At 73.4% G+C, this 57,671-nt stretch carries 42 protein-coding genes; 9 read left to right on the forward strand and 33 right to left on the reverse strand.

Annotation, left to right across the window (positions count from 1 at the left end; translation table 11 throughout):
- Window positions 1-424: 424 nt before the first annotated feature.
- From A6F73_RS10820 to eccD, 9 genes are all read right to left on the reverse strand, one after another.
- On the reverse strand, window positions 425-2,110 hold the full coding sequence (locus tag A6F73_RS10820) for a ribonuclease J (RefSeq protein ID WP_063347601.1): 1,686 nt from the start codon (window positions 2,108-2,110) through the stop codon (window positions 425-427).
- 171 nt (window positions 2,111-2,281) lie between these two features.
- Window positions 2,282-3,181, reverse strand: a complete 900-nt coding sequence (gene dapA / locus A6F73_RS10825; RefSeq protein WP_063347602.1) for a 4-hydroxy-tetrahydrodipicolinate synthase — start codon at window positions 3,179-3,181, stop codon at window positions 2,282-2,284.
- A 228-nt stretch (window positions 3,182-3,409) separates the two neighbouring features.
- On the reverse strand, window positions 3,410-4,141 hold the full coding sequence (gene thyX, locus A6F73_RS10830) for an FAD-dependent thymidylate synthase (RefSeq protein WP_063347603.1): 732 nt from the start codon (window positions 4,139-4,141) through the stop codon (window positions 3,410-3,412).
- Complete coding sequence (locus tag A6F73_RS10835) at window positions 4,138-4,596, reverse strand: tetratricopeptide repeat protein (RefSeq protein WP_063347604.1); 459 nt, start codon at window positions 4,594-4,596, stop codon at window positions 4,138-4,140. Before A6F73_RS10835 ends, thyX begins: the two co-directional genes overlap by 4 nt.
- Before the next feature lie 7 nt (window positions 4,597-4,603).
- A complete protein-coding gene (dapB, locus tag A6F73_RS10840) occupies window positions 4,604-5,350 on the reverse strand; it encodes a 4-hydroxy-tetrahydrodipicolinate reductase (protein ID WP_063347605.1) in 747 nt (248 codons plus the stop codon).
- 14 nt (window positions 5,351-5,364) lie between these two features.
- Window positions 5,365-6,717, reverse strand: a complete 1,353-nt coding sequence (locus A6F73_RS10845; protein WP_244293355.1) for a pitrilysin family protein — start codon at window positions 6,715-6,717, stop codon at window positions 5,365-5,367.
- A gap of 114 nt (window positions 6,718-6,831) precedes the next feature.
- Window positions 6,832-9,039, reverse strand: coding sequence for a polyribonucleotide nucleotidyltransferase (locus A6F73_RS10850; RefSeq protein WP_063347606.1), 2,208 nt, complete (start codon window positions 9,037-9,039; stop codon window positions 6,832-6,834).
- Between the two features lie 456 nt (window positions 9,040-9,495).
- Window positions 9,496-9,786, reverse strand: coding sequence for a 30S ribosomal protein S15 (gene rpsO / locus A6F73_RS10855; RefSeq protein ID WP_063347607.1), 291 nt, complete (start codon window positions 9,784-9,786; stop codon window positions 9,496-9,498).
- 210 nt (window positions 9,787-9,996) lie between these two features.
- A complete protein-coding gene (gene eccD / locus A6F73_RS10860; protein WP_063347608.1) occupies window positions 9,997-11,454 on the reverse strand; it encodes a type VII secretion integral membrane protein EccD in 1,458 nt (485 codons plus the stop codon).
- Window positions 11,455-11,821: 367 nt separating this feature from the next.
- Here eccD and eccCa point away from each other — a divergent pair, with 367 nt between their 5' ends.
- Together eccCa and A6F73_RS10870 are read left to right on the forward strand one after the other, a co-directional pair.
- The gene (gene eccCa / locus A6F73_RS10865; RefSeq protein WP_063347609.1) at window positions 11,822-15,766 is read left to right on the forward strand and encodes a type VII secretion protein EccCa; all 3,945 of its coding nucleotides are present in this window, start codon (window positions 11,822-11,824) and stop codon (window positions 15,764-15,766) included.
- Between the two features lie 481 nt (window positions 15,767-16,247).
- Complete coding sequence (locus tag A6F73_RS10870; RefSeq protein WP_063347610.1) at window positions 16,248-17,654, forward strand: APC family permease; 1,407 nt, start codon at window positions 16,248-16,250, stop codon at window positions 17,652-17,654.
- Between the two features lie 70 nt (window positions 17,655-17,724).
- On the opposite strand, the gene A6F73_RS10875 is transcribed toward A6F73_RS10870, so the two are convergent.
- The 6 genes from A6F73_RS10875 to A6F73_RS10900 all read right to left on the reverse strand — a co-directional run bounded on the left by A6F73_RS10875 (window position 17,725) and on the right by A6F73_RS10900 (window position 23,670).
- Window positions 17,725-19,002 (reverse strand): hypothetical protein, encoded by a 1,278-nt coding sequence (locus A6F73_RS10875; protein WP_063347611.1) that lies wholly within the window; start codon window positions 19,000-19,002, stop codon window positions 17,725-17,727.
- 79 nt (window positions 19,003-19,081) lie between these two features.
- On the reverse strand, window positions 19,082-19,624 hold the full coding sequence (locus A6F73_RS10880) for a SigE family RNA polymerase sigma factor (protein WP_063347612.1): 543 nt from the start codon (window positions 19,622-19,624) through the stop codon (window positions 19,082-19,084).
- Between the two features lie 129 nt (window positions 19,625-19,753).
- Entirely contained in the window at window positions 19,754-20,986 is a 1,233-nt protein-coding gene (gene mycP / locus A6F73_RS10885; RefSeq protein WP_244293356.1) for a type VII secretion-associated serine protease mycosin, read from the reverse strand.
- A gap of 100 nt (window positions 20,987-21,086) precedes the next feature.
- The gene (locus A6F73_RS10890; protein WP_063351107.1) at window positions 21,087-21,383 is read right to left on the reverse strand and encodes a WXG100 family type VII secretion target; all 297 of its coding nucleotides are present in this window, start codon (window positions 21,381-21,383) and stop codon (window positions 21,087-21,089) included.
- Between the two features lie 102 nt (window positions 21,384-21,485).
- Window positions 21,486-21,791, reverse strand: a complete 306-nt coding sequence (locus A6F73_RS10895) for a WXG100 family type VII secretion target (protein ID WP_063347614.1) — start codon at window positions 21,789-21,791, stop codon at window positions 21,486-21,488.
- Between the two features lie 181 nt (window positions 21,792-21,972).
- Entirely contained in the window at window positions 21,973-23,670 is a 1,698-nt protein-coding gene (locus A6F73_RS10900; RefSeq protein ID WP_063347615.1) for a type VII secretion protein EccB, read from the reverse strand.
- Window positions 23,671-23,849: 179 nt separating this feature from the next.
- Between A6F73_RS10900 and eccE the strand changes: the two genes are divergently transcribed.
- The 3 genes from eccE to A6F73_RS10915 all read left to right on the forward strand — a co-directional run bounded on the left by eccE (window position 23,850) and on the right by A6F73_RS10915 (window position 28,402).
- Window positions 23,850-25,280, forward strand: a complete 1,431-nt coding sequence (gene eccE / locus A6F73_RS10905; RefSeq protein ID WP_079135589.1) for a type VII secretion protein EccE — start codon at window positions 23,850-23,852, stop codon at window positions 25,278-25,280.
- The gene (locus tag A6F73_RS10910; protein WP_063347616.1) at window positions 25,280-26,047 is read left to right on the forward strand and encodes a hypothetical protein; all 768 of its coding nucleotides are present in this window, start codon (window positions 25,280-25,282) and stop codon (window positions 26,045-26,047) included. The genes eccE and A6F73_RS10910 overlap by 1 nt, the downstream gene beginning before the upstream one ends.
- 129 nt (window positions 26,048-26,176) lie before the next feature.
- Window positions 26,177-28,402: a MinD/ParA family protein gene (locus A6F73_RS10915; protein WP_063347617.1), complete on the forward strand. Its 2,226-nt coding sequence runs from the start codon at window positions 26,177-26,179 to the stop codon at window positions 28,400-28,402.
- Between the two features lie 55 nt (window positions 28,403-28,457).
- On the opposite strand, the gene A6F73_RS10920 is transcribed toward A6F73_RS10915, so the two are convergent.
- The 10 genes from A6F73_RS10920 to rimP all read right to left on the reverse strand — a co-directional run bounded on the left by A6F73_RS10920 (window position 28,458) and on the right by rimP (window position 42,034).
- Window positions 28,458-29,402 carry a bifunctional riboflavin kinase/FAD synthetase gene (locus A6F73_RS10920; protein ID WP_063347618.1) on the reverse strand — a complete coding sequence of 315 codons (945 nt, stop codon included), beginning with the start codon at window positions 29,400-29,402 and terminating at the stop codon, window positions 28,458-28,460.
- Window positions 29,403-29,467: 65 nt separating this feature from the next.
- Window positions 29,468-33,094 (reverse strand): serine protease, encoded by a 3,627-nt coding sequence (locus tag A6F73_RS43965; protein WP_063347619.1) that lies wholly within the window; start codon window positions 33,092-33,094, stop codon window positions 29,468-29,470.
- Between the two features lie 314 nt (window positions 33,095-33,408).
- On the reverse strand, window positions 33,409-34,338 hold the full coding sequence (truB, locus tag A6F73_RS10930; RefSeq protein ID WP_063347620.1) for a tRNA pseudouridine(55) synthase TruB: 930 nt from the start codon (window positions 34,336-34,338) through the stop codon (window positions 33,409-33,411).
- A gap of 34 nt (window positions 34,339-34,372) precedes the next feature.
- A complete protein-coding gene (locus A6F73_RS10935; protein WP_079135590.1) occupies window positions 34,373-35,476 on the reverse strand; it encodes a bifunctional oligoribonuclease/PAP phosphatase NrnA in 1,104 nt (367 codons plus the stop codon).
- A 2-nt stretch (window positions 35,477-35,478) separates the two neighbouring features.
- A complete protein-coding gene (gene rbfA / locus A6F73_RS10940; RefSeq protein WP_063347621.1) occupies window positions 35,479-35,919 on the reverse strand; it encodes a 30S ribosome-binding factor RbfA in 441 nt (146 codons plus the stop codon).
- 153 nt (window positions 35,920-36,072) lie between these two features.
- A complete protein-coding gene (locus A6F73_RS10945) occupies window positions 36,073-36,369 on the reverse strand; it encodes a DUF503 domain-containing protein (RefSeq protein WP_063347622.1) in 297 nt (98 codons plus the stop codon).
- A 183-nt stretch (window positions 36,370-36,552) separates the two neighbouring features.
- The gene (gene infB / locus A6F73_RS39240) at window positions 36,553-39,768 is read right to left on the reverse strand and encodes a translation initiation factor IF-2 (protein ID WP_079135591.1); all 3,216 of its coding nucleotides are present in this window, start codon (window positions 39,766-39,768) and stop codon (window positions 36,553-36,555) included.
- A gap of 249 nt (window positions 39,769-40,017) precedes the next feature.
- On the reverse strand, window positions 40,018-40,266 hold the full coding sequence (locus A6F73_RS10960; protein ID WP_063347625.1) for a YlxR family protein: 249 nt from the start codon (window positions 40,264-40,266) through the stop codon (window positions 40,018-40,020).
- A gap of 145 nt (window positions 40,267-40,411) precedes the next feature.
- Window positions 40,412-41,422 (reverse strand): transcription termination factor NusA, encoded by a 1,011-nt coding sequence (gene nusA / locus A6F73_RS10965; RefSeq protein WP_063347626.1) that lies wholly within the window; start codon window positions 41,420-41,422, stop codon window positions 40,412-40,414.
- A gap of 57 nt (window positions 41,423-41,479) precedes the next feature.
- Complete coding sequence (gene rimP, locus A6F73_RS10970) at window positions 41,480-42,034, reverse strand: ribosome maturation factor RimP (protein ID WP_063347627.1); 555 nt, start codon at window positions 42,032-42,034, stop codon at window positions 41,480-41,482.
- Window positions 42,035-42,339: 305 nt separating this feature from the next.
- Between rimP and A6F73_RS44370 the strand changes: the two genes are divergently transcribed.
- Window positions 42,340-43,431, forward strand: coding sequence for a DUF4439 domain-containing protein (locus tag A6F73_RS44370; protein WP_079135593.1), 1,092 nt, complete (start codon window positions 42,340-42,342; stop codon window positions 43,429-43,431).
- Between the two features lie 290 nt (window positions 43,432-43,721).
- Window positions 43,722-44,645 carry an aminoglycoside phosphotransferase family protein gene (locus A6F73_RS10980; RefSeq protein WP_063347628.1) on the forward strand — a complete coding sequence of 308 codons (924 nt, stop codon included), beginning with the start codon at window positions 43,722-43,724 and terminating at the stop codon, window positions 44,643-44,645.
- 20 nt (window positions 44,646-44,665) lie between these two features.
- Here the strand turns inward: A6F73_RS10980 and A6F73_RS10985 are convergent, their stop codons facing one another.
- The 5 genes from A6F73_RS10985 to dxr form a co-directional block, all read right to left on the reverse strand.
- A complete protein-coding gene (locus tag A6F73_RS10985) occupies window positions 44,666-45,217 on the reverse strand; it encodes a GNAT family N-acetyltransferase (RefSeq protein WP_063347629.1) in 552 nt (183 codons plus the stop codon).
- 70 nt (window positions 45,218-45,287) lie between these two features.
- Window positions 45,288-46,163, reverse strand: a complete 876-nt coding sequence (locus tag A6F73_RS10990; RefSeq protein WP_063347630.1) for a GNAT family N-acetyltransferase — start codon at window positions 46,161-46,163, stop codon at window positions 45,288-45,290.
- Window positions 46,164-46,363: 200 nt separating this feature from the next.
- Window positions 46,364-47,524: a flavodoxin-dependent (E)-4-hydroxy-3-methylbut-2-enyl-diphosphate synthase gene (gene ispG / locus A6F73_RS10995; protein WP_063347631.1), complete on the reverse strand. Its 1,161-nt coding sequence runs from the start codon at window positions 47,522-47,524 to the stop codon at window positions 46,364-46,366.
- A 143-nt stretch (window positions 47,525-47,667) separates the two neighbouring features.
- The gene (locus A6F73_RS11000; RefSeq protein ID WP_107452864.1) at window positions 47,668-48,972 is read right to left on the reverse strand and encodes a M50 family metallopeptidase; all 1,305 of its coding nucleotides are present in this window, start codon (window positions 48,970-48,972) and stop codon (window positions 47,668-47,670) included.
- 119 nt (window positions 48,973-49,091) lie between these two features.
- Entirely contained in the window at window positions 49,092-50,321 is a 1,230-nt protein-coding gene (dxr, locus tag A6F73_RS11005) for a 1-deoxy-D-xylulose-5-phosphate reductoisomerase (RefSeq protein WP_063347633.1), read from the reverse strand.
- 84 nt (window positions 50,322-50,405) lie between these two features.
- Here dxr and A6F73_RS11010 point away from each other — a divergent pair, with 84 nt between their 5' ends.
- Complete coding sequence (locus A6F73_RS11010; RefSeq protein WP_063347634.1) at window positions 50,406-50,609, forward strand: hypothetical protein; 204 nt, start codon at window positions 50,406-50,408, stop codon at window positions 50,607-50,609.
- Here the strand turns inward: A6F73_RS11010 and A6F73_RS11015 are convergent.
- The 3 genes from A6F73_RS11015 to A6F73_RS11025 all read right to left on the reverse strand — a co-directional run bounded on the left by A6F73_RS11015 (window position 50,590) and on the right by A6F73_RS11025 (window position 56,029).
- Complete coding sequence (locus A6F73_RS11015; protein WP_063347635.1) at window positions 50,590-52,032, reverse strand: aldehyde dehydrogenase family protein; 1,443 nt, start codon at window positions 52,030-52,032, stop codon at window positions 50,590-50,592. The genes A6F73_RS11010 and A6F73_RS11015 overlap by 20 nt on opposite strands.
- A gap of 199 nt (window positions 52,033-52,231) precedes the next feature.
- Window positions 52,232-53,797: a PucR family transcriptional regulator gene (locus A6F73_RS11020; protein ID WP_063347636.1), complete on the reverse strand. Its 1,566-nt coding sequence runs from the start codon at window positions 53,795-53,797 to the stop codon at window positions 52,232-52,234.
- A gap of 153 nt (window positions 53,798-53,950) precedes the next feature.
- Window positions 53,951-56,029 (reverse strand): hypothetical protein, encoded by a 2,079-nt coding sequence (locus A6F73_RS11025; RefSeq protein WP_063347637.1) that lies wholly within the window; start codon window positions 56,027-56,029, stop codon window positions 53,951-53,953.
- Between the two features lie 240 nt (window positions 56,030-56,269).
- On the opposite strand from A6F73_RS11025, the gene gabT reads away from it, so the two are divergent.
- Window positions 56,270-57,610 carry a 4-aminobutyrate--2-oxoglutarate transaminase gene (gene gabT, locus A6F73_RS11030; RefSeq protein WP_063347638.1) on the forward strand — a complete coding sequence of 447 codons (1,341 nt, stop codon included), beginning with the start codon at window positions 56,270-56,272 and terminating at the stop codon, window positions 57,608-57,610.
- Window positions 57,611-57,671: the final 61 nt, after the last annotated feature.

Here is a 57,671-nt window from a genome sequence, read left to right on the forward strand (position 1 = left end):
ACCACCGGAATAGGGCGGCCCCGCGCACTGCGTCCTCGCTAGTGTTTTACTTCAAAAGGAATCTCCAACCCCAGAAGAATCTGAGGCCGGGGATGTCAACATATCTGGCGTTGACTTTTGGCACGCTGTTGAGTTCTCAAGGAACGGACACTTCCTTCGGACCGCCTTCCAGCGGGCCCTCCGGGCGCTTCGTTCTTTCGTGTTTCCAGCTTATCAGATGTTTTCCGCTCCGTTTTCCGGAGTTTCATTTACCTGAGTGGCTTTCGCCTTTCGGCGCTCCCGAACTCTATCAGAGTTTCTCGGGCCGTTTTCCGCGGTCATTCTCGAATTCGCATTCGAGAAACTTCCTGCGGGGCCGTCCCGTGGGGCAACCCGGAGAACATTACGCACCGGGCTGCCCCACGTCAAACCAGCCGCCGGAGGCTCAGACCTCGACGACGACCGGCAGGATCATCGGCCGGCGGCGGTAGTTGTCCGCCACCCACTTGCCGACGGTCCGGCGGACCAGCTGCTGGACCTGGCGGGGCTCCAGCACGCCGTCGCTCGCCGAGCGGTCCAGGGCCTCCTGGAGCTTGGCGGCGACCGGCACGAACGCGTTGTCGTCGATGCCGGAGCCGCGGGCCTGGAAGGTCGGACCGCCCACGATCTTGCCGTTGGTCGAGTCGACCGCGACGAAGACCGAGATGAAGCCCTCCTCGCCGAGGATCCTGCGGTCCTTGAGCGAGGCCTCGGTGATGTCGCCGACCGAGGCGCCGTCCACGTAGACGTACCCGGCCTGCACCTTGCCGACGATCCGGGCGACGCCCTTCTCCAGGTCGACGCAGACGCCGTCCTCGGCGATGACCACGCGGTTGCGCGGAATGCCGGTGGCGATGCCCAGGTCGGCGGCGGCCCGCAGGTGGCGCCACTCGCCGTGGACCGGCATCAGGTTGCGCGGCTTGCAGATGTTGAAGAAGTACAGCAGCTCACCGGCCGAGGCGTGGCCGGAGACGTGCACCTTGGCGTTGCCCTTGTGCACGACCTTGGCGCCCCAGCGGGTGAGGCCGTTGATCACCCGGTAGACGGCGTTCTCGTTGCCCGGGATGAGCGACGAGGCCAGGACGACGGTGTCGCCCTCGACGATGCGGATCTGGTGGTCGCGGTTGGCCATCCGGGACAGCGCCGCCATCGGCTCGCCCTGGGAGCCGGTGCAGATCAGCACGACGTCCTTGTCCGGCAGGTCGTCGAGCTGCTTGACGTCGACGACCATGTTGCCGGGGACCTTCAGGTAGCCGAGGTCGCGGGCGATGCCCATGTTGCGGACCATCGAGCGGCCGACGAAGGCGACCTTGCGCTTGTACTCGTGCGCGGCGTCCAGCACCTGCTGGATGCGGTGCACGTGGCTGGCGAAGGAGGCGACGATGATGCGCTTGTCGGCGTTCGCGAAGACGTTCCGCAGCGCGGCCGAGATGTCCCGCTCGTGCGGGATGAAGCCGGGGACCTCGGCGTTGGTGGAGTCCACCAGCAGCAGGTCCATGCCCTCTTCGGCCAGCTTGGCGAAGGTCGGCAGGTCGGTCAGGCGGCCGTCGAGCGGCAGCTGGTCCATCTTGAAGTCGCCGGTGGCCACGACCATGCCCGCGGGGGTGCGGACGGCGACCGCCAGGGCGTCCGGGATGGAGTGGTTGACCGCGATGAACTCGCAGTCGAAGGGGCCGATGCGCTCGCGCTCGCCCTCCTTGACCTCCAGCACGTACGGCCGGATGCGGTGCTCGGCGAGCTTGGCCTCGATCAGGGCGAGGGTGAGCTTGGAGCCGATCAGCGGGATGTCCGGGTTCTCCCGCAGGAGGAACGGGACGGCGCCGATGTGGTCCTCGTGCCCGTGGGTGAGGACGATGCCGTCGATCTTGTCGAGGCGGTCCCGGATGTAGGTGAAGTCCGGGAGGATCAGGTCCACGCCGGGCTGCTCGTCCTCGGGGAAGAGGACGCCGCAGTCGACGATCAGGATGCGGCCCCCGTATTCGAAGACCGTCATGTTGCGGCCGATCTCGCCGAGACCGCCGAGCGGGGTGATGCGGAGGGCGCCCTCCTTCAGGGCCGGGGGTGCGCCGAGTTCGGGGTGCGGGTGGCTCAAAAGACTCTCCTCACGACGCACGCCATATGCCCGGGGTCCTCCCCCTGAAGACATATGGCGTGCGTACTCAGTGTCGTTTTTCCTACTGGGTCGGTGCTCTCGCGCCGTCGGTCCGGTCCAGCGGCGGGCCCGTGAGGGTCCGGCGAGCCGGGGCGCGCACGTCTTCGTCTGTTACAGGTGTACCCCGCCGGCGGCGAGATCCTTCGTCAATCGTGCGATCTCCTCGGGAGTCGCGCCGACCAGCGGCAGCCGCAGCGGGCCGGCCGGCAGTCCCTGGAGCTCCAGCGCGGCCTTGGCGAGGATGACGCCCTGCGTGCGGAACATACCGCTGAACACCGGGAGCAGGCCCTGGTGGATCGCCGTGGCCTTGGCCACATCGCCGGCCAGGTACGCCTCGATCATCGCACGCAGTTCGCCGGCCACGACGTGTCCGACGACGCTGACCACTCCGGCGGCTCCGACCGACAGCAGCGGCAGGTTGAGGATGTCGTCGCCGGAGTACCAGGCGAGGTCGGAGCGGGCGATGGCCCAGGCGGCGGCGCCGAGGTCGCCCTTGGCGTCCTTGTTGGCGACGATCCGCGGGTGCTCGCCGAGGCGGACCAGCGTCTCGTGGCTCAGCGCGACACCGCTGCGGCCCGGGATGTCGTAGAGCATGACCGGCAGCCCGGTGGTGTCCGCGATGTGCACGGTGTGCCGGTACAGGCCCTCCTGCGGGGGCTTGCTGTAGTACGGCGTGACGACCAGCAGGCCGTGGGCTCCGGCGGCCTCCGCCTGTCGCGCCAGCTCGGCACTGTGGTGGGTGTCGTTGGTGCCGACGCCGGCCACCACGTGGGCGCGATCCCCGACCGCCTCCACCACGGCGCGGACGAGCTGGGCCTTCTCGGCGTCACTGGTGGTCGGGGACTCACCGGTGGTGCCGTTGACGACGAGGCCGTCGTTGCCGGAGTCCACGAGGTGTGTGGCGAGGCGCTGGGCGCCGTCGAGGTCGAGTCCGCCGTCGGCGGTGAACGGGGTGACCATCGCGGTCAGGACCCGGCCGAACGGCGTCTGGGGGGTGGAGGTCGGAGCCATGCGTCCAAAGCTACTCGTAGGCGGTGGGGCGGTAACCACACCGGTCCAGTGTTCGGACAGGGGCATACCGTGCGAAGCGGCGGAAACAGGCGGTGACATGGGATTCCGGTGCTGCCCGCTCGGGGGTTCGGGCAGCACCGGAATCCGTGTTCATGAATGTAGGGAGCGGCTAGAAAAGCCGCAATCCAGACATGCGAGACACTCCGCCCATATGCCTATCGTCCCAGGTCAGGGAGCGACCCGGCCGTGCTTCTCGAAGGCCGCATGGGTGAGCGGCATGAGCCGCGCCCACTCCTGCTCCATCTGCTCGGCGACCATCTCGATCTCGCGCTGCGGGAAGGACGGCACCGCCGAGTGCTCCCGCTTGGTCCGCAGCGACAGGAAGTGCATCAGCGAACGGGAGTTGCAGGTCGCGTACATCGAGGAGAACAGGCCGACCGGCAGCACCGCGCGGGCCACCTCGCGGGCCACGCCGGCCGCCAGCATCTCCTGGTAGCGCGCGTAGGACTCGCGGTACGCGGCCTCCATCGCCTCGGTGGTGGTCCTGTGCTGCTCGGGGGTGCCGTCGACGAACTCGTAGCGGCCCGGGCGGCCCTGCTGGACGAGCTTGCGCTCCTCCGCCGGGACGTAGAAGACCGGCTGCAGCTCGCGGTAGCGGCCGGACTCCTCGTTGTAGGACCAGCCGCTGCGGTGCCGGTGGAACTCCCGGAACACGAAGATCGGCGCGCTGATGAAGAAGGTCATCGAGTTGTGCTCGAAGGGGGTGCCGTGCCGGTCCCGCATCAGGAAGTTGATCAGGCCCTTGGACTTCTCCGGGTCCTGCTGGACCGCCTCCAGGGACTGCTCCCCCGCGGTCGAGACGCGGGCCGCCCAGATGACGTCCGAGTCGGCGGCCGCGCTGCGGACCAGCTCGACCGTGACGTCGCTGCGGAAGCTGGGGGCCGTCGGTTCGTCGCTCACGCGTTACTCCTTGCGGGTTCGGTGCTGTGCAGCTTGATGGCGTGCTGCATGGTCTTGCGGGCGCGCGGGGTGTCGCCGGCGTCGGCGTACGCCACCGCGAGGCGGAACCAGACCCGCCAGTCGGCCGGCGCGGCCTCCGCCTCGGCCTGGCGGCGGGCGAACACCGCATCGGCCGAGGCCCGGTCGATCCGCCCGCCGGTGGTGCGCTGGAGCTCGTCCACCGGCAGGCCGCCCTCGGCCTCCAGCTCCCGGGCGAGCTGCTCGCTGGCCCGGCCGAACCGGACGGTCTGGCGCAGGAACCAGACGCCGATCACCGGGATGACGAAGGCGCACAGGCCGATGCCGATGCCGAGCGGCTTGCCGGTGGCGACCAGCTGGACGCCCTCCCCGACGCAGAGGAGGGCGACCAGCAGCAGCACGCCGGACAGGACGAAGAATCCGGTACGGGACGTCATGCCGGGCTCACAGGTCCAGGAAGTGTTCGAGGCCCAGGGTGAGCCCCGGCGTCTCCACGACCTTGCGCACACCGAGCAGGATGCCCGGCATGAAGCTGCTGTGGTGCAGCGAGTCGTGCCGGATGGTGAGCGTCTCACCGGTGTCGCCGAACATCACCTGCTGGTGGGCGAGCAGCCCGCGCAGCCGGACGGCGTGCACCGGCACCCCGTCCACGTCGGCGCCGCGGGCGCCGGGCAGGCTGTGCGTGGTCGGGTCCTGCTGCTGCGGGCGGCCGGCCTCGGCGCGGGCGGCCGCGATCAGCTGCGCGGTACGGGTGGCGGTGCCGCTGGGGGCGTCGGCCTTGCGGTCGTGGTGCAGCTCGACCACCTCGACCGACTCGAAGTACTTCGCCGCGGTCTGCGCGAACTTCATGCCGAGCACCGCGCCGATGGAGAAGTTCGGCGCGATCAGCAGGCCCAGCTCGGGGGCCTGGTCGAGCCAGCCGCGGACGGTGGCCAGCCGCTCGTCCGTCCAGCCGGTGGTCCCGGTGACCACGTGGATGCCGTGGTGCAGGCAGTAGTCGAGGTTGCCCATCACCGAGTCCGGGTGGGTGAGTTCGACGGCGACCTGGACGCCGGCCTCGGTCAGCTCCGCCGGCTCGGACCCGCGGCCCAGGGTGGCCACCAGTTCGAGGTCCGGTGCGGCCTCGACGGCCTTGACCGCCTCGGAGCCGATCCGGCCGTTGGCACCGATCACGGCGACACGCAGCGTCATAGCGAAATGTCCTCTCACACCAGCAGATCGGCGAGCTTGGCGGCCCGCTTGTCGTTGACCGGACCGATCAGCGCCAGCGACGGCCGGTACGCGCCCAGCACATCACGGGCCACCGCGTGGACGTCGTCCAGGGTCACGGCCGCGATCCGCGCCAGCATCTCGTCCACCGACAGGTGGTGCCCGTAGCTCAGCTCGGCCTTGCCGATCCGGTTCATCAGCGAGCCGGTGTCCTCCATGCCCAGCACGGTGGAGCCGGAGATCTGGCCGATCGCGCGCCGCAGCTCCTCCTCCGTGATGCCCTCGGCGACCACCTTGGCCAGCTCCGCGCGGCAGATCCGCAGCACCTCCTCGACCCGCTTGGGCTGGCAGCCGGCGTAGATGCCGAACAGGCCGCTGTCCGCGTAGGACGAGGAGTACGAGTACACCGAGTACGCCAGGCCGCGCTTCTCCCGGACCTCCTGGAACAGCCGGGAGCTCATCCCGCCGCCGAGGGCCGCGTTGAGCACGCCCATCGCCCAGCGGCGCTCGTCGTGCCGCGGCACCCCGGGCACGCCCAGCACCAGGTGGGCCTGCTCGGTGGAGCGGTTGAGCACCTCGACCCGGCCGGCCGTGCGCAGCGCCTTGACGCCGCGGCGGGCCTCGGCGGGGGCCGCGTCGGAGCGGGCCAGCACCTCCGCGAAGGCCTGCTCGACCTGCTTGACCACCGTGTGGTGGTCGAGGTTGCCGGCGGCCGAGACGACCAGGTTCTCGGGCCGGTAGCGGCGGCGGTAGAAGCCGGCGATCTGCTCCCGGGTGAGCACCTTGATGGTCTCCTGGGTGCCCAGGATGGGGCGGCCGAGCGGGCCGCTGCCGAAGATCACCTTGGCGAACAGGTCGTGCACCACGTCGCCCGGGTCGTCCTCGGCCATCGCCATCTCCTCGAGGATGACGCCGCGCTCGGCGTCGACGTCCTCGGAGCGGATCAGCGAGCCGGTGACCATGTCGCAGACCACGTCGATGGCCAGCGGCAGGTCGGTGTCCAGGACCCGGGCGTAGTAGCAGGTGTTCTCCTTCGCGGTGAAGGCGTTCATCTCACCGCCGACCGCGTCCAGGGCAGCCGAGATGTCCAGCGCGCTGCGCCGCGCGGTGCCCTTGAAGAGCAGGTGCTCCAGGTAGTGGGTGGCGCCGTTGAGCTGCGGGGTCTCGTCCCGCGAGCCGACGCCGACCCAGATGCCGAAGGTGGCGGAGCGCACCGTCGGCAGGGTCTCGGTGACGACCCGAAGGCCGCCGGGGAGGACGGTGCGGCGCACCGTGCCGGCGCCGTCCGCGCCCTTGAGCAGGGTCCGGGTGGAGCCGGGGCGCTGCTTCGCCGCCGGGGCCTGAGCCACGGGGGGTACCTCCAGAGGAAACACGCGTGGGAACGCTTGGACGAACGCGGGGGCAACAGGGTGCGGCCCGCACGCCGGGAGGCGTACGGGCCGCAAGGGTCAGCTAGCGGCGCTTCACTCGGAAGCGGTCTCGCCGGCTTCCTCGCCCTCGACGACGGGGATGAGGGAGAGCTTGCCGCGCGGGTCGATCTCGGCGATCTCGACCTGCACCTTGGCGCCGACGCCGAGGACGTCCTCGACGTTCTCGACGCGCTTGCCGCCGGCCAGCTTGCGGATCTGCGAGATGTGCAGCAGGCCGTCCTTGCCCGGCATGAGCGAGACGAACGCGCCGAACGTCGTGGTCTTCACCACGGTGCCCAGGTAGCGCTCGCCGACCTCCGGCATGGTCGGGTTGGCGATCTGGTTGATCGTGGTGCGGGCGGCCTCGGCGGCCGGTCCGTCGGCGGCACCGATGTAGATGGTGCCGTCGTCCTCGATCGTGATCTCGGCGCCGGTGTCCTCCTGGATCTGGTTGATCATCTTGCCCTTGGGGCCGATGACCTCACCGATCTTGTCCACCGGGATCTTGATGGTGATGATCCGCGGGGCGTTCGGGGACATCTCGTCCGGCGTGTCGATGGCCTCGTTCATCACGTCGAGGATGTGCAGACGCGCGTCCTTGGCCTGCTTCAGCGCGGCGGCCAGCACCGACGCCGGGATGCCGTTGAGCTTGGTGTCCAGCTGCAGGGCGGTGATGAAGTTGCGGGTACCGGCGACCTTGAAGTCCATGTCGCCGTACGCGTCCTCGGCACCGAGGATGTCGGTCAGCGCGACGTAGTGGGTCTCACCGTCGATCTCCTGGGAGATCAGGCCCATGGCGATACCGGCGACGGCGGCCTTCAGCGGCACACCGGCGTTCAGCAGCGACATGGTGGAGGCGCAGACCGAGCCCATCGAGGTGGAGCCGTTGGAGCTCAGCGCCTCGGAGACCTGGCGGATCGCGTACGGGAAGTCCTCACGCGAGGGCAGCACGGGGATGATCGCCCGCTCCGCCAGCGCGCCGTGGCCGATCTCGCGGCGCTTGGGCGCACCCACGCGGCCGGTCTCGCCGACCGAGTACGGCGGGAAGTTGTAGTTGTGCATGTAGCGGCGACGCGTCTCCGGGGAGAGCGTGTCCAGCTGCTGCTCCATGCGCAGCATGTTGAGGGTGGTGACGCCCAGGATCTGGGTCTCGCCACGCTCGAACAGGGCCGAGCCGTGCACGCGCGGGATGGCCTCGACCTCGGCGGCCAGGGTGCGGATGTCGGTGACACCGCGGCCGTCGATGCGGACCTTGTCCTTGATGACGCGCTCGCGGACGACCTTCTTGGTCAGCGCGTTGTAGGCGGCGCTGATCTCCTTCTCGCGGCCCTCGAACTCGGGGAGCAGCTTCTCGGCGGCCAGCGCCTTGACGCGGTCCAGCTCGTTGTTGCGCTCCTGCTTGCCCGGGATGGTGAGGGCCTGGGCGAGCTCGTCCTTGACGGCGGCGGTCAGCGCGGCGAGGACGTCGTCCTGGTAGTCCAGGAAGACCGGGAACACGCCGGTCGGCTTGGCGGCCTGGGCGGCGAGCTGCGACTGGGCGGCGCACAGCACCTTGATGAACGGCTTGGCGGCGTCCAGACCGGCGGCGACGACGTCCTCGGTCGGCGCCTCGGCGCCGCCCTCGACCAGCTTGATGGTCTTGTCGGTGGCCTCGGCCTCGACCATCATGATCGCGACGTCGCCGTCCGGCAGGACGCGACCGGCGACGACCATGTCGAAGACGGCCGACTCCAGCTCGCTGTGGGTCGGGAAGGCCACCCACTGGCCGTTGATCAGCGCGACGCGGACGCCGCCGATCGGGCCGGAGAACGGCAGGCCCGCCAGCTGGGTGGACGCGGAGGCGGCGTTGATGGCCACCACGTCGTACAGGTGGTCGGGGTTGAGCGCCATGACGGTGCAGACGACCTGGACCTCGTTGCGCAGGCCCTTGACGAAGGACGGGCGCAGCGGGCGGTCGATCAGGCGGCAGGTGAGGATCGCGTCCTCGGAGGGCCGGCCCTCACGACGGAAGAACGAGCCGGGGATGCGGCCCGCGGCGTACATGCGCTCCTCGACGTCCACGGTCAGCGGGAAGAAGTCGAAGTGCTCCTTCGGCTGCTTGGACGCGCTGGTGGCAGACAGCACCATGGTGTCGTCGTCCAGGTAGGCCACGGCGGAGCCGGCGGCCTGACGGGCCAGACGGCCGGTCTCGAAGCGGATGGTACGGGTGCCGAAGGAACCGTTGTCGATCACGGCCTCGGCGTAGAACACGTTCTCTTCCACCTGGAAGATCTCCTCTTTCGTACGTCTCCGGGAGAGCGTCCCCGCGCTGCCTGCCGGCTGGCCCTGGCCCTCCTGGCAAGGAGGACGGCAGTCGGGCCGGTCTTCGATCGAAGCCTCCGGGGTGCTCCGCTCGGTCTGCGGGGCTTCCGGGGGCCACTACCGAGGACCGGCGCCTCACGGCTGCCGGGCCGGGACGGGCGGTCCGCGTCTGGACGCTCTCTCGGATGCGGGCGGCTTCCGTTTGAAGCCTTCGGCCCGCGGGGGGTTCGGGTTCGTCTGCCCGGGTGGCGCGCTGGTGCGCCATCACCGGGCATGCCCACAACCCTACGGTGCAATCCTCGGCCACCTGGGGAGGTACGCGCGAGTTGTTATGTCCGGGCGCCGCGGCTCGGGGTGTCCGCGGCATACGCGCGAGGGGCGGCTCCCCGGTGTGGGGAGCCGCCCCGAGCGGCGGTCTTAGCGGGCGCCACCGGCGGCACCGCGGCGGATGCCCAGGCGGTCGACGAGCGTACGGAAGCGCTCGATGTCCTTCTTGGCCAGGTACTGCAGCAGGCGGCGGCGCTGGCCGACCAGGATCAGCAGGCCACGACGCGAGTGGTGGTCGTGCTTGTGGGTCTTGAGGTGCTCGGTCAGGTCCGCGATGCGACGGGAGAGCATGGCCACCTGGACCTCGGGGGAACCGGTGTCGCCCTCCTTCTGGCCGAACTCGGCGAAGATCTGCTTCTTGACGTCAGAGGCGAGAGCCACTGCAACTCCTTCAGGGTGTACCGAGCGGTCCTGGTCGACAACACAGGACTGATGAGGACTCGGTGTCGTGACGGAGCGCGGCCGGCGGTCTGCGACCCACCGGAGGCGGACACACGGCTGCGCTCGAAGGCCAAGGGTACCAGTGCCGCCCACCCGGCCGGTCGGCGGGCCGGACGGGCCGAACGGGGCAGGCGGCGCGGGCCGGGCCGGTCAGCTGGTGGCGCCGCGGACCAGCCGGTAGACGTCCAGGACGGCGAGTGCCAGCGGGACGAGGGAGATCAGGGTCAGGCTGTCGACCAGGTCCAGGATGCGCCCCCAGAACGGGGAGACGCCGAGCCGGGGCACCACCAGCGCGATCGCGGCGAGCAGCGCCGCGCCGAACGCGATGGAGGCCGCCAGCCAGACGGTGCGCAGGTCGACCTCGGTGGAGCTGGCGGCGCGCAGGATGAACTGCGGGGTGTGCAGGGACAGGCCGATGATCAGCAGGGCCAGGCCGAGCAGCCCGGCGATGGTGAGGCTGAAGACCTGCGCGGTGTAGCGGAACAGCCGGGCGCGCAGCATCGTGGCCAGGCCCAGGGCGAGCGCGAGCAGCTCGGGGAACGTCCGGTCGGTGAAGCCGAGGACGGCGCAGGAGCCGACCACGACCGCGGCGCAGCCGCCGACCAGGCCGACCAGGACCTCGTGGCCGCGGCGGGCCTGGTGGGCGATCCGCTCGTACTGGACGGCCTCGGCGCGCTCGGCCTCCTCGTCGTAGTCGCGGCTGCGGGTGCGGGTCTGGCCCGGGGCGCTGAAGCCGACGGGCAGCCGGGCGAAGCGGGCGGAGAGGCCGGGCAGGAAGCCGACGGCCGCGACGGCGGTGATGCCGGTGACGGCGGCGATGTGCCCGGCCGGGGTGTCCGGCAGCAGGACGGCGGCGAAGGTGGCGAGCGCCCCGGCGGCCGCGACCAGGGCGGCGGCGACGAACACCGCGTCCTTCTCGGGGAGCAGTCCGACCAGCAGCACGGCGACCACCAGGGCGGCGACGCAGCCGGCCAGGAACTGGAGCCGGCCGGGGCCGTCCCACGGGTGGGCGACGGCGAGGACGCCGCTGCCGCCGATCATGGCGTGCGGCAGGGCGCCGAGGCCGAGCGCGAGCGCGGCGTGGGCGTCCTGGTAGACCCGGGCGCGGACGCCGGCCAGCGCGGTGAGGACGACGGCGGTGACGCCGGCCAGGACGCCGGGCAGGCCGTGCATGTCGTGGCGCAGGTCGGCGAACCAGAGCGCGAAGCCGAGCAGGACGAGCAGCAGTGCGGCGCCGATCAGGCCGAAGGCCCGCATGAGTTCGGCGCTCCAGAGCCGGCGGTCGGTCTCGACGGCGCTGGCGATCGCGTCGGCGACGTCGTCGTAGACGGCCGGCGGGAGGGACTCGGCGAAGGGGCGCAGCGCGAGCAGGTCGCCGTCGCGGACCTGCTGGGCGGCGAGCGGCAGGCCGCTGTCGAGGACGGTGCCGTCGCGGCGCACCAGGTGGAAGCCGGTGGGAGCGCCGTCGGGTCGGCTCTGGTTGGCCAGGCGCAGCACCTCGGGGTAGACGTCCGCGAGCGGGACGTCCTCGGGCAGGGCGACGTCGATCCGGCGGTCCGGGGCGACGACGGTGACCCGGCAGTAGCCGGTCGCGGCGGCGTTGCTCATCGCCGCACCTCGGTCCTTCGACGCACTGGGCGCTCCCCCTTGTTGACGGTGCCGCGGCACGGCGGCGCTCGGTGTGGCAGTGGAACCGGCCCGACCGGGCCGCGAGTTGGCGCGGCGTTACCCTACCCGCTCGGTTCGTGCCCGGCCCCGGTGCGGGCCGGGCCCCCGGCGGGGGGTGCGGACGCGGGCCTGGCGGGCGGTGCGGGGGCGACCGTTAGGATCGGCCCCTGCGCGCGGTACGGGGGGCGGCGCCGTGTGGTGCGTCCTCGCCCTGGTGAATCCCGTACGAGCCGTACGAGCCGTACGAGTCCAGTTGCGTGAGGGCTGATGCCGAAGTGATCGATCGACGCCGCGGGGTGGATGACACATGGGTGTGATCACGGTCAAGCGCCCGGGCAGGGCCTATCCGCCGGCGGTGCCGGACGAGCCGGTGGAGCTGGTGACCCCGCCCGAACTGCCCCGGCAGGGCGGCGAGGACTGGCTGATGAGCATCCTTCCGATGCTCGGCATGGGCGGCTCGGCGGTGTTCTTCTTCGCGCCGGGCGCGGCGGCCCCGATGAAGATCATGGGCGGTCTGATGGTCGCCTCGACGGTCGGCATGGTGCTGGCGCAGATCATGCGGGCCCGCAGGGGCGGTTCGACCGCGATGGCGGACGAGCGGCGCGACTACCTCAAGTACCTGCAGCAGATGCGCCGCCAGGTGCGCCGCACGGCGGAGCGCCAGCGCGGCGCGCTGCTGTTCCTGAACCCGGCGCCGGACCAGCTGTGGTCGATCGTGGCGGACGGCCGGCGGCTGTGGGAGCGCCGCACCGGGGACGGCGACTTCGCGCAGATCCGGGTGGGCCTGGGCCCGGTGCAGCTGTCGACGCCGCTGGTGGCGCCGCAGACCGCGCCGATGGACGAGCTGGAGCCGCTGTCGGCGGCCGCGATGCACTCCTTCCTGAAGGCCCACGGCACCTTGCAGGACCTGCCGCTGGCGGTGTCGCTGCGCGCCTTCTACCACGTCACGGTGTGCGGGGACGCGGACTCGGTGTACGGCAACGTGCGCGCGATGATCGCCCAGCTGACCACCCTGCACTCGCCGGACGACCTGCTGGTCGCGGTGGCCGCGGCGCCGGGCGCGGCGGAGGAGTGGGAGTGGACCAAGTGGCTCCCGCACAACCAGCACCGCAAGGAGGCCGACGGCGCGGGCTCGCGCCGGCTGATCGCCACCGACCTGGGCGAGCTGGAGTTCCTGTTGCAGGACGAGCTGGCCGGCCGCCAGCGGTTCGTGCGGGACGCGGCGCCCGCGCCGGACCAGCCGCACCTGGTGGTGGTGATGGACGGCGCCGGGGTGCCGCCGAACTCGCTGCTGGCGAGCCCCGAGGGCGTGCAGGGGGTGACCGTCATCGAGGTGGTGCCGGGCGACCTGGACGAGCCGAGCGGGCACCTGATGGTGACGGTGAGCCCGCAGGAGCTGGTGCTGCGCTCGGCCTCCGGGGCGACGTACACCGGCACGCCGGACCTGCTCTCGGTGTGGCAGTGCGAGGCGCTGGCACGGCAGTTGGCGCCGTACCGACTCTCGGCCGGCGGGGACGACGAGCCGCTGCTGTCGAACCTGGACTTCACCGACCTGATGAACTCGGGCGACCCGGGCTCCTTCGACGTGACGCGCAGCTGGCGTCCGCGCGCCCAGCACGAGCGGATGCGGGTGCCGATCGGGGTCGGCGCGAACGGCGAGCACGTCTACCTGGACATCAAGGAGGCCGCGCTGGAGGGCATGGGCCCGCACGGCCTGTGCGTGGGCGCGACCGGCTCCGGCAAGTCGGAGCTGCTGCGCACCCTGGTGCTGGCGCTGGCGATGACGCACTCCTCGGAGATCCTGAACTTCGTCCTCGCCGACTTCAAGGGCGGCGCGACCTTCTCCGGCATGGCGGACATGCCGCACACCTCCGCAGTGATCACCAACCTGGAGGGCGAACTCACCCTGGTCGACCGCATGCGCGACGCGATCGAGGGTGAACTGCACCGCCGCCAGGAGCTGCTGCGCTCGGCGGGCAACTACGCCAACATCCACGAGTACGAGCGGGCCCGGGCGGCCGGCGCGGCGCTGGACCCGCTGCCCTCGCTGGTGCTGATCATCGACGAGTTCTCCGAACTGCTCACCGCCAAGCCGGACTTCATCGAGATGTTCATCCAGATCGGCCGGATCGGCCGGTCGCTGGGGGTGCACCTGCTGCTGGCCTCGCAGCGTCTGGAGGAGGGCAAGCTGCGCGGCCTGGACACCTACCTCTCCTACCGGATCGGTCTGCGCACCTTCTCGGCGGCCGAGTCGCGGGCGGCGATCGGGGTGCCGGACGCCTACCACCTGCCGCCGGTGCCAGGCGTCGGGTACCTCAAGTTCGGCGAGGACGTGATGGACCGGTTCAAGGCCGCGTACGTCTCGGGGCCCTACCGGGCGCCGGGGCAGCAGCGGTCGACCGGCGGGCGGCGGGTGAACGCCCGCCCGGTGCTGTTCACCGCGGCCCGGGTGGAGCCGCCGGAGCCGGCGGTGGAGGAGGAGGCGCCGCTCGCCCCGGAGCAGGACGACGCGCTGGTCGACACCGTGCTGGACGTGTTCGTGCAGCGGATGACGGGCCAGGGCCCGGCCGCGCACCAGGTGTGGCTGCCGCCGCTGGAGGAGGCGCCGAGCATGGACCACCTGCTGCCGCCGCTCCAGGTGGTGCCGGAGCGCGGGCTGACCGCGCCCGGCTTCCCGGCGGGCCGGCTGCGGGTGCCGATCGGCATCGTGGACAAGCCGCGCGAGCAGAAGACCGACGTCCTGGAGGTCGACTACGCGGGGGCGGCCGGCCACGGCCTGGTCGTGGGCGGCCCGCGCTCGGGCAAGTCGACGGTGGTGCGCACCACGGTGGCCTCGTTCGCGCTCACCCACACCCCGCGGGAGGTGCAGTTCTACCTGCTGGACTTCGGCGCGGGCAGCTTCCAGTCACTGGCCGGGCTGCCGCACGTCGGCGGGGTGGCCGGGCGCCTGGACGTCGACAAGGTGCGCCGGATGGTCTCCGAGGTGCACGGGGTGCTGAACCGGCGCGAGGAGCTGTTCCGGGCCGCCGGGATCGACACCATCGGCACCTACCGGGCCCGCCGGGCGGCCGGGCAGCTGCCGGACGAGGCGTTCGGCGACGTGTTCCTGGTGATCGACGGCTGGAACACCTTCAAGCAGGAGTTCGAGGTGCTGGAGGCGGTGATCGGCGACATCGCCCAGCGCGGCCTCGGCTACGGCGTCCACCTGGTCATCACCGCGGCCCGGTACGCCGAGGTGCGCCCGGCGCTGAAGGACCTGCTGCAGAACCGGACCGAGCTGAAGCTCGGCGACCCGATGGAGTCCGAGGTGGACCGCCGGGTGGCGCAGAACGTCCCGTCGCTGGCCGGGCGCGGCATCACCCCGGAGCGGCTGCACTTCCTGTCCGCCCTGCCGCGGCTGGACGGCTCCTGCGCGGTGGACGACCTCCAGCACGGGGTGGCCGGCCTGGTCGCCGCCGTCGACGGGGCCTGGAGCGGCCCGCGCGCGCCGCAGGTGCGGATGCTGCCGGCCGTCCTGGACGGGAACTCGCTGCCGAAGGGCTCCGAGCGCCCGGAGCGCGGGATCGCCTTCGGCGTGGACGAGGCCGAGCTGGCGCCGGCCTTCGTGAACTTCGAGACCGACCCGCTGTTCATCGTCTTCGGCGACACCGAGTCGGGGAAGTCGGCGCTGCTGCGGATGCTGATCAAGCAGATCACCGAGCGGTACACCCCGGACCAGGCGGGCATCGTGGTCGGCGACTACCGGCGCGCGCTGCTGGGCACCGTGCCGCCGGAGTACCTGGTGGAGTACGCGGCCGCGCAGCCGGCCATGGCGACCATCGTGGACATGCTGCGCGGGGCCTGCGCGCGCCGCCTGCCCGGCCCGGACGTCACCGCCGAGCAGCTGCGCAACCGCAGCTGGTACAGCGGCAAGGACATGTTCGTGGTCGTGGACGACTACGAGCTGGTCGCGACGAGCTCGGGCAACCCGCTGGCGCCGCTGGCGGAGTTCCTGCCGTTCGCCCGGGACATCGGCCTGCGGGTGATCGTGGCCCGCAGCGCGGGCGGCGCCGGCCGCTCGCTGTACGAGCCGGTGCTGCAGCGGATGCGCGAGCTGGGCGGGCAGGGCGTGATCCTCTCCGGCAACCGGGACGAGGGCGCGCTGCTGGGGACGGTCAAGCCGATGCCGCTGCCGCCGGGGCGCGGGGTGTACGTGTCGCGCCGGGCGACCGGTGGGCAGATGGTCCAGACGGGCTGGCTGCCGCTGGTGTGAAGGCGCCGGCGCACCGCGCCGGCGGCTACGGACAGTGATCGAGGGGTCGGGCTCGCGGGAGCCCGGCCCCTTTCGCGTCCCAGGTGTCGAAACGTTACCTAGATCTTTCCGGGGCGGGGCTGCGGTTCCCGCACCCCGTCCGGGGGTTGCGGCCGCGCAAAGGGGCGCCTGGGCGTATCGCCGTCCGACTCCACGGACACCTTTGAAAGGCGGCTTGCAACACTCTGTTCACCTTGGATTCAGTTGCAATGTGGCAGAGGTAACAAGTCGGACAAAGCTCGCAATGACCGTACGTGATCATCAGATCGCATGTCCATACCCTTCCGCGCAACGGATTCCGAAGCATTTCGGCCATTGACGCAATCAATACGCCCAGGTTCCATTGCGACCCAGGAGCGACCCCACCAGAACCCGAGCAGACAGCCAGCGGAGGCGATACCGCTCCCACCCACAGGACCGAACAGAGCCGATCGGAAGCCACATGACCGACACGCTTCGCCCGCCACGCGCCGCGACCCCCGCGACGGCCGACACCGCCGCCGCGCCCCAGCAACTCAAGCGCTCGATCGGCGTGGTGGGCGGCACCCTGCTCACACTGTCCTGCGTCACCCCGGCCTCCACGCTCTTCGTGATCGTCCCGGAGCTGTTCTCCAGCATCGGCAGCGCCACCGCCCTGGCCATCGCCATCGGCACCGTGCTGTGCGTCGCCGTCGCGTTCTGTTACTCCGAGCTCGGCACCCTGATCCCCAGCGCCGGCGGCGAGTACGCGATGGTCGGCACCCTCGCCGGGCGGCTGGCCGGCTGGCTGGTCTTCGTGCTCTCGCTGATCGTGGTGATGATCGTCCCCTCGGTCATCGCCCTCGGCACCGCCGACTACCTCGCCCCCGTGCTGCACCTCGACAAGGCCATGACCGGCGCCGCCGTGATGCTCGCCGCCACCCTGGCCGGCCTGCTCGACCTGCGCGCCAACGCCTGGATCACCGGCGTCTTCCTGGTCCTGGAGGTCATCGCGGCCGGCGTCGTCTCGGTCCTCGGGTTCTCCCACGCCAACGCCGACGCCCCCAGCCTGCTGCACGGCGTGGTCACCGGGGACGGCGGCGCCACCACCACGGTGAGCATCGGCGCCATCGTCGGCGCGCTCGGCATCGCCCTGTTCATCACCCAGGGCTTCTCCACCGCCGTCTACCTCTCCGAGGAGCTGGAGAACCCCCGCCGCAACGTCTCGCGCACCGTGCTGTGGACGCTCGGCATCTCCTCCGCCGTCATCCTGGTCCCGGTCGTCGCCATCACCATGGGCGCCCCCGACCTTCAGACCCTGAGCTCCGGCGACATCTCCGGCATGGTCACCGCCTGGAGCAACTCCGCGGTCGGCACCTTCATCAGCCTCTGCGTCGCGCTGGCGATCATCAACGCCGGCATCGTCATGGTCATCCAGAACTCCCGAGTCCTGTTCGCCTCCGCCCGCGACAAGGCCTGGCCCGAGCCGGTCAACAAGGCCTTCGGCACCCTCGGCCGGTTCGGCTCCCCGTGGGTCGCCACCCTGGCCGTCGGCCTGCCCGGCGCCGCGCTCTGCTTCGTCAAGGGCGCGCTGCTCAGCAACATCACCGGCGTCGCCGTCACCGGGATGTACCTGCTGGTCGCGATCGCCGCGCTGCTCTCCCGCCGCGCCCACCACAAGCACGCCGCCGCCTGGCGGATGCCGCTGTGGCCGGCCGTCCCGGTGGTGCTGATCGCCGTCCTCGTCTACGTGATGACCCAGCTGGACACCGAACCCCTGCTGTGGACCGGCGGCATCACCGCCGCCGCCACCCTCTACTGGCTGTTCTACCTGCGCCCCCGCCAGGACACCCGCTGGGTGATCAGCCTCCCCGAGGACCAGCAGCCCTGACCCCCACCCCTCCCCCACACGGCAGTGCCCCGGGCTCCCCCTCGCCCGGGGCACTGCCACGTCCGGACCGCTACTTCCTCAGCTTCCACACCGACGCGGTGGCGATCGCCTTCAGCTGGTCGGTGCTCAGCGCCGGGGTGCTGCGGGTCGCCGGGGTCTGCTGGGTGCCGCTGTTGAACGCGCTGATCACCACCCGCAGGCCGTCCGCGTGCAGGGTGTCGACGGTCCACATGCCCGGGTTGGAACCCCGCTTGCCGACCACCACCCTGGTGCCGTCCGGCTGCGCCTGGGCACTGCCGAACAACTCCTCCTTGGTCTTGTCGTCACGGGACCAGTCCTGCACGTTGATCTCCACCAGGGACTTGCCCTTGCCGTCGTTGACCACGAAGTTCGCGTAGCCCGGCTGGCCCCCGGTCTCCGTCTCGGTCAGCCCTGCCGGCAGCAGCTTGGCGACGATCGCCAGGATCTCGTCCTTGTCGTACTCCTTGCCGCTGTCCCGCGGCTTGACCGGCACCGGGTCCGGGATCGAGGCGATGACCCGGTCCCAGGACTTGTCCGTGACGATCGCCTTGAGCTGCTCGGGGGTCAGCGGGGGCTTCGGGCGGCTGTCCGGCGAGCCCTTCTCCGCCGGGGAGTTCCACTCGGACAGCTCGACCTGGCGGCCGTCCTTGCCGATCAGCTTGGCGTTCCACCACTTGGTGGTGGCCCGCTTGTCCGGGTACTCGTAGCCCTGGAGGACGGTCAGCGTGCCGCCGTCCGGCAGGGTGGTGGCACTGCAGGCGTCGTACTGGACGAGCTTCTTGTCCGGGCAGTCGTTCTCCACCCGGTTCGGGTCGCCGTCCGCCAGGCGGCCGAGCGAGATGCCCATCGCGGACTTGCCCTTGCCGTCGTCGAAGACCAGCGAGGCGGTCGCGGCGATGCCGCCGCCGTACGGCCGGCCCGGATCGACCCCCGTGCCGGTGCCGGTGCCGCCGGTGGTCTCGCCCTTGGGGAGCAGGGCCTGGAACATCGCCAGCACCTCGTCGCCGGAGACCGCCGGCGGCGCCGAGGCGGAGGCGGACGCCGAGGAGGCCGGGGCCGCCGAGCCGCTGCCGCCGGCGGTGCTCGGGGCGGCCGCGGGCACCGTACTCGGGCGCGGCGAGGAGCCGGTGAGGTACACCGCACCTGTGCCCACCAGGGCCAGCGCGGCCGCGCCGCCCACCACCGCGGCGGTCGAGCGGCGGCGCCAGCGGCGGCGGCCGCGCCGGTACCCGCCCGCGAGCAGGTCGGTCGGCTCGGCGCGGAAGCCCTCGCCCGTACGGGTGAGGGCGTAGAGAAGATCGTCCTCGAACTTGTCCGGTTCGGACATGGGTGGTCACCGTCTCCTTGCATCACGAAATTGCGTCACGGGGAGCGTCACGGGTTGCGTCACGGACTACGAGCAGTGGTCAGCGGGCGGCGAGCTCGGCCAGCGAGTCGCCGAGCAGGGTGCGCAGCCGGGCCAGCGCCCGGGTGGTACGGGTGCGGACCGCCCCCGGGGAGGAGCGCAGCATCTCGGCGGTCTCCGCGACGCTGTGGTCCTCCCAGTAGCGCAGCACCAGGACGGCGCGGTCCTTGGGCGGCATCCGGCCGAGGGCGTCGAGCAGGGTCATCCGCAGCGCGCCGTCCGCCTCCCGCGCCTCCGACTCGGGCACGGCCGCGATGGGGCGCTCGGTGCTGGAGCGGCGGCGCTGCTGGGCGAGGAAGGTGCGCACCATCACCGTGTGGGTGTAGGCGGCCGGGTTGTCGATCCGGTCCCGGCCGCCGGTCCAGGCGCTGCGCCGCCAGAGCACGTACATCCGGCTGAGGGCCTCCTGGACGAGGTCCTCGGCGTAGTGGGTGTCGCCGCTGGTCAGCAGGCAGGCCGAGCGGTACAGGTGGCCGGTGCGGCCGGACACCAGTTCCAGGAACTCGGCGTCCTCGGCCTCCCGGCCCGCCCCGATCCACCCCATGCCTGCCGCCCCCCGTGTCCGCGCTCCCTGACACTTCTTGGATGCGGCGAGCGACCCACGACGTTACAGCCGTTGCGGAGGATTCTCCTACGCACTCCCCGGGCACCGGGCAGGTGCTGCGTACCCGGATCAGTCCGCGGACCTGCGGCGCAGGTCGCGCAGGACGACGCCGCCGCCGATGAGCAGCGCGACCAGCAGCGCCCCGATGCCGAGGACGTACGTCGCGGTGCGGCCGTCACGGTCGGCCTGGGTCTCGCCGAGGCCGACCGGCCGGGGCACGATCGGGGCGGCGGCCAGTTGGACGGGGGCGTCCGGGGTGGCGGTGAACGGCGCGCTCTCGGGGGCCTTGGTGACGGCCCTGACCGGGTCGACCACGCCCCAGCCGATGAACTGGTTCGGATCGCGCTGGGTGCGCTGGGCGGTCTGCTCGATCCAGGCCCGCACCTGGGCCGGCTTCCAGTTCGGGTGGGCGCCGACCAGCAGCGCGACGAGCCCGGACACGTACGGGGCGGAGAAGCTGGTGCCGTTGTCGACGCACTGGCCGCCCCGGGGGACGGTGGAGAGCATGTCGACGCCGGGTGCGGCGACCTTCACGAAGGAGCCGTACTGGGAGAACGGGGCGCGCTCGTTGTTGCGGTCGGAGGCGCCGACGGCGAGCACGGTCGGGAACGCGCCGGGGTAGGTGTCGCCCTCCTTGCCGTCGTTGCCGGTGGAGGCGACCACCACGACGCCGCTGTCCTCGGCGGCCTGGACGGCGGCCTTCAGCTCCTGGTACCCGCCGAAGCCGGCGGCGCCGGCGCCGCGGACGTCCTGGGAGATGTTGATGACCTTGGCCTTGGCCCTGACCGCCTCGTTGACGGCCTGGACCAGGGTGGAGACGTCGCCGTTGCCGTCGCTGTCGTTCTGGCGGATCGACAGGATGGCGGCGTCGGGGGCGAGCCCGACGAAGCCCGTCCGGTCGTAGCGGCGGGCGGCGATGATGCCGGCCACCTTGGTGCCGTGGCCGACCGGGTCCTCCTTGGAGCTGCCCGGGACCTTCTCCTTGGTCTCCCGGTTGACCACCAGGTTGGAGCCCTCCAGGACCTTGCCGGCCAGCTGCGGGTTCTGGTCGTCCACGCCGGTGTCGATGACCGCGACGGTCACCCCCGCGCCGGTGGTCCGACCGCCCTGCCACAGCTCGTCCAGCAGCAGGCGCTGCAGCGACCACGGCACGGTCGGCACGTCGGGCGCGTTCTTCGGGCAGTCGCCCGCGGCGGCCAGCCCGGGTCCGCTGTCCGCGCGCGCCGGGGCGGCGAGCGGGCCGCCCAGCACGGCGAGCGCGGCCAGTGCCGCGGCCGCCTTCCGGTACCCGCGTCCGGACACCCTGCCACCCCTCATGTCGTCCACCCGTGCCGCGCGCCGAAGGGCGGGTGCCCGGAGTCCGAGCACCCGCCCCCTCACGTTCCCGCTGGGGAACGCGTGGTCAGTTGTTCCCCCACAGCTTGGCGTTGTTGTTCTCGGTCGTCTTGTAGCTCTGCGCGGCGCTGTCCAGCGAGGAGGCGATCTGCGTGCAGACCTTCTGCAGGTCGGCGGCGCGCGCGTCCCACTGGGTCTGGTGGGCCTGGTAGCCCTGCTGGGCCGCGCCCTGCCAGCTGGACGCGATGCGGTTGACGTCGCCCTTGAGGTCGTTCAGCAGGTGGTCGATGCGACCGGCCGAGGCGCGCACTTCCTCGGCCGCGTGGTGGACGGTCTCGAAGTTGACGAGGATGTGGTCGGACACGATGTCTCCCTTGACGAGGATGCGGAGCACCCCGCGCTCAGCCGCGGGCGCCCCACCGAGCGGAAGGTCGGAACAGAACGGTGATCAGCGCGGTGCGGCTGATCAGCCCTGGGCGTTGGAGAACAGCGCCTTCTGCTCTTCTTCGGTGCTCGCGTAGTGCTTGGTGGTCAGCTCGATCGCGTGCTGGATCGCGGTCAGCGACTCCTTCAGCTTCGCGATGTCGGTGTTGACCTGGTCCTGCAAGGCCTTGTAGGCGCTCGCCGCCTGGCCCTGCCAGCCGCCGGTGATGCCATCGACCGTGCTGATGAGCTTCTGCCGCTCAGCCTCGATCTTCCCGATCGCGTCCTCGATCCGCTTGGCGAAAGCCAGCATCTCCTGAGCGGTCATCGTGAACTGACCCTGAGCCATGCTCCACCATCCCCCATGAGACAGACATTGCGTGTACGGAGGGCAGCGCGGCCCGACCGTCCCATCACCCTAGTGATGTCCAGGAGCACTGTAGTCGGCACACGCAGCTCGCCCAACACCGAACTCGGCGCAGTTACCAGACCATGACACGGAGGCCAAGTCCGTTGCCTGGCTTGGCCGATCAGGCGTTCTGCGGCTGGGCGGCGCTCTTCGCCGTCAGCGGCGGGCCGGCCGGGACGAGGTCCGACCACTCGTGCGGCACCGGGAGCGGCTGGAGCTCCTTGTAGCCCAACCGGGCCTGGTTGGCGCCCGATTCGTCCTGCGGCGGCTGCTGGTCCGGCGCGGTGGCGCCCGGCTGCGGGGTGGGCGTCTTCGGGGCACCGCCCTGGCCGGGCTGCCCGCCCTGGCCCGGCTGCGCGCCGGGCGGCGTGGTGGCGCCGCGGCCGCCGTCGCCGTTGGCCGGCACCGAGTAGCGCAGACCGGTCTCGGTGATCAGGAAGTCGGTGCCGGAGCCGCCTGCCGCGTTGTCCAGCGCGCGGTAGAAGAGGCCGTGCCCGGGCGTCACGTACGCGGCGCCCGCGCCGTTGTTGTACGGCGCCGGGTAGGACGTCCCGGCCCAGATGCTGCGCCGGGGCGTGCGGCCGTCCTCGGCGACGCCGTCGAAGGTGCTGCACACGACCAGGCGCGCGTCCTGCCGGTCCTGCCAGTTGTTGGCCGGCGCACCGGACTTCAGCGGCCAGTCGTCCCCGGTGCTCGGCAGCCGGACGTCGTTGCCCAGCTTGGCGTGGTCGGCCGGGGTCATCTCGTCGCTGCGCGGCCGCTTGTCGCCGTCGTACTTGTAGAGGTCCTGGTAGTCCGGGTTCTGCCGGATCAGCTCCGCCTGGAACGGCGTCACCAGGTAGAGCCGGTCCTTGCCGACCACGTAGCGGCGGTCCTGGTAGTGCACCAGCCGGCCGATCCGGCGGTCGGCCTGGTTGCCCAGCTCCACCGAGGAGTTGGGGCTCGGGCTGTCCGCCACCCCGTCGACCTTCGGGAAGGTGATCGGGCTGCCGGTCACCAGGGTGTCCAGCCACTCGCGCTTGACGCGCTGCGGCACCGCGTTGGGCCCGAAGACCGCGGTGATCAGCGACTTGCGCTCCTTGTCGTCCGCCTGCGGCGAGCCGATGCCGTGCTTGCGGCCCAGCGCGTCGACCAGGAACACCTTCGCGTCACCCGGCCTGGCCGCGGGCTGGCCCGGCGCCGGCTGCGCGGAGACCTGCTGCTCGTCCGCCTGCTGCACCAGCAGCAGCTGGTCCTGGCCGAGCATCCGGTCCTTGGCCGCCAGCGCCGCCGCGTCCGGGCCGGCCGCCACGAACACCGCCTGGTTGACGGTCTCCTGCTTGTCGTCCGAGCCCGGGCGGTCGCAGACCGACCACTTCATCGGCTTGTCCGCGTTGTCCCTCGTCGGCAGCTTGTCCGGCGCGTACGGGATGCCGATCGTCGGGCCGTGGTTGGGGTAGCTGTCGAGCACCCCGTCGTCGACCACCACCACCTTGGCCTCGGCCGGCAGCACCAGCCGCGCCGAGGACATGTTGAGCACCTGGTGCAGCCGCCTGGTCCGGCCGTCCGGGTCGGTCAGCACCACGTACCGGGTGGTCGACTTCTTGCCCTGGACGACGTTCTTGCCGTCGTCCCAGTGCAGCGGCGCGCTCGGCTTGAACACCCCCCACAACCCGAACCCGGCGACGATCACCGCCCCGGCCAGCACGCTCGGCAGCACCGCCTTCACCGGGCGCGGCGCGTCCTCGTCGCTGCCGCCGCCACCGGGCAGCAGGAACGCCCCCACCGTGCGCTTGCGGGCGAAGGTGTACGCGTTCAGCTCGTCCCGGCGCGATGCCATCCTCGTCGTCCCCCTCGTCAGACATTGTCGGACCGCCCTGCACCGCCCCCCGCACCCGCCGGGCGGGAACCCGCACGAACCCTCTACGATGCGGCAGCAGACGGTGAGTACGGTACGGGTACGGTCCGCGCACCGGCCAGCCGGGCCGCGGCAACTGATCAGAGAGGGTCACCCGGGGGATGCCAAGCCAGACCGCTCCAGGACGCCGCGGACCGGCAACGGGCGGGAGGTCGCGCCGCTCCGGCCGGGCGCAGCACGGCGGCCCCGCCCCCGAGACCACGCCCGGGCAGCCGCTGACGCCCGCCGGCGGGAGCAGCGGCCGTGACGAAGGCGGTCGCGGGCCCGTCCTGCTCCGGATCAACCCCCGGCCCGGGCTGCTCGGCGGCCGGCTGAGGCTCCAACAGCTCGTCCTGGTCGAGGTCGCGGCCGCACTGGTCGCGGTGGGCTGGACGATCAGCCGACCGGTCGCCGCCGGCTTCGGCGCGGTCGCGCTGGTCCTGGTGGTGCTCGCCGTGATCCCGCTGCGCGGCCGGACCATCCCCGAACTGCTACGGGTGCGCGCCGCCCTCAAGTCCCGCCGCCGGCAGGCCCGCAGCACGCTGCCGCCGGCCGGCACCGACCCGGCGCTGGCCCCCGCCCTGGAACTCGAACCGGCACTGCGCACCTGCACCCACGCCACCGAGGCCGACCTGGGCGGCCGCCCCGTCCGCCGGGAGACCGGCATGGTCGGCGACGGCACCTTCCTCAGCTCGGTGCTGCTCGTCCAGGCCAAGGACCAGCCGCTGCGCCCGGTGCGCACCGCGCTGCCGCTGCCCCTGGACGTGATCTGCTCGGCGCTCCAGGTCGACGACATCACCCTGGAGTCGGTGCAACTCGTCCAGCACACCCAGCCGGCCCCGGCCCCGCACCTGCCCGAGCAGTCGCTGGCCGCCCGCGCCTACCGGGAGCTGCCGGACGGCACCGCCACCCCCGGGCTGCGGCTGACCTGGGTGGCGCTCAAGCTCGACCCGGAGCGCGCCGCGGCCGCCGTCCGGGCCCGCGGCGGCGGCGAGGAGGGCGCCCGCAAGGCACTGCAACGGGTGACCGACCAGCTGGCCGGGCGGCTCAACAGCGCCGGGTTCAACGCGACCGTGCTGGACGAGCGCGAGCTGATCGCCGCGCTGGCCATCTCCACCTGCGCCAACCCGCTCGCGGTGGCCGGGCGCCAAGGCACCGGCAGCGGCGGCGGCACCACCCGCCGCACCCAGGAGGGCAGCCGGTTCTGGCGGATCGACGACCGCTGGCACAGCACCTACTGGATCTCCCGCTGGCCGCAGCTCAGCCGCCCCGGCGGCTCGCCCGGCCGGATCGCCGCGCCCGACCTGGTCAACCTGGTCACCGGCTCCCCCGCGCTGGCCAGCACCTTCAGCCTGACCGCCGGGCGCGGCACCGGCGGCTCGGTGACCGTCAGCGGGCACCTGCGGGTGACCGGGCGCAGCGAGAGCGAGGTGACGCAGGTCGGCCGCCAGGTGGAGGCGCGGGCGCAGGGCGCCGGACTCGGCCTGGTCCGGCTCGACCTGGAGCAGGCCCCCGGGGTGCTCGCCACCCTGCCGCTGGGAGGAGCGTCCTGATGGCGTACCAGACCTATCCGGCCCCCGGCCCGCAGCACGGCGCCGAACAGCCCCGGGCGCGGTCCCGGATCCTGCCCGGCTTCGGGCTGCGCGGCCCGCGCCGGGAGAAGCACGTGCTGGACGCCGCGGACCTCGGGGCGCTGGCCTTCCCGGTCGGCGACGACGGCGTGGTGATCGGCGCCGACCCGCAGGGGCTGCCCGCGGTGCTCGGCCTGTTCCGACCCAGCGCGTACGACCTGGTGCTGGTCGGCGGCGTGTGGACGGCGCAGGTCATCGCGCTGCGGGCGGCCGCGATCGGCGCCCGGGTCGCGGTGGAGACCGCGCGCGGGCAGCTGTGGGGCCCGCTGGCGCAGGCCGCGGGCGGCGGGCAGCCGTGCGTGACGGTCCACCAGGTCGGCCGACTCGGCCCGCAGGGCGCCTCGGTGGCCTCGCCGGTCCTGGTGGTGCGCGACCTCGGCGCCCGCCCGCCGCGCAGCCGGCTCTCCGCCGCGCCCTGGCAGACCACCCTGACCCTGCTGCCGTACCTGGGCCCGCACGCGGCCCGGGTGCTCAACGCGGCCGACCTGGTGGGTGTGCAGCGGGTCTCCCCGCAGGAGGCGGAGCTGACCGGCCGGGTGCTGTCGCTCCCGCCGGAGGACGTCGCCGCGCTGCCCACCCTCGGCGACGACCTCACACTGTGGGCCACCCGGATGCGGCGCCAGTACGTGCGGGCCGTGGCCGGGCAGGCCGAGCAGCAGGTTCTCGGCGGTCCGCGCCGGATGGACTGAGCGGCGGCGCCGGGCCCGGGGGGCCGCTCCGGATCCGACGCCGCCTTCAACGGGGGTTGCCGCACGGCCTAGTCTTTGATGCGGCAACGGCACCGCTGAACAAGCGGCGGCGAACACGAGGGAGCCCTAGTGAGCAGCGATCGGGACGGCGTCTACGTCGGCGACAACGCGGCAGAGGACGACGACGACTGGTCCGACGCGCCCGACTACACTCCCCCGTCCTGGTACGTGCAGACGGACGCCTCGGCGGCCCCAGCCCCAGCCCCGGCCCCGGCAGTTCAGGCTCCGACGGCGGTGCAGGCTCCGGCAGTTCAGGCTCCGGCCCCGGCGGTGCAGGCTCCGCAGGCCACCGCTCCGGCGCCGGTGCCCGCCCAGGCTCCGGCCCCGACGCCGGCTCAGGCGCCCGTACCCGCCCAGCCCGTGCCGCCCGCACAGCCCGTCCAGGCCGAGGCGCAGCACGTCCCGTTCCCGGCGTCCGCCCCTGCCCAGGCCCCCGTCCCCGCTCCTGCCCCTGCCCCTGCGTTCGAGCAGCCACAGGCCGTCGCCCCGGGCTGGCCGGCGCAGCCGCAGCCCGCCCCGCAACCGCCGTACCCGGCCCCGGTCTCGGCCCCGCCGCCGGCGCAGCCCGCCCAGCCGGTCCCGCCGCAGACGTACCCGCAGCCGTACCCGCAGCCGCCCGCGCAGCACCTGCCCCCGCAGCAGCCACTGCCGGCGCACGACCCGCAGGCCGCCGCCGCGTGGGCCGCCCAGCAGGGCGCCGCCCAACCGCAGCCCGCACAGCCGCAGCAGCCGACCCCGCAGCCCGCGCCGGTGGATCCGCGTCAGGGCGGCTGGCCGCAGCCCCCCGCCTACCCGCAGTCGGCCCAGCCCCAGCCGCACGACTACCGGCCGTTGCTGCCGGGCGCGCCGCACGAGCAGTCCGGCGGGGTGCAGCCGTGGCCGCCGCAGGGCGCCGTCGCGCCGCCGCCGGTCGCGTTCCCGCACTCCGCCGCCCCGCAGCCGCCCGTGGCGCACGGCGCGCCACTCGGCTACACCGCCGCGGTCGAGCTGTCCTCGGACCGGCTGCTGCGCAGCCAGCCCAAGCAGCAGCGCCAGCAGCCGCGGTTCCAGTTCGGCGGCAAGGCGGCGGCCGCCGAGAAGTCGCGCAAGCTGGAGATCATCCGCACCCCGGTGCTGAGCTGCTACCGGATCGCCGTGATCAGCCTCAAGGGCGGGGTCGGCAAGACCACGACCACCACCGCGCTCGGCGCGACCCTGGCCAGCGAGCGCCAGGACAAGGTGATCGCGATCGACGCCAACCCGGACGCCGGCACCCTGGGCCGCCGGGTCAAGCGCCAGACCGGCGCGACCATCCGCGACCTGGTGACGGCCATCCCGCACCTGCGCAGCTACATGGACATCCGTCAGTTCACCTCGCAGGACCTCAACTCGGGCCTGGAGATCCTGGCGAACGACGTCGACCCGGCGGTCTCGACCACGTTCAACGACTCGGACTACCGCCAGGTCATCGACGTGCTGGGCCGCCAGTACCCGATCATCCTGACCGACTCCGGCACCGGCCTGCTGTACAGCGCGATGCGCGGGGTGCTGGACCTCGCCGACCAGCTGATCATCGTCTCCACCCCCAGCGTGGACGGCGCCTCCAGCGCCTCGACCACCCTGGACTGGCTCTCCGCGCACGGCTACGCGGACCTGGTGCAGCGCAGCATCACGGTGGTCTCCGGGGTGCGCGAGACCAGCAAGCTGATCAAGGTCGAGGACATCGTCGCGCACTTCCAGACCCGCTGCCGCGGGGTGATCGTGGTGCCGTTCGACGAGAGCCTGGCGGCCGGCGCCGAGGTCAACCTCGACATGATGCGGCCCAAGGTCCGCGAGGCCTACTTCGAGCTGGCCACCCTGGTCGGCGAGGACATCGTCCGGGCCCAGCAGGCCGCCGCCCAGCAGTCCGGGTGGCAGCAGCAGGTGCAGGCCACGCCGTACCCGCCGCAGCCACAGCCACAGCCGTATCCGGGTCAGGCGGGTCAGGCGGGTCAGGCCGGCCAGGCCGCTCAGCCCGCCCCCGGGGCGCCGTGGGCGCCGCAGCCCGGCCAGGCCCCGCCGCCGCCACCCGGCTACGGCTACCCGCAGCAGCCGCCCGCCCCCACGGCCTGGCCGCAGCCGGGCGCCCAGCAGCAGCCGGCCCCGCAGCCGGGCCCGGGTTACGGCTACCCGCCCGCCCAGGGCCAGCCGCCGCAGCCCGCCCCGCCCGCCTCGCCCGCCTCGCCCGCCTCGCCATCCCAGCCGTCCCCGCCGCCCCCGCCGGACGGCTACCAGCCGCCGCCCGGCTACGGCCACCCGCCGCAGCCCCCGCAGTGACGCCGAAGGGCCCGCCGACCAGGTCGGCGGGCCCTTCCCCGTGCTGCGGCAGTGCTCAGACGCCGTCGGTCAGCTCGCGGGCCTGCTTGACGTCGTCGGCCATCCGGTCGAGCAGCGCGTCGATGGAGTCGAACTTCTCCATCCCGCGCAGGTAGGCCAGGAAGTCCACGGCCACGTGCAGCCCGTACAGGTCCAGGCCGACCCGGTCGATGGCGTACGCCTCGACGGTGCGGGCGGTGCCGTCGAAGGTCGGGTTGGTGCCGACCGAGATGGCGGCGGGCATGCGCTCGCCGTCGGCGGTCAGCCAGCCCGCGTACACGCCGTCGGCCGGGATCGCGCTGTGCGGCACGGTCTCGACGTTGGCGGTCGGGTAGCCGAGCTCACGGCCGCGCTGCGCGCCGCGCACCACCACGCCCTCGACCCGGTGCGGGCGGCCCAGCACCTCGCCGGCGCCGGCCATGTCCCCGGTCGCGACCAGCCGCCGGGTCAGGGTGGAGGAGAACGGCTCGCCGGACCCGGCCGCGCCGCTCACCTGGAGGTCGACCACCTCGACGTCGAAGCCGGCCGAGCGGCCCAGCTCGGTGAGCAGCGCGACGTCCCCGGCGGCCCGGTGCCCGAAGCGGAAGTTGGGGCCCTCGATGACGGCCCGGGCGTGCAGGGCGTCGACCAGGACCTGCTGGACGAAGGTCTCCGGCGACTCCTGGGACAGCTCCGGAGTGAACGGCAGCACCAGCACCGCGTCCACGCCGAGGCCCGCGATCAGCTCGGCGCGGCGCGCCTGCGGGGCGAGCAGCGGCGGGTGGCTGCCCGGGCGGATGACCTCGCGCGGGTGCGGGTCGAAGGTCACCACCACCGCGGGGAGGCCGAGTTCGCGGGCCCGCTCGACCGCCCGACCGATGATCAGCTGATGCCCGCGGTGCACCCCGTCGAACGAGCCGATGGTGACGACGCTGCGTCCCCAGTCAGCGGGGATCTCCTCCAGGCCACGCCAGCGCTGCACCCTGACCGCTCCTTGTTCCGTACGGCGCGTACCCTCTGTACGCTCAAACGCTCAAACCCGAACCCCTATAGCGTGCCATGCGCCTGCTCCTGCTCCGGCACCGGAATGCGGGTTGGGCGCACCGGCGGGTGCGCGGCCCGCCCGGGCACGGTCCGCTCCGCCTCGGCGGCCGCGTACTGCGGGTCGCGGCCGGCCGCCGCCAGGGCCCGCATCCGGACCAGCCGGGGCCCGTCCGGCGCGGTCGGGGCGGCGTCCCGCGGCCACTGGGCGAGCAGCTGCGCGAACGCCGCCGAGCGGCCGGCGCAGCGCACCAGCAGTTCGTCCGCAGCCGGCAGGCCGGGCGTCGCCCGGGCCAGCACCGCGCGGGCCCGGGCCGGATTCTCGGCCGCGCAGTGCTCGGCCAGCCGCTCCACGGCCGCGGTCAGCACCGCCGGGTCGGTCTCGATGGCGAGCAGGGTGTCCAGCAGTTCACAGCGCAGCGCGTCCGCCGCCGGGTCGGCCACCGGGACGGACAGCACCTGGGCGAACGGCCGCCGCACGCCCGCCGCCCGGGCGGCCAGCGCGCCGCCGAGCAGCACCCGCAGCTCCAGCCGGGCGGCCGGGCCGCCGGTCGCGGCGCGCTCCAGGCGGCGGCCCAGGTAGTCGACCGCGACCGGGCCGGCCAGCGCCGGGTGCTCGCGCAGCAGCCGGGCGGCGAGTTCGGCGCCCCGCCGGGTGGCCACCGGGGTGCGGGCGTCGGCGAGCATCCGCAGGGTCTCGGCGGCGGCCGCGCCGGGGGCCGCCAGCCGGTCGGCGAGCGCGGCCAGGACGGGTTCCGGGTCGCTCTCCAGGGCGGGGGCCAGCGCCCTGGGGGTGAGGAAGGCGTCGCCGCCCGCCCGGTGCAGGGCCAGCGCGGCGGGGAGGTGCTCGGCCCTGGTCGCCGGGTCGCCGACCAGCAGGGCGAGGGCGGCGCCGTGCAGGCCCGGTTCGTCCTCGCGGGCGAGCAGGGTCAGCGCGCTGAACCGCAGCAGTCCGGCGGCGGCGCCGACGGCGTGCGGGGCGGCGTGCAGGGCGTGCACGGCGGCGGCGACGTGCCGCTCGGGCCGCCCGTCGTGGCTCCAGCGGTCCACCGCCCGGCAGAGCGCGGAGGGTTCCTCGGTGGCGAGCACGGTGAGCAGCGCGTCCGCCCTCGGGTGCGCGGCGTCGGCCAGGGCGTCGGCCAACTCGTCCAGGGCGAGCCGGCGGTGGGCGTGCAGCAGGTCGTGGGCGAGGTCGGCGACGGTGTGCCCGGGGCGGCCGGGCAGGCCGCGCGGATCGTCGAACCAGGCGCAGAGCAGCGGGAACACCGCGACGGGGTCGGCGCGCAGCCGCTCGGCCACCGCGCCGAGGAACGGCTGCCCTGGCCCGTCGGCGGCCACCAGGCGGCGCAGCAGGGCGAGTTCGGCCTCGGCGGGCAGGCCGAGGCCGGTCCAGAACGCCGGGCCGAACGCGCCGAGCCCGTCCGCCGGGAGCGCGTCCAACCCGCCTTCGGCGACCGCCCGTTCGGCGATCCGCCCGGCCAACTGGTCGAGCAGCGCCCGGTGTTCGGCCGGATCGGGGCTGGCGGCCAGCCCGGCGGTGAGCAGCCGGCCCGCCCACCAGGCCGGTTCGCTGCCGGGCGGGCGCAGGTCCAGGGCGCGCCAGAGCCGGTGCAGCCACGGGTCCAGGGCGGGTGCGCCCCAGGTCTCGGCCAGCCGGCGCAGCGCGGCGGCGACCGGGCCGATCCGGTGCCGGGGGACGCCGCGCGGGGGGCCTGCCGCGGACGCGCCCGCCAGCCCGTTCGCGGGCGAGGACGGCGTGTCCGCAGCCTCGCCGAGCAGCAGCCGCAGCGCGGCGTCCAGGTCCAGGTGCAGGCCCTGCAGCCAGTCCGCGAACTCCCCGTGCGCGAAGCGGAATCCGGGCCCGGCCGGGACGAAAAGGCCCTCGGCGAGGACCGCCGTGGCCCAGCCGCCGGCCGCCGGGAACAGCTCCTCGAAGACGGCCCGGCCCAGCCCGCCCGGCCCGGCGCCGAGCATCCGCCGGGCCGCCTCGTGCACCCGTCCGGCCACCGCGGCCGCCAGCCGCCGCACCCGCCCGTGGGAGGGCCCGGCCGGGCGGGCGGAACTCCGGCGGTGGGCGCCCGGGCGGCGCTGCCGCCCGTCCTCGGCCAGCCGCCGGGCCACCCGCAGACAGCGCAGGTCCAGGTAGGCGGCGAACAGCTCGCCCCGGCGGCCCGGCTCCCCGCGCAGGCCCTCCGCCCACAGCTCGCCGGCCAGCCGGACGGCCAGCGGGTGCCGCGCGTCGGCGTCGGCCGGCCAGCCCGGCGGCAGCCCGTAGCGGCGGCGCACCCGCTCGGCCGCCTCGGCGGGGAGCGGGCCGAGCCGGTGCCCGGCGAGGCTGGGGGCGCCCGGGCCGCCGCCGTCCATCCGGACGGTGGGGGCGCTGGCCAGGTCGCCGTCCGGCTCCGGCGGGTCCGGGTACCGGGCGGGGCCGGGGCCGGGGCCGCTGCCCCACTTCTCGGCCGCCAGCCGCACCCAGGCCTCCTCGCCGCAGGCGGTCAGCAGCCGCGCCCCGCAGCCGGTCAGCCAGTCCCCCGCGCCGCGCAGCCAGCGCGGGTCCAGCGGCGCGGGGGCCTCCTCGGGGCCGTCCAGGACCACCAGCAGCGGCCGCCCGGCCGCCGCGCACAGCGCCGCCACCGGTTCCGGCGCGGGCGCCGGGGTGCCCAGCTCGGCCGCGACGGCGGCCAGGGCCCGTTCCACCGGGGCCGCGAGCGAGCGGTCCTCGGCGCGCAGGTCGGCGCCGCGCAGCCAGAGGGTGGGCAGCGGCCGGGCGCCGCCGGCGCGGCGGGCGGCGAGGGCGGCGAGTTCGGTGGAGCGCCCGCTGCCGGGGGCGCCGACCAGCGCGGTGACGGTGGCCTGCGGCTCGTCCCCGGCCAGTCCGTCGGGCCGGTCGACCCGGTCGGCGGCGAGCCCGGCGACCCGGTCCGGGCCGGCCCCTGCGGCGGCCAGCTGGGCGGCGGTCAGCCGCAGCACGCCGGCCAGGTTGAGCGCGGGCCCGTAGCCGGGCACAGCCGCGCCGTTGCGCGCCAGCAGTTCGGCCAGCGCCGGGGCGACCGCGACCGCGCCGCCGCCGGCCGGCACCGCCGGGAGCGCGCCGCCGTGCTGCGGCCCGCGCAGCGCGGGCACGGCCAGGGCCACCACGGCGCCGCTGCGGGCGTCCAGCACCGGCGAGCCGGCCGGCACCCCGACGCCGGCGACCACCGGCGGGTCGAGCAGCAGCACCCCGCCGACCCCGCCGTACCCGGCCCCGGCGGCACCCAGCAGACCGCAACGCAGCGCCACCACGCGCCCGTCCTCGCCGGCCAGCGCGGGCAGCAGCACCTCGCGCCCGGCCCCGAGGGCCGCGACGGGCAGCGGCGGCACGGGCAGCCCGCCGACCGCGTCGGTGCGCAGCAGGGCGAGCCCGTGCCCGGGCAGCGGCAGTACGGCGTCCGGGCCCAGCACCCTGGTCTGCCCGCCGGGGGTGTGCAGGACGATCCGGTCCAGGCCGGTGACGCTCTCGTGGGCGGTGAGGACAGTGCCCTGCGGGTCGGCGACGAACCCTAAGCCGTGCAGTCGCCCGTTGAGGTCGCGGATCCGCAGCAGGTACCGCCCCGGGTCTCCCGCCACGCCGTCGCCGTCCAGGAATCCCGGCATTCGCACTGCCCTCCCCGCAGGCCGGACGGCCCGGGGGCGGGCTCGTCACGGCGACCTGCTCGCCGTCGGGGAGCCTGCCCGCCCGGGAGGCGGCCCCACCGCGCCTGCGCCGCTCACCACGGGCGTTCACCTCGCGCGCTCCCCCGGGCGGGTGACCCGTCCCTCGCCGGAACGAACCTCCGGACCTCACCCGGAACCCCGGACCTCGCCGAAACACCCCCCGAACGAGCGAAACCCCTCCCGGGACGACTCCCGAACGAGCGAAACCCCCGCCGGAAGACTCCCGACGGGGGTGACGCGTGCGCTGCGGGGCGTCAGCCGACGAAGACCGCGACCGGCTTCGCCTGCCCGCCCGTCTCCTCGACCAGCGCGAGGAAGCGCCCGTCCGGCCCGAACACCGCGATCGGCCCGTCCACGCCCAGCCCGGGCGCCTTGAGCCGGGCACCGTGCGACAGCTTCTCCGCCTGCGACTCGTCCAGGTCCCAGCGCGGGAAGGCGGCGGCCGCGGCCTCCCCGATCGGCAGCACCTGCAGCCCCGTCGGGGACTCGCCGGTGACCGCGGCCTCCAGCTGCTCCAGGGTGTGCGCCGACTCCACCGAGTACGGCCCGACCCTGGTGCGCCGCAGCGCGGTGAGGTGGCCGCCGACGCCGAGCCCGGCGCCCAGGTCGCGGGCCAGCGCCCGGATGTAGGTGCCGGAGGAGCACTCGACGGTCACGTCCAGGTCGATCACCGGCGTGCCGTCCTCGGCGAGCGCCGCGCGCTGTGCGTGCACGGTGAAGGAGTGGATCGTGGTGGGCCGGGCCGCGAGCTCGAAGTCCTCGCCCTCGCGCACCCGCGCGTACGACCGCTTGCCGTCGATCTTGATCGCGCTGACCTTGGAGGGCACCTGCATGATCTCGCCGGTGAGCACGGCGATCCCGGCGTCGATCGCCTCCCTGGTCACCCCGTCGGCCGGGGCGGACGCGGTGACCTCGCCCTCCCGGTCGTCGGTGACGGTGGTCTGGCCGAGCCGGATGGTCGCCTCGTACGTCTTGGCGGTGAGCATCAGGTGGCCGAGCAGCCGGGTGGCCCGCTCGACGCCGATCACCAGCACGCCGGTGGCCATCGGGTCGAGCGTGCCGGCGTGCCCGACCTTCCGCGTCCCGGCCAGCCATCGCAGCTTGGCGACGACCCCGTGGGAGGTGATGCCCTCGGGCTTGTCGACGATCACCAGGCCGTCCGGGCCGGTGCCTTTGCGCTTCATCAAGTTCTTTCTCTAAAAAGCGGTCAAGAGATGATCAACGTACCGGTCGCAGCGCGCTCCGGAACCGTTCGACCACCGCGGCCACGTCCTCCCGGGCGCTGAACCCGGCCGCGAAGACGTGCCCGCCGCCACCCAGCTCGGCGCAGGCGGCGGCGACGTCCACCGCGCCCTTGGAACGCGAGGAGCCCCGCAGCGTGCCGTCCGGGTCCTGCTTGAGCACCAGCGCCACCTCGGCCTCGGCCGGGCGGCGCAGGATGTCGATCAGCCCCTCGATCTCCTCGACCGTGACGCTGAACAGCACCAGGTCCTGGTACGGCACCCAGGTCCACACCAGGCCCAGCCCGCCGGCCGCGTCCGGCTCGTAGACGGCCCGGTCGAGCGCGCCTGCGAGCACCTTGAGGTAACCGAAGGAGGAGGTGTCCCACAGCTGCCGGGAGATCAGGTCGTGCCGGATGCCGGTGGCCAGCAGCCGCCCGGCGAGTTCGTGGGTGGCGGGCGTGGTGGCCCGGTACTTGAACGAACCGGTGTCGGTGGCGACGCCGGTGTACAGGCAGGTGGCCAGGTCCTGGTCGAGTTCGACGCCGAGCCGGCGCAGCAGTTCGTCGACCAGGACGGCGGTGGCCGGCGCGGTCGGGTCGATCAGCTGGTGGGTGCCGAAGCCCGGATTGGAGGCGTGGTGGTCGATCACCACCAGCACCGGCGCGGCGAAGGCCTTGCCGTGCAGCAGGCCGAGCCGACTCTCCGCGGCCACGTCGAAGCAGAGCACCAGCTCGGGGACGTCCGGCACCTCGGCGGCCGGCACGATCAGCTCCTGGCCGGGCAGGAAGGCCAGCGACTCGGGCACGATCTGCGGGTCGTCGCCGAAGGAGACCCGCACCCGCTTGCCGAGCCCGCGCAGCGCCAGCGCGGCCGCCAACGAGGAGCCCAGGGCGTCGCCGTCCGGGCAGATGTGGCAGATCAGGTCGATCGACCGGGCCCGCCCGATCTCCGCCACCACCTGCTGCCAGAGCAGCTCGAAACCGCTCTCCTCGGTGCGCGGCCCCGGGAGCGCCACGAGGGCGTCCTCCACCGTGCTGGTGGAAGACGCCCCCGTGGTCGAACCGGCTCGCGAGGCGACCTTCGCCGGCTCACCCGCCATGACTACTCGTCCTCGTCGTCACGCTCGGCCGCCGGAACCTTGTACGGGTCCGCCTCGCCGGCGTAGGTCGCGCCCGCGGCGGTGGTGCGCACCGCCGCGTCGATGGCCTTGGCCCGGTCGAGCAGGTCGTCGATGTTCCGGGCGTTGTCCGGCAGCGCGTCCGCGACGAAGGTCAGCGTCGGGGTGAAACGCACCCCGATCTTGCCGACCTCGGAGCGGATCACGCCCTTGGCGCTCTCCAGCGCGGCGGCCGTGGCCTCGCGCTCGGTCTCGTCGCCGAAGACGGTGTAGAAGACGGTGGCCTCGCGCAGATCCCCGGTCACCCGGGTGTCGGTGATGGTCACGAACCCCAGTCGCGGGTCCTTGACCCGCCGCTCCAGGGTCTGGGCGACGACCACCTGGATGCGGTCGGCGAGCTTGCGCGCCCTTGCGGTGTCGGTCACGTTGCCTCCTCGTGCAGTGGGTCCGGCATTCGGGTGAGCTGCGCACCCTTCGGGGCCCACGCCCCAAAGTACCGGCCCGCGCCCGGCCTTGCGGGCGCTCTGGGTCCTGATCCGTGTGAGAACGGCGACTTCCGCCGACCGCCTCCACGGCTCTCATTCATCGTCGTCGTTGTGGTACCTCCTCCTCGCGGAGAGGAGCTGCACCTCGGGGCGGCCGGCGACCAACCGCTCACAGCTGTCCAGGATCTCGGTGACGTATCCGGCATCGCCGGCCACCACCGCGAGGCCGATCTCGGCCCTGCGGTGCAGATCCTGGTTCCCGGTCTCGGCAGCGCACACGCTGTACTTGCGCTGCAGTTCGGCCACGATGGGCCGCACGATCGAACGCTTCTCCTTGAGCGAGTGGACGTCGCCCAACAGCAGGTCGAAGGTGAGTGTTCCCACGAACATGTATGACAGGTCTCGCCGACCTGGAAGGCCTCGGGGGGCAGCCCGGAACCGGGCTGCCGGTACTAGGTATGAACGCTGCGGCATCTGAACGCTGCAACATCTGAACTACCCCGGACCCTACACAGCGAGACCGGGGCCGGTCGACGGAAATACCACCCGTCGACCGGCCCCGGCTTTCACCGACTACGAACGCGGCTTCTCGCGCATCTCGTAGGTCTCGATGATGTCCTCGACCTTGATGTCGTTGAACGACCCCAGGGTGACACCGGCCTCGAAGCCCTCGCGGACCTCGGTCGCGTCGTCCTTGAAGCGGCGCAGACCCTCGATGTTGAGGCTCTCCGCCACGACCTTGCCGTCGCGGATGAGGCGGGCCTTGGCGTTGCGGCGCAGCAGGCCCTCGCGGACGATGACACCCGCGATGTTGCCGAACTTGGAGGAGCGGAACACCTCGCGGATCTCCGCGGAGCCGAGGCGCACCTCCTCGTACTCGGGCTTGAGCATGCCCTTGAGGGCGTTCTCGATCTCCTCGATCGCCTGGTAGATGACCGAGTAGTACCGGACGTCCACGCCTTCCTTGTCGGCCGCGGTACGCGCACGGCCTTCGGCGCGCACGTTGAAGCCGATGATGATGGCGTCCGAACCCATCGCCAGGTTGACGTCGGACTCGGTGATCGCACCCACACCGCGGTGCAGGATGCGGAGCTCGACCTCCTCGCCCACGTCCAGCTTGACGAGGGCGTCCTCAAGGGCCTCGACCGAACCGGAGACGTCACCCTTGATGATGAGGTTGAGCTGCTCGATCTCGCCGGCGGCGATGGCCTTGTCCAGGTCCTCCAGGGACACCCGGACCCGACGCTGCGCGAAGGCGGCGTTGCGGTCGCGGGCCGAGCGCTTCTCGGCGATCTGACGGGCGGTGCGGTCCTCGTCGACGACGATGAAGCTGTCGCCGGCACGGGGCACCGAGGTCAGACCGAGCAGCAGCACCGGGCGGGACGGGCCGGCCTCGGCGAGGCTGTTGCCGTTCTCGTCCAGCATCGCGCGGACGCGGCCGTAGGCGTCGCCGACCACGATCGAGTCGCCGACGCGGAGGGTACCGCGCTGCACGAGCACGGTCGCCATGGCGCCGCGGCCCTTGTCGAGGTGGGCCTCGATGGCGATACCCTGCGCGTCCTGCTCGGGGTTGGCCCGCAGGTCGAGCGAGGCGTCCGCGGTGAGGACCACGGCCTCCAGCAGCTGCTCGATGTTGAGGCCCTGGCGCGCGGAGATGTCGACGAACATGGTGTCGCCGCCGTACTCCTCGGCCACCAGACCGAACTCGGTCAGCTGACCGCGGACCTTGGTCGGGTCGGCGCCCTCGACGTCGATCTTGTTGACGGCGACCACGATCGGCACACCCGCGGCCTTGGCGTGGTTCAACGCCTCGACCGTCTGCGGCATGACACCGTCGTTGGCCGCGACCACCAGGATCGCGATGTCGGTGGACTTGGCACCACGGGCACGCATGGCGGAGAACGCCTCGTGACCCGGGGTGTCGAGGAAGGTGATCGGGCGCTGCTCGCCGTTCACCTCGGTGACGACCTGGTAGGCACCGATGTGCTGGGTGATGCCACCGGCCTCGCCGGCCACCACGTTGGACTTGCGGATGGCGTCCAGCAGGCGGGTCTTACCGTGGTCGACGTGACCCATGACGGTGACGACCGGCGGGCGCGGGGCCAGCTGGTCCTCGTCGCCCTCGTTCGCACCGAAGTCGATGTCGAACGACTCCAGCAGCTCGCGGTCCTCGTCGTCGCGGCTGACGATCTCCAGGATGAAGCCCATCTCGCCGGCCAGCAGCTCGAGGGTCGCGTCGGAGACCGACTGCGTCGCGGTGACCATCTCACCGAGGTTGAACATGACGGAGACGAGCGCGGCCGGGTTGGCGTTGATCTTCTCCGCGAAGTCCATCAGCGAGGCGCCGCTCGACAGGCGAACGGTCTGGCCGTTGCCGCGAGGCAGCATCACACCGCCGACGGACGGGGCCTGCATGGCCTCGTACTCCTGGCGCTTCGCCCGCTTCGACTTGCGGCCACGCGCCGGGCGACCGCCCGGGCCACGACCGAAGGCGCCCTGCGTGCCACCACGGGCACCCGGGCCGCCGGGACGACCACCGAAACCACCGGGACGCGGGCCGAAGCCGCCGCCGCCACCGGGGGCACCGCCACCGGGACGCGGACCGCCGAAGCCGCCGCCACCGGCCGGACGCGAGCCCGGACCGGCCGGACGACCCTGGAAGCCCGGACGGGCGCCACCGGCACCCGGACCACCCGGACGGCCACCGGGGCCACCGGGGCCACGGCCGCCGGGGCCCGGACGCGGGCCCGGAGCCGGACGCTGCGGCATCATGCCCGGGTTCGGGCGCGGCATGCCGGACGGGGACGGGGCGCCGGGGCGCGGACCGGCCGGACGCGGCATGCCGTCGGGACGCGGACGGTCGCCACCGGGACGCGGGGCGCCACGGTCAGCGCCGGGAGCACCAGCGGGACGCGGACGGTCGCCACCGGGACGCGGGGCGCCACGGTCAGCGCCGGGAGCACCAGCGGGACGCGGACGGTCGCCACCGGGACGCGCGGCGCCACGGTCGGCACCGGGAGCACCAGCGGGACGCGGACGGTCGCCGCCCGGACGCGGACGGTCGCCACCCGGGGCGCCCTGACCGGCGGGACGCGCACCCGGCGCGCCCTGACGGCGGTCGCCGGGGCGGGCCATACCGGTCGCGCTGCCCGAGGTGAACGGGTTGTTGCCCGGACGCGGGCCGGCCGGACGCGGACCCGGACGGGCACCGCCGCCGGCGGGACCGGCCGGACGCGAGGCCTGCGGGGCCTGCGGAGCCTGCGAGGCCTGCGGAGCCTGCGGAGCCTGCGGAGCCTGCGAGGCCTGACGCGGGGTGTCACCGGCCGGAGCCGGCGAGGAGAACTCGGCCGCGGGAGCGGCCGGGGCCGCCGGAGCAGCGGGACGCGCCGCCGGGCGCGGGCCCGGGGTCGGGCCACCCGCCGGCTTGGCGGCGGCGGGGGCCGCCGGGGCGGCGGGCGCGGCCTCGGCCGCAGGGGCCGGGGTGGGACGGGGACCAGGGGTCGCGCTGGGGCGCGGACCCGGGGTCGGAGCACCCGGCTTGGGTGCACCCGCGGCGGCGGAGCCACCCGCGGGCTGGGGCGCCGCGCTCTTGCGCGGGCCCGGCTTGGCAGCGGAACCACCACCGGTGGGGGCCACACCAAGCGCGTCAGTCAGCTTTCGTACGACCGGCGCCTCAATCGTCGAGGACGCCGAACGGACGAACTCACCGAGCTCGGTGAGCTTGGCCATGACGGCCTTGCTCTCCAAGCCAAGTTCCTTGGCGAGTTCGTAAACCCGGACCTTAGCCACTTCACTCCTGTCTATGAGTCCGGGGTGTCTCGTCCGCCGGACCGTCGCTACTTCATGGGCGTACCCATCGCGTACTCATCGCGTACTCATCGAGAGCTCATCGCAATCTCGACCTACTTCCACATCGCGAGGTACCTGACTGGTGGCACGGCACGCGGCTGCCCGCGAACCGTGCTTGTTGCGGTGGTTCTCCCGCCGCACTGAGCGGCGGCCGTAGCGGGTGTCGCCCCACCGGGCGGCCTGATGGACTCAGGGCGCCGGGGTGTCGACGGTCCGCTCCCCGATGAACTCGCGGAGCCGCTCCGTGTCGAGCGTCCCCTGGAGGCGGAAGGCCCGGGGAAACGCCCGACGGCGGACCGCGAGGTCGAGGCAGGCCGGATCGGGGTGCAGGTGAGCGCCCCGGCCCGGCAGTGCACCACGGGGATCAGGGACGCAGACGCCCTCGACCGCCGTGACACGCAACAGCTGGTGCTTGGCCGCTCGCTTGCGGCAGCCCACGCAGGTGCGTTCCGGGCGTGCTCGGACGTGCGTCCGGCCAGACGAAGGCAAGTCTACCCCTCCGAAGGGACATGGCGCCGCCCCACCGATCCCGGGCGGAACGACGGGGGGCTTTGGCAGGGCGAACGACCGGTCAGCGCCGCACTCAGCGGTCGGTGTCCCGACCGCCGTCCTCGGGCTGGCCCTCGGTGTCCGGACGGATGTCGATCCGCCAGCCGGTGAGGCGGGCGGCGAGGCGGGCGTTCTGCCCCTCCTTGCCGATCGCCAGCGACAGCTGGTAGTCCGGCACGATCACCCGGGCGGAACGCTGGGCCAGGTCGACGATCTCCACGCTGGTCACCCGTGCGGGGGACAGCGCCGCGGCGACCATCTCCCGGGGGTCCTCCGACCAGTCGACGATGTCGATCTTCTCGCCGTGCAGCTCGCCCATCACCGCGCGCACCCGGCTGCCCATCGGGCCGATGCAGGCGCCCTTGGCGTTCAGCCCGGCCCGGCGCGACCAGACCGCGATCTTGGTGCGGTGGCCGGCCTCACGGGCGATCGCCGCGATCTCCACGCTGCCGTCCGCGATCTCCGGGACCTCCAGCGCGAACAGCTTCTTCACCAGGCTCGGGTGCGTCCGCGACAGCGTTACCGAGGCCCCGCGCACACCGCGGCGCACCGCCACGACGTAGCACTTCAGCCGGGTGCCGTGCCGGTAGTCCTCGCCCGGGACCTGCTCCTGCGGCGGCAGGATGGCCTCCAGCTTGCCGATGTCGACCAGCACGTTCTTCGGGTCGTTGCCCTGCTGGACGACACCGGTGACGATGTCGCCCTCCTTGCCCGCGTACTCACCGAAGGTCTGGTCGTCGGCGGCGTCGCGCAGACGCTGCATCATCACCTGGATGCCGATGCTGGACGCGATCCGGCCGAAGCCGTTCGGGGTGTCGTCGAACTCCTTGGGCTCGACGCCCTCGTCCAGCTCGGCCGGGTCCTCCGTCGCCCACACGGTGACGTGGCCGGACTTGCGGTCCAGGTGCACCCGGGCGCGGCGGCGCGAGCCCTCGGTGCGGTGGTACGCGGTGAGGAGGGCGGACTCGATGGACTCGACCAGCAGGTCGAAGGGGATGTTCTTCTCGTTGACCAGCGTGCGCAGGGCACTCATGTCGATGTCCACGGCTACGCCTCCTCGTCTTTTTTCGTCACGTTCGTCATGGTCCGGGCGGTGCGCAGGTCACAGCGCACCGTCGTCCCCCTCCTCGGAGGCGTCGTCGTCCGCGTAGTCCGCGGCCTCGTCGAGGAGCTTGTCGTCCTTGCGGTTGAACTCGACCTGCACGCGCGCCCGATCCACCTCGGCGTACGCCAGCCGGCGCTCCTTCGGACGGCCACGGCCCTTCACCGGCTGCACCTCGACCAGCGCGCCGTCCTCGTCCGCCTCCAGCACCCGGGCGACGATCTCCCCGCCGTCGACCAGGTGGATCTTGGCCAGTCGGCCCTCCGCGCGACGCCAGTGCCGGGGCAGGTCCAGCGAGCGCTCAGCGCCCGGCGAACCGACCTCCAGCAGGTAGGGCTCGTCGCCCAGCAGGTCCGACTCGTCCAGAGCCTCACCGACCACCCGGCTGAACTCGGCGATGGCGTCCATGTCCACGCCGCCGTCGGTGTCGACGTCGATCTGCACCTGGCGGCGGCTGCCGGCCTTGGTGACCTTGACGTCCTCCAGGTCCAGACCGGCCTGCACGGCCAGCGGCTCCAGCAACGCGCGCAGCCGGTCGGTGTGGGTGGTGCTCATCCGGGTGGACTCCTCGGCCGCGTCTGCTGTTGTCAGAAGGTCGCTCCGCGCCCTCCGGCGCCGGTCCGGCGCACACCGGGTCACGGCAGCTCGGCCCAAAGCCTAGCCGGTGAAGCCGCGAACCACCGATTCCGGACCACCCCCGACCGGGCGCACGCCACCCACTGCGAGCAAGCTCACACCCGCTCCCGGGGCGTCCCAAGATCCGAATCCCCGCCCGGAATCGTGGGGATTCTGTAATCATTCACGCCTACGAAGGGCAGGCGGGGAGGCCGCCCTCCCGCACACGCCCCGGAGTGACACCCATGCAGCCGCCCAGCCGACGCACGCTCCTGGCTCTCGGGCTGCTCGCCCTCACCACCCTCACCGCCTGCACCGGCTCCCACGGCGGCGACGACGCCGCGCCCGGCAACCGCGGCCCGCTGCCGAACCCGGACGAACCGGTCATCCTGCGCTCCGTCGCCGCCACCGACACCCTGCTGGCCGGCTACGACGCCCTGCTCGCAGGCCCGGGCGGCGCCCAGGCCGCCGTGCTGCAGCCGCTCCGGGCCGAGGTGGCCCAGCACCGCGCCGCCCTCGCCTACGGGCTGCCGGCCGCCTCGATCCCCCCGGCGCCCCCGGCCACGCCCTCCACCACGCCTCCCACCGCGCCCTCGACCAGCCCGAGCGGGACACCGAGCGGAACGCCGGTCGGCACCCCCGCCGCGCTCGCCGCACTCGAACGGCAGACCGCCCAGACCCGCCTCGCCGACCTGGCCGCAGCCCGACCGCCGCTGGCCCGGCTGCTCGCCTCGGTCGCCGCCTCCGACGTGCTGCACGCCGTCGCCCTCGGCGACACCACCCCGCTGGTCGCCCCGCCCCCGGCCGCCACCCCCACCGAGGCGCCGACCGCGCCCCCGAGCGACCAGCCCACCGGCTCCCCCTCCGCCGGCCCGTCGGCCGACCCCGCCGCCACCGCAGCGGTCACCGCCCTCCAGGGCGCCCTCGGCGCCGAACACGCCGCCGTCTACGGCTACGGCGTGGTCGGCGCCCGGCTCCCCGAGGACCAGCAGCGCACCGACGCCCGCACCGCCTACGCCGCCCACGAGGCCCGGCGGGACGCCTGGCAACGGCTGATCGGCTCCCTCGGCGCCACCCCGGCCGCCGCGGCCGCCGGCTACCAGCTCCCGTTCGCCGTCACCGACGCGGCCGGCGCCACCAAGCTCGCCGCCCACCTCGAAACCCGGCTCACCACCGTCTACGCCGACCTGGTCGCCGCCGTCCCCGGCCCCCAGCGGGGCGCCGCCGCCGACGCCCTGCGCGACGGCGCCCTGCGCGCCCACCGCTGGGGCGCGGCCGACCCCGCCTTCCCCGGCATCCCCGAGCCCCTCCCCACCCCCACGGCCACCACCCCCTAGGGCGTGTCTTCGAACCCCCGTCGTCCGCCCGGAGGGCGGGCGTGGCGGCGTTGGGGTGCGTGCATCGCAAGGCGGAGGAGGGAGTCCATGCGGTGGGGGCACCTCCCGGCCGAAGGCTGGGGGCCATCGGCGACTGACGACAACGCGGCGAGGTGCGTGCCCCGGCGTCGGCGCGCAGGCGGGGGTTTGAAGACACGCCCTAGGGCCCGCGGCGCTGACCTGCGGTTTCCCGTTCATGGCCGACAATGGACGGGTAACACCAACGGGGGAGCGTCAACCGGAAGGTCGGCATGTCGGGAGCAGCACCGCAGATCACCGTCCCCGCCTGGCTGGCGCGCGGCGTCGCGGCGAGCGAGGGCGAACCGGGCCGGCAGTGGCTGGCCGGGCTGCCCGCGCGGGTGGCCGCCCACCTGGCGCGCTGGGACCTCACCCTGGAGCGGGTGCTCGACCCCGGCGGCAGCCTGAGCCTGGTCGCCTACGTCCACCGCGACGACCTCTCCCCCGCCGTCCTCAAGACCGGCCTGCGGACCCCCGAGACCGCGCTGGAGCACGCGGCGCTCACCCACTGGGCCGGGCGCGGAGCCGTCCTGCTGCTGGACGCGGACCCCGCCGAGGGCGTCCTGCTGCTGGAGCGGCTGCACGGGGACATCCCGCTGCGCTCGCTCGCCGAGGCGAAGGCGATGCTGGAGGCGACCAGCCTGCTGCACCGGCTCTGGACCGCCCTGCCCGAGGACCACCCGTTCCCGACCCTCGCGGCCCGGACCGCCGACACCGCGGAACGGCTGCGCGGGCACCGCGCCCTGCCCGGCGCAGCCGAGGCCGAGCCCCTGATCGCCGAGGCCCTGGACACGGCCGACGGCCTGGCCGGCTCCGCCGCCGAGACCCTCCTGCTCCACGGGGACTTCCACCACGGCAACGTGCTCGCCGCCGACCGGGCGCCCTGGCTGGCGATCGACCCGCGCCCGCTGGCCGGCGAGCGCGCCTTCGACCTGGCCCGGCTGGCGCTGGACCGGGCGGACACCCTGGTCGGCTCCCCCGGCGTGGCCGCGGCCGTCCGCCGCCGGCTGCACCAGCTCGCGGACGCGCTGGAGGTGGACCGGGAACGGCTGCGCGGCTGGACGCTGTTCCGGGCCGTCGACCTCGCCCTGCGGGCCCTGGCGGCCGGCCGCCGGGAGGACGCCGAGCTCTACCTGGAGTTCGCCGGGGCGCTGTAGCGCGAGCCCCGTGGCACGCCCTACGCCTCGCCCGGCCCGCGCAGCGGGAGCCGGGCCCCCATCACCGCGTACAGCCGGTCCGTGGCGGGAAAGCGCACCGCACGGGCGAGGTCCTGGTAGCCGAGTGCCCGGTAGAGCCGCCGGGCGGGGGTCTCCGCGTCGATCGCGGAGAGGATGCTGCGCTCCAGCCCGGAGCGCTCGCAGAGGGTGCGGATCAGCCGGGAGCCGACGCCCTGGCCCTGGTACTCGGGCAGCACGTGCAGCTCGGTGACGGCGAACACGTCGTCCAGCCAGGCGTCGTGGCCGCGCGCGTCCAGGTAGGGCTCGATCACCGTGCTCCACCAGTGGTCGCGCTGGTTGGGCATCCCGTAGCCGAAGCCGACCAGCCGACCGCCGCTCATCGCGCCGAGCGCGATCACCCCGGGCTGGTGGGCGTGCCGGCCGACGATGTGCAGCCGGACGGCGACCTCCTCGGCCGTCAGGCCGAACGCCACCGCCTGGACCTCCAGCGCCTGCGGCGCCCAGGCCGCAAGGTCGATGGCCTCGATCGTCACCCCGGTCAGCTGATCCATGCCTCGGACGTTACTACCCGTGGGCCGCCGGCGCGGGCGAAGATCGGAACCGAACTCCCGGGGGGCGGGCTCAGAACAGCACGCTCATGAACGCGCCGACCTCGCGGAAGCCGACCCGCCGGTAGGCGGCCCGGGCCCGCAGGTTGAAGTCGTTGACGTAGAGCGAGACCACCGGGGCGATCTCGCGCAGCGCGAGGTCGAGGACGGCGGCCATGCCGGTCTCGGAGAGGCCCCGGCCCCGGTACCCGGGGGCGACCCAGACGCCCTGGACCTGGCAGGCGCCCTCGGTGACGGCGCCGATCTCGGCCTTGAAGACGACCTCGCCGTCCTCGGTGAAACGCGCGAACGACCGCCCGGCGGACACGAGTTCGGCGACCCGGGCCTGGTAGAGCAGGCCGCCGTCGCCGGCCAGCGGGGAGACCCCGACCTCCTCGGTGAACATCGCCACGCAGGCGGGCATCAGCGCGTCGATCTCCTCCCGCCGCACCTGCCGCACCAGCGGGTCCGGCGCGATCTCGGCGGAGGGCACGGCGGTGGCCAACAGCGGCTGGTGGGCGCGGACTTCGCGGGCCGGGCCCCAACTACGTTCCAGCAGCGCCCAGAAGGCGGCGGTGGCCCCGGCCGGGCCGACGATCGAGGAGCAGCGGCGGCCCTGCCGGCGGGCCCGCTCGGCGAAGGCCGCGACGGCCTCCGGCCCGGCGTCTACCAGGACGAGGTTGGCCCCGGCGTAGCAGAGCGCGGCGAGGGCGCCGTCCCCGTCGTACCAGCCCCACATCTCGCCGCCGAGCCGCCAGGGGTCCAGGCCGACGGCCTCGACCCGGGTGGCGACGAAGGAGTTGGCGACCGGGTCGCGGTGGAGGATCTCCAAGGCGTCCGCGAGGTCGGGGGGCTCCAGCACGCGGGTGGTGGCCAGGGCGCGGGCGGCCTGGAACGAGCCGGGGAGCATCACACCTCGATCGAGCATCGAGACAGCACCTCACTGAGACGAATCTGGCCGCACCCTACTCCGTGGCCCCACCCGGCTACGACCGTGGCCCCACCCGACTACGGCCGCGGGCCACCCGACTACGGCCGCGGGGCCGTCCGCGAACGGACGGCCCCGCTTCCGGAAGACTGCGCGCGGCGCACCGCGCGGACCCTGCGTGGTCAGTCGGCGGCGACGACGGTCGGCGTACCGGCCTCGACGCCCGCCTCCTGCATCTGCTCGGCGAGCTTGAGCGCCTCCTCGATCAGGGTCTCGACGATCTTCGACTCGGGGACGGTCTTGATGACCTCGCCCTTGACGAAGATCTGGCCCTTGCCGTTGCCGGAGGCGACGCCGAGGTCGGCCTCGCGGGCCTCGCCCGGGCCGTTCACGACGCAGCCCATGACGGCGACGCGCAGCGGCACCTCCATGCCCTCCAGGCCGGCGGTGACCTCCTCGGCCAGCTTGTAGACGTCGACCTGGGCGCGGCCGCAGGACGGGCAGGAGACGATCTCCAGGCCGCGCTGGCGCAGGCCGAGCGACTCCAGGATCTGGTTGCCGACCTTGATCTCCTCGGCCGGCGGGGCGGAGAGGGAGACCCGGATGGTGTCGCCGATACCCTCGGCGAGCAGCGCACCGAAGGCCACCGCGGACTTGATGGTGCCCTGGAAGGCCGGGCCGGCCTCGGTGACGCCGAGGTGCAGCGGGTAGTCGCAGGCGGCGGCCAGCTGGCGGTAGGCGTTGATCATCACGACCGGGTCGTTGTGCTTGACCGAGATCTTGATGTCGCGGAAGTCGTGCTCCTCGAACAGCGAGCACTCCCAGAGCGCGGACTCGACCAGCGCCTCGGGGGTGGCACGGCCGTACTTCTCCAGCAGGCGCTTGTCGAGCGAGCCGGCGTTGACGCCGATCCGGATCGGCACGCCGGCGCCCCGGGCGGCCTTGGCGATCTCGCCGACCTTGTCGTCGAAGGCCTTGATGTTGCCCGGATTGACGCGGACCGCGGCGCAGCCGGCGTCGATCGCGGCGAAGACGTACTTCGGCTGGAAGTGGATGTCGGCGATCACCGGGATGTGGGACTTCTTGGCGATGATCGGCAGCGCGTCGGCGTCGTCCTGGGTGGGGACGGCGACCCGGACGATCTGGCACCCGGACGCGGTGAGCTCGGCGATCTGCTGCAGCGTGGCGTTGATGTCCGCGGTCACGGTGGTGGTCATCGACTGCACCGAGACGGGAGCGTCACCGCCGACCGGTACGTTGCCGACCATGATCTGCCGGGATACACGGCGCTTGGCGAGCGGCTTGAGCGGCAGGGACGGAATACCGAGCGAGATCGCGGTCATGTGCGCAGGGTTCCCCGGGGTTGAGGTGTGGTCGACCGCCCGGCCAGTGGGACGGCCGAGGCCGGGCGCGCCTAGATCGCGCACCCGGCCTCCACGGTACGGCACGGCGCCGGACCCCAGCACACCCGCCGTACCCGAACGCTCTAGCTGATCTTCACCGGGTTCACCAGGTCGGCGACCATCACCAGCAGGGTGAAACCGATGAAGACGCTGGCCACGACGTACGCCACCGGCATCAGCTTGGCGACGTCGAAGGGGCCGGGATCGGGCCGCTTGAACAGCTGAGCGAATCGGCGGCGGACCGATTCCCAGACCGCGCCCGCGATGTGGCCGCCGTCCAGCGGGAGCAGCGGCAGCATGTTGAACAGGAAGAGCGAGAGGTTGATCCCGGCCAGGAGGTTGACGAACATCGCCACCCGCTGGCTGGCGGGCAGGTCCATGCTCACCAGTTCACCGCTGACCCGGGCGGCGCCGACCATGCCGATCGGCGAGTCCGGGTCACGCGGGGAGTCCCCGACGACGGCGTTCCACAGACCGGGGATCTTGCCGGGCAGCGCGGCCAGCGACTTCACCCCGTTCTCGGCCATGCCGACCATCCGGTCCAGGGACTGCCCGAAGCTCTGCTGGACGACCCCCTGCTTGGGGGTGAAGCCGAGGAAGCCCGCCTGCACGGTCTGGCCCTTGAGCGGCACGCCGTTGCCGTCGTACTTCTGCACGTCGTTGACGGCGATGACGGGCTTGAGGACGAGTTGCTGCCCGCCCCGGTCGACCAGGATCTCGACCTGCTGGCCGGCCGACTTCCGGATGTCCGCCTGGAGCTGGTCGTAGTCGCGGATCCGGTCCCCGCCGAAGGAGAGGACCTTGTCCCCCTGCCGCAGCCCGACCTCGTTGGCGGGGGTCTTGGGCGCGTCCGCGGGGCACACGTCGGTCGGCGAGCCGGCCTTGACCACGCACTGGGCGACCGAGCCGATGGTCGGCACCGCCGTCGAGACGCCGAAGCCCATCATGACCGTCAGGAACAGCCCGAAGGCCAGGACCAGGTTCATGAACGGCCCGGCGAACATGACGATGACGCGCTTCCACGGCTTGCGGGTGTAGAACAGCCGGTGCTCGTCGCCCTCCTGGAGCTCCTCGTAGGAGGCTTCCCGGGCATCCTCGATCATGGTGCGCCAGGGGGAACTGCTGCGCTTGGTGATCCGGCCGTCCGCACCCGGCGGGAACATCCCGATCATCCGGATGTAGCCGCCCAGCGGGATCGCCTTGAAGCCGTACTCGGTCTCGCCCTTCTTCCGCGACCAGACCGTCGGGCCGAAGCCGACCATGTACTGCGGCACCCGGATGCCGAACAGCTTGGCCGTCGAGAGGTGGCCGAGCTCGTGCCAGGCGATCGAGACGAGCAACCCGACCGCGAAGACCAGGATGCCGACCACCGTCAAAACCATTGCCACCGCTGGCCCTCCGTCATGCCGCTCTGCTCGTCGTCTTGTCTTACCGCAGTCACGCCCAGCCGGACACCCGGTACGGGTGCACCCGGCCGGAAACGGCCCACGCCGTCAACCCGCCGCCGTCAGCCCGCCGCCAGCTCGCGGGCCCGGGCGCGGGCCCAGTCCTCCGCGTGCAGGACGTCCTCGACCGTCAGGGAAGTTCCCGGCACGGGCGTGCCGTGCTCGGCGACGACCTTGGCAACAGTGTCCACGATTCCCGTGAAAGCGAGGCGCCCCTTCAGGAACGCCTCCACGCACTCCTCGTTGGCCGCGTTGAAGACCGCCGGCGCGGTACCGCCCAGGGTGCCCACCTCGCGGGCCAGCTCCACCGCCGGGAAGGCCTCGTCGTCCAGCGGGAAGAACTCCCAGGTCGCGGCCTTGGTCCAGTCGCAGCCGGGGGCGGCGTCCGGCACCCGCTCCGGCCAGCCCAGACCCAGCGCGATCGGCATCCGCATGTCCGGCGGGCTGGCCTGCGCCAGCGTCGAACCGTCGGTGAACTCCACCATCGAGTGCACCACCGACTGCGGATGGACCACGACCTCGATCCGGTCGAAGGGCACGTCGTACAGCAGGTGCGCCTCGATCACCTCCAGGCCCTTGTTCACCAGGGTCGCCGAGTTGATCGTGACCACCGGGCCCATCGCCCAGGTCGGGTGCGCCAGCGCGTCCTGCGGCGTCACCCCGGCCAGCTGCTCACGCGTCCGGTTGCGGAACGGACCGCCGCTGGCCGTCACCACCAGCTTGCGGACCTCGGCCCGGGTGCCGCCCGCCAGCGCCTGGAACAGCGCCGCGTGCTCGGAGTCCACCGGCACGATCTGCCCCGGCCGCGCCACCGCCTTCACCAGCGGGCCGCCGACGATCAGCGACTCCTTGTTGGCCAGCACCAGCACCCGGCCCGCCCTCAGCGCGGCCAGCGTCGGCCGCAGCCCGATCGACCCGGTGATGCCGTTCAGCACCGAGTGGCACTCCATCGCGGCCAGCTCGGTCGCCGCGTCCGGCCCCGCCAGCACCGTCGGCAGCGCAGCGCCCGCCGCCTTCGCCGCCAGCGCCGCGCGCAGCGCCGGCTCGGCCGCCGGGTCCGCCACCGCCACCGTGTGCACGCCCAGCCGCAGCGCCTGCTCGGCGAGCAGCTCCACCCGGCCGCCGGCCGCCGACAGGGCGACCACCCGGAACCGGTCCGGGTTGCGGAGCACCACGTCGATGGCCTGGGTGCCGATCGACCCGGTCGAACCGAGGATCACCAGCTCCCGGGGGCCGGAAGGGTCCTGCACGGTGGGCGTGAACCGCAGCTGCGGGTGGGCGAGCGAAGTCATGCGCCCATTGTGTCCTGCCCGGGGCCCCGCGCAGGACGCCTCCCGGCAGGACGCCGCCCCGCGCCCCGGGCTGCCGTCGGAGCCATGCGCACCGTCATCGCCGGGGACCACGGGCAGATCGCGCCGAAGCTCGCACGGCTGCTCGCCGGCGACGCCACGGTCGAGGAGGCCGTCTCCGTCGCGGACGGACAGCGCGGCTGGGCCGACCTGGCCCCGGAACGGGCGAAGGGCCCGGTCACCGGACCGGGCCCTTCACTCACGGGTTCGCTCAGAGGTCGAGGCCGCTGAGGACCAGGACCTTCTCGACCGTGTAGTCGTCCATCGCGTACCGGACGCCCTCACGGCCGACACCGGAGTCCTTGACGCCGCCGTACGGCATCTGGTCGGCGCGGTAGGACGGCGCGTCGCCGATGATCACACCGCCGACCTCCAGCTCCCGGTGGGCACGGAACGCGGTCTGCAGGTCGTGCGTGAACACGCCCGCCTGCAGGCCGAACGCCGAGTCGTTGACGGCCGCGAAGGCCTCGTCCACGCCGTCCACCCGGTGCAGCGACAGGACCGGGCCGAACACCTCGGCCTTGGCCAGGATCGCGTCCGCGGGCAGCTCCGCCAGCACGGTCGGCGCGTAGGTCGCACCCTCGCGGCCCCCGCCGGCAAGCACCTTGGCGCCCTTGGCGACCGCGTCGTCCACCCAGGACTCCACCCGCTTCGCGGCGTTCTCGTCCACCAGCGGGCCGACGTCCGTCGCGTCGTCGTTCGGGTCACCGGTGACCTGCGCCTTGACCTTGGCCACGACCTTCTCCACCAGCGCGTCGTACACCGACGCGTCGGCGATCACACGCTGCACCGAGATGCAGGACTGGCCGCCCTGGTAGTTGGCGAACATCGCGATCCGGGTGGCCGCCCAGTCCAGGTCGGCCTCCGAGGACCAGTCGGCGAGCACCACGGCCGCGGCGTTGCCGCCCAGCTCCAGGGTGCAGTGCTTGCGCGGCACCGAGTCCATGATCTGGTAGCCGACCTTGTCCGAACCGGTGAACGAGATCACCGGCAGGCGCTCGTCCTGCACCAGCGCCGGCATCCGGTCGTTCGGCACCGTCAGGATGCTCCACGAACCGGCCGGCAGGTCGGTCTCGGCCAGGATCTCGCCCAGCACCATCGCCGACAGCGGCGTCGCCGGGGCCGGCTTCAGGATGATCGGGGCACCGACCGCGATCGCCGGGGCGACCTTGTGGGCGACCAGGTTCAGCGGGAAGTTGAACGGGGCGATCCCCAGCACCACACCGCGCGGGAAGCGGCGCACCACCGCGAAACGGCCCACGCCGCCCGGGTCGGTGTCCAGCCGCATCGTCTCGCCGTTGGTCCGGCGGGCCTCCTCGGCCGCCCAGCGGAAGACCGACACCGCGCGGCCGACCTCACCACGGGCCCACTTGATCGGCTTGCCGTTCTCCGCGGTGATCAGCTGGGCGAGCTCCTCGGTGCGCTCGGCCAGGCGCTTGGCCACGTGGTCCAGCGCGGCGGAGCGGACGTGCGCCGGGGTGGCGGCGAAGACCGGCAGCGCGGCGACGGCGGCGTCCAGCGCCTCCTCGACCTGGGCCTCGGTCGGGATGCTCACCTTGCCGACCAGACGGCCGTCCCAGCTGTTGTGCACCTCGAAGTCGGCGTCGCCGCTCGCCCGTCGGCCGGCCAGCCAGAAATCGTACGTGGTGGTCACCGTGGTACCGGCCCTCTCCTCGTCGTCATCGGGCCCACGGGTGTGGGACCCGAACCCGAGGGTAGGTGGGGCGGCGCACCGACCGGATTGGCCGACTCGGAGCGTTCGCCCCCGACGCTGCTCCATCCCGTCCAGGGCCTCCCGGGCCAAGCCGCGCCCGGGCACAGCCCGGACGGCCCCGGTGCGGCCAGGGTGCGACCTACTCCTCGCCGGAGCGCAGCGCCAGCCACAGCTCCATCCGCACGTCGGTGTCGTCCAGCGAACGCCCCAGCAGCTCCTCGACCCGCCGCATCCGGTAGCGCAGCGTGTGCCGGTGCACCCCGAGATCGGCCGCCGCCGCGTCCCACTGCCCGTGCCGGGACAGCCACGCCCGCAGCGAGGCCACCAGATCGCCGCGGGCCGTCCGGTCGTGCTCGCGCAGCGGCCGCAGCAGCCCCTCGGCGAACGCCGTCACCGCGTCCTCGCCGAGCAGCGGCAGCAGCGACCCCGCGCCGACCTCCTCGTGGTCCACCGACCGCCGGCCACCGCGCAGCGCCACCGCCAGCGCCCGCTCGGCCTGCGCGTGCGCCGTCCCCGCGTCCTCCAGCGCGGCCGGCGCCGACACGCCCAGCGACAGGCCCTCGTGCTCCTCCACCACGCCCAGACAAGCCCGGTGCACCGCCCCGTTGTCCAGCGCCAGCACCATCAGCCGCGCCCCGTGCGCGCCGTCCTCCCGCGCCACCAGCAGCTTCTCGCCCACCCGGGCGCCCGCCTGCTCGGCCCGGTCCCCCAGCTCCCCGAGCGCCTCCGCGGCCTCCGCGTTCGGCCCGGCCCCGGCCACCAGAACCCGTATCGTCCCCTCCGGCATACCGCCGAACAGCCCCAGCGCCACCTGGCGGGCCGTCGCCACCTCGCCCGCCAGCACCATCCGCAGCAGCGCCGCGCCCATCCGCTCCTCGGCCTGGCGCAGCTCGCGCGAACGCTCCAGCGTCAGGGTCAGCAGCGCCACCGCCGCGTTCAGCACGTACCGCTCGGTCGGGGTGATCCGGTCCTCGGTACCCACCGCCAGGAAGCCCCGGGCCCGCCGGTCCGCCCCCAGCGACTGGACCACCACGTAGTCCTCGTCCGCCGTGTCGATCCCCGGCGCCCGCCCCTGCAACGCGGCGCTCGACGGCGCCGGACGCCGGCGCAGCCGGTCCACCTCCGCCGCCAGCCGCCCCGCCCGGCGCGCCGCCCAGTCCGGCGCCACCACCGACAGCGCCCCCGACCCGTCGTACAGCGCCGCCCAGCCGCCCAGCCGGGCCGCCAGCCGGCGCACCACCGCCGTCGTGCCGTCCTTGCCCAGCGCGGCCCGGGTCAGCTCCTCCTGCGCCTCGAAGGAAGTCGTCACCGCCTCGTACTGCTCCGCGGCCAGCGCCGCCGACACCACCTTGCTGATCGCGATGAACGGCGTCGGCTCCGGCACCCGCAGCAGCGGCAGCCCCCGCTGCGCGGCCGCGTCCACCAGCGGCTGCGGCACCTCCGTGTGTGACAGCCCCACCCCCAGGCCCAGCCCCACCACCCCGGCATCGGCCAGCCGGTGCACATACGCCTGCAACTGGGCCGCCGTACGGCCCAGCTTGATCCCGGTGGTGAGCAGCAGCTCGCCACCCTCCAGGAACGGCGTCGGGTCGTCCAGCTCGCTGGTGTGCACCCAGCGGACCGGCCGCTCCAGGTGATCCGCGCCGGCGAGGACCGTCAGATGGAGCGAACTGTTACGGACAACGGAGGCGAGTGTGGGGGGCATGGCACCTTCGGGGGATCGACCTGACCGCGCCGTTGCGGCCGGGCGAGGAGAGGGCAATGGGACAAGTGAGAGTCTCTCCCCCTCATTATGGACGCTCCGGACAACCGGCACTGCCGAATCCACCGTGAAGGCGAGCTTCCGCCCCGCGCCCCGTCAGCCCCGAAGATCCACCAGCAACGGCGGCACCTGCTCCCCCGACACCGCGGTCAACGACACCACCGCATGCCCCGCCGGCAGCGCGTGCGCCAGATCCGACGGCGACCAGCGCAGGCGCTCCACGTCCCGCGTCGTCACCGACTCCGTCTGCGCCGCCGTCCCCGACAACGCCCGCCGCCCCAACCGCCCGGCCCGCCGCACCACGCCACCCGAGGTGTCGGGCGTGTGGGTCACCGCGGTCTCCTGCACCAGGTGCGTCCCCCAGGCCTCCGAGAACAGCCGGCCGTCCCACGGCGCGATCCCCGGGAACGCCATCCGGCAGCCGACCGCGCCGAACAACGGCGCCCGCAGCGCCTCCGGCAGATCCACCAGCGTGCGCAGCAGCAGCACCGCGCCCGCGTTCACCCCCCGCATCCGCTGCACCCCGCGCACAGCGGTCGCGTCCAGCGCCGCCGACGCGTCGTCCACCACCAGGCCCGCGAACAGCGAACGGTCCGTACGGGCCCCCGCCGCCTGCACGAACTGACCCACCACCAACCGGGACAGCATCCGCGCGGCCTCCGGATGGCTGCGCTCCGGCAGCTTCACCCGCACCCGCAACGGATGGTCCAGCACCCGCATCGCGAACGGGGGCCGCCCCGTGCCGTCCGTCGCGAAGGCGCCCTCGAAGGCCGGCCGGTCCAGCAGCGCCAGCCGGTCCGCCAGCAGCGCCCCGGGATCGTCCGCCCGGCCGCGCTGACGCTCCCGGTGCTCCAGGTCCCGCTCGTACACGGCCAGCCGGCCCGCCACCCCGAGCGCCTTCACCAGAGCCGCCAGCACGTCCGGCTCACCGGCCAGCAGCGCCCGCAGCTCCCGCACCCCCGGATAGCGGGCGTACGCGGCGTGGAACGGGCCCACCACCTGCTGCAGCGCCGTCCGGGCGTTCTCCGCGCGCGCCGTCAACTCGTCCGGCAGCAGCGCCTCGGCCAGCCGGGCGGCCGCCTCGTCCGGATCCTGCGCCGCACCGTAGAGGTCCAGCCCGTACACCGACGCCGGATCACCGGGCGCGATCACCACGTCGTACCAGGCGTCCGGGCCCAGATCCGCGTCCGCCGCCCCCACCACCACCACACACGCGGTACCGGCCAGCGCCTGCAGACACAACGCCTCCGCCACCGGCCGCGCCAGCCGCGCCGTCTTCCCCGTCCCCGCCGGACCCACCGCCAGCAGCGACGTGCCCAGCACCGCCGGATCCAGCGCGAACCCGGCCGCCCGATGGCTCAGCGGGTTCTTCGGCACGTCCTGGGCCGTCCCCAGGCAGACCTGGCCCAGCAGCAGATCGTGCCGCTCAGCCCGGTCCGCCAGCTCCCGCGACTCCGAAGGGTGCGCGAAGGCCGCCCCACCGCGCGCCACCACCTGCTCGACGAAGGCCGGCACGAACGCCGGATCCGCCTGCGCCGACTCCCACGCCCGCTGGATCCGCACGTAGTCGACGTCCCCGACCGCCTCCCCCTCCAGCCGCCCCGCCGCCTCGGCCGCCCCGCCCTGCCGCAGCCCGCCCCACGGGTCCAGCCGCCGCACCACCTGGGCCACCGCCACGCCCTCCTCGGCGGGCTGCTCCTGCGTCACCGCCCGCGACAGCAACGGCGATACGTACCGCCGCCACACCTCGGGCCAACGGCCCATCCGGCCGAAGAGCTTGATGACGACGCCGATCACCAGGACGTTCAAGGTGAGCACGACCGACGTCGCCACCAGCGCCGATTTCGACGGGAGGACGCCGATCATCGTCGTCCCGGCCTCCGCGAGTTCAACACCGTAGACATAGACCAACCACCCCACCACCGCGTTGAGGCCCGCCCGCAGGAGCAGCGGCCAGGCCGCGACCTGGGCCGCCTCCGCCCGTTCCGGGTCGAGCGGGCGGTAGCCCAGCCGGTAGACGCCGGGTTCGGCTTCCGGGCGCGGGGCCGCGGCCCAGGTGGGAAGGTCGAAGGCGGGGGCCCCGCCGGTGCGGGTGCCGGGCCGTTGGCGGGGCATGGGGGCCGGGGGTCCGGTGGTGGTCCGATCGGTGTGGTGGTGTGCCCCGTCGTGCGCCATGTACGGCCCCGCTCCCTCGCCCGCCCGGCCCGATCGCCGTCGGTGCCGCCATACCCATGCCGCCGTACCGGCGACACGCCCGCGCTCAATGTAGTGGAGCGGGGCCTGCTGGCAGTCGCACCACCCGCGCTGGCCGTGCCGGACAAGTCGGACGGCTCAGTGCTACCGAGTGGCGCATGCCCGGCCGGGGAGGGCGGCCGTAGCCTGCGAAGCACCGAGCCGAGAAGTCTGGAGAACCCCATGAGCGCCGCAACGCCGCTCCCGCAGGAGCGCCGCCTGGTCACTGCGATCCCCGGTCCGAAGTCGCAGGAGCTGCAGGCCCGCAAGCTGGGTGCGGTGGCGGCCGGTGTCGGCACCACCCTGCCGGTGTACGTGTCCCGTGCCAACGGCGGCGTGCTGGAGGACGTGGACGGCAACTCGCTGATCGACTTCGGCTCCGGTATCGCCGTGACGAACGTCGGCAACAGCGCCGAGGCCGTGGTGGCGAAGGCGAGCGAGCAGCTGGCCGCCTTCACCCACACCTGTTTCATGGTGACCCCGTACGAGGGTTACGTGGCGGTCGCCGAGCAGCTGAACGAGCTGACCCCGGGTGACCACGACAAGCGCACCGCGCTGTTCAACTCGGGCGCCGAGGCGGTCGAGAACGCGGTGAAGGTGGCCCGCGCCTACACCAAGCGCACCGCCGTCGTGGTGTTCGACCACGGCTACCACGGCCGTACGAACCTGACCATGGGCCTGACGGCGAAGAACATGCCGTACAAGCAGGGCTTCGGCCCGTTCGCCCCGGAGATCTACCGGGTGCCGGTGGCCTACCCGTACCGCTGGCTGACGGGTGCGGAGAACTGCGCCGCCGAGGCCGCCGCGCAGGCGATCGAGATCATCAACAAGCAGATCGGCGCCGAGAACGTCGCCGCGATCATCATCGAGCCGATCCAGGGCGAGGGCGGCTTCATCGAGCCGGCCAAGGGCTTCCTGCCGGCGATCGTGGAGTACGCGAAGGCGAACGGCATCGTGTTCATCGCGGACGAGATCCAGACCGGTTTCTGCCGTACCGGCCAGTGGTTCGCCTGTGAGGACGAGGGCATCGTCCCGGACCTGATCACCACCGCGAAGGGCATCGCCGGCGGTCTGCCGCTGGCGGCGGTGACCGGTCGCGCCGAGATCATGGACGCCGCGCACGCGGGCGGCCTGGGCGGCACCTACGGCGGCAACCCGGTGGCCTGTGCGGCCGCGCTGGGCGCCATCGAGACGATGAAGGAGCAGGACCTCAACGGCAAGGCGCAGCGGATCGGCGAGATCATGCTGGGCCGCCTGCGGGCGATGCAGGAGAAGTTCGACATCATCGGCGAGATCCGCGGCCGCGGCGCGATGATCGCCGTCGAGCTGGTGAAGCCGGGCGGCAAGGAGCCGAACGCGGAGGCCACCGCGGCCATCGCGAAGGCCTGCCACGCCGAGGGCCTGGTGGTGCTGACCGCCGGCACCTACGGCAACGTGCTGCGCTTCCTGCCGCCGCTGGTCATCGCGGAGCACCTCCTGGCCGAGGGCCTGGACATCCTGGAGGGCGCTTTCACCGCCGTCTGAGCGGTGTCGCCCGTCAGGTCGTGAACCCCCTCCGGAGGGTTGTCCGGACAGCGCTGAACGG

Source organism: Streptomyces sp. MJM8645, assembly GCF_001625365.1.
GTDB lineage: Bacteria > Actinomycetota > Actinomycetes > Streptomycetales > Streptomycetaceae > Kitasatospora.

What these genes read in the sequence shown, in the direction of transcription:
- dapA (WP_063347602.1), bottom strand. Translation starts at nt 3,181, where the DNA reads ATGGCTCCGACCTCCACCCCCCAGACGCCGTTCGGCCGGGTCCTGACC.
- A6F73_RS10835 (WP_063347604.1), bottom strand. Translation starts at nt 4,596, where the DNA reads ATGACGTCCCGTACCGGATTCTTCGTCCTGTCCGGCGTGCTGCTGCTG.
- dapB (WP_063347605.1), bottom strand. Translation starts at nt 5,350, where the DNA reads ATGACGCTGCGTGTCGCCGTGATCGGTGCCAACGGCCGGATCGGCTCC.
- eccD (WP_063347608.1), bottom strand. Translation starts at nt 11,454, where the DNA reads ATGAGCAACGCCGCCGCGACCGGCTACTGCCGGGTCACCGTCGTCGCC.
- eccCa (WP_063347609.1), top strand. Translation starts at nt 11,822, where the DNA reads ATGGGTGTGATCACGGTCAAGCGCCCGGGCAGGGCCTATCCGCCGGCG.
- A6F73_RS10870 (WP_063347610.1), top strand. Translation starts at nt 16,248, where the DNA reads ATGACCGACACGCTTCGCCCGCCACGCGCCGCGACCCCCGCGACGGCC.
- A6F73_RS10875 (WP_063347611.1), bottom strand. Translation starts at nt 19,002, where the DNA reads ATGTCCGAACCGGACAAGTTCGAGGACGATCTTCTCTACGCCCTCACC.
- A6F73_RS10880 (WP_063347612.1), bottom strand. Translation starts at nt 19,624, where the DNA reads ATGGGGTGGATCGGGGCGGGCCGGGAGGCCGAGGACGCCGAGTTCCTG.
- A6F73_RS10895 (WP_063347614.1), bottom strand. Translation starts at nt 21,791, where the DNA reads ATGGCTCAGGGTCAGTTCACGATGACCGCTCAGGAGATGCTGGCTTTC.
- A6F73_RS10900 (WP_063347615.1), bottom strand. Translation starts at nt 23,670, where the DNA reads ATGGCATCGCGCCGGGACGAGCTGAACGCGTACACCTTCGCCCGCAAG.
- eccE (WP_079135589.1), top strand. Translation starts at nt 23,850, where the DNA reads ATGCCAAGCCAGACCGCTCCAGGACGCCGCGGACCGGCAACGGGCGGG.
- A6F73_RS10910 (WP_063347616.1), top strand. Translation starts at nt 25,280, where the DNA reads ATGGCGTACCAGACCTATCCGGCCCCCGGCCCGCAGCACGGCGCCGAA.
- A6F73_RS43965 (WP_063347619.1), bottom strand. Translation starts at nt 33,094, where the DNA reads ATGCCGGGATTCCTGGACGGCGACGGCGTGGCGGGAGACCCGGGGCGG.
- truB (WP_063347620.1), bottom strand. Translation starts at nt 34,338, where the DNA reads ATGAAGCGCAAAGGCACCGGCCCGGACGGCCTGGTGATCGTCGACAAG.
- A6F73_RS10935 (WP_079135590.1), bottom strand. Translation starts at nt 35,476, where the DNA reads ATGGCGGGTGAGCCGGCGAAGGTCGCCTCGCGAGCCGGTTCGACCACG.
- A6F73_RS10945 (WP_063347622.1), bottom strand. Translation starts at nt 36,369, where the DNA reads ATGTTCGTGGGAACACTCACCTTCGACCTGCTGTTGGGCGACGTCCAC.
- rimP (WP_063347627.1), bottom strand. Translation starts at nt 42,034, where the DNA reads ATGAGCACCACCCACACCGACCGGCTGCGCGCGTTGCTGGAGCCGCTG.
- A6F73_RS44370 (WP_079135593.1), top strand. Translation starts at nt 42,340, where the DNA reads ATGCAGCCGCCCAGCCGACGCACGCTCCTGGCTCTCGGGCTGCTCGCC.
- A6F73_RS10980 (WP_063347628.1), top strand. Translation starts at nt 43,722, where the DNA reads ATGTCGGGAGCAGCACCGCAGATCACCGTCCCCGCCTGGCTGGCGCGC.
- A6F73_RS10985 (WP_063347629.1), bottom strand. Translation starts at nt 45,217, where the DNA reads ATGGATCAGCTGACCGGGGTGACGATCGAGGCCATCGACCTTGCGGCC.
- A6F73_RS10990 (WP_063347630.1), bottom strand. Translation starts at nt 46,163, where the DNA reads ATGCTCCCCGGCTCGTTCCAGGCCGCCCGCGCCCTGGCCACCACCCGC.
- ispG (WP_063347631.1), bottom strand. Translation starts at nt 47,524, where the DNA reads ATGACCGCGATCTCGCTCGGTATTCCGTCCCTGCCGCTCAAGCCGCTC.
- dxr (WP_063347633.1), bottom strand. Translation starts at nt 50,321, where the DNA reads ATGACTTCGCTCGCCCACCCGCAGCTGCGGTTCACGCCCACCGTGCAG.
- A6F73_RS11010 (WP_063347634.1), top strand. Translation starts at nt 50,406, where the DNA reads ATGCGCACCGTCATCGCCGGGGACCACGGGCAGATCGCGCCGAAGCTC.
- A6F73_RS11020 (WP_063347636.1), bottom strand. Translation starts at nt 53,797, where the DNA reads ATGCCCCCCACACTCGCCTCCGTTGTCCGTAACAGTTCGCTCCATCTG.
- A6F73_RS11025 (WP_063347637.1), bottom strand. Translation starts at nt 56,029, where the DNA reads ATGGCGCACGACGGGGCACACCACCACACCGATCGGACCACCACCGGA.
- gabT (WP_063347638.1), top strand. Translation starts at nt 56,270, where the DNA reads ATGAGCGCCGCAACGCCGCTCCCGCAGGAGCGCCGCCTGGTCACTGCG.